This window comes from Arthrobacter sp. NQ7 (assembly GCF_029581595.2).
Lineage (GTDB): Bacteria > Actinomycetota > Actinomycetes > Actinomycetales > Micrococcaceae > Arthrobacter > Arthrobacter phenanthrenivorans_B.
Genome location: NZ_JARFXU020000026.1, coordinates 1 through 54,938 on the forward strand (window position 1 = coordinate 1; position 54,938 = coordinate 54,938).

At 67.3% G+C, this 54,938-nt stretch carries 56 protein-coding genes; 28 read left to right on the forward strand and 28 right to left on the reverse strand.

Features of this window, described 5'->3' with window-relative positions; all coding sequences use genetic code 11:
• Together PUN71_RS19840 and nboR are read left to right on the forward strand one after the other, a co-directional pair.
• A partial coding sequence (locus PUN71_RS19840) for a hypothetical protein (RefSeq protein WP_277799790.1) occupies positions 1-253 on the forward strand: 253 nt, incomplete at its 5' end.
• 76 nt (positions 254-329) lie between these two features.
• Positions 330-971 carry a nicotine blue oxidoreductase gene (gene nboR, locus PUN71_RS19845; RefSeq protein WP_277799791.1) on the forward strand — a complete coding sequence of 214 codons (642 nt, stop codon included), beginning with the start codon at positions 330-332 and terminating at the stop codon, positions 969-971.
• Positions 972-983: 12 nt separating this feature from the next.
• On the opposite strand, the gene PUN71_RS19850 is transcribed toward nboR, so the two are convergent.
• The 9 genes from PUN71_RS19850 to PUN71_RS19890 form a co-directional block, all read right to left on the reverse strand.
• Positions 984-2,564, reverse strand: a complete 1,581-nt coding sequence (locus tag PUN71_RS19850; RefSeq protein WP_277799792.1) for an HNH endonuclease signature motif containing protein — start codon at positions 2,562-2,564, stop codon at positions 984-986.
• Between the two features lie 54 nt (positions 2,565-2,618).
• Positions 2,619-3,269, reverse strand: a complete 651-nt coding sequence (locus tag PUN71_RS19855; RefSeq protein WP_277799793.1) for a uracil-DNA glycosylase — start codon at positions 3,267-3,269, stop codon at positions 2,619-2,621.
• A complete protein-coding gene (locus tag PUN71_RS19860; RefSeq protein WP_277799794.1) occupies positions 3,266-4,018 on the reverse strand; it encodes a HEAT repeat domain-containing protein in 753 nt (250 codons plus the stop codon). The genes PUN71_RS19855 and PUN71_RS19860 overlap by 4 nt, the downstream gene beginning before the upstream one ends.
• A 49-nt stretch (positions 4,019-4,067) precedes the next feature.
• Positions 4,068-5,048 (reverse strand): aldo/keto reductase, encoded by a 981-nt coding sequence (locus PUN71_RS19865; protein WP_277799795.1) that lies wholly within the window; start codon positions 5,046-5,048, stop codon positions 4,068-4,070.
• Between the two features lie 87 nt (positions 5,049-5,135).
• Positions 5,136-7,964, reverse strand: a complete 2,829-nt coding sequence (locus tag PUN71_RS19870) for a molybdopterin-dependent oxidoreductase (protein WP_277799796.1) — start codon at positions 7,962-7,964, stop codon at positions 5,136-5,138.
• Between the two features lie 3 nt (positions 7,965-7,967).
• Complete coding sequence (locus PUN71_RS19875) at positions 7,968-8,897, reverse strand: FAD binding domain-containing protein (protein ID WP_277799797.1); 930 nt, start codon at positions 8,895-8,897, stop codon at positions 7,968-7,970.
• Complete coding sequence (locus PUN71_RS19880; protein WP_277799798.1) at positions 8,888-10,117, reverse strand: XdhC family protein; 1,230 nt, start codon at positions 10,115-10,117, stop codon at positions 8,888-8,890. The genes PUN71_RS19875 and PUN71_RS19880 overlap by 10 nt, the downstream gene beginning before the upstream one ends.
• A gap of 135 nt (positions 10,118-10,252) precedes the next feature.
• The gene (locus tag PUN71_RS19885; RefSeq protein ID WP_277799799.1) at positions 10,253-11,773 is read right to left on the reverse strand and encodes an NCS2 family permease; all 1,521 of its coding nucleotides are present in this window, start codon (positions 11,771-11,773) and stop codon (positions 10,253-10,255) included.
• A 14-nt stretch (positions 11,774-11,787) separates the two neighbouring features.
• The gene (locus PUN71_RS19890) at positions 11,788-12,282 is read right to left on the reverse strand and encodes a nucleoside deaminase (RefSeq protein ID WP_043455355.1); all 495 of its coding nucleotides are present in this window, start codon (positions 12,280-12,282) and stop codon (positions 11,788-11,790) included.
• A gap of 402 nt (positions 12,283-12,684) precedes the next feature.
• Between PUN71_RS19890 and PUN71_RS19895 the strand changes: the two genes are divergently transcribed.
• Complete coding sequence (locus PUN71_RS19895) at positions 12,685-14,052, forward strand: 8-oxoguanine deaminase (RefSeq protein ID WP_277799800.1); 1,368 nt, start codon at positions 12,685-12,687, stop codon at positions 14,050-14,052.
• Between the two features lie 31 nt (positions 14,053-14,083).
• Positions 14,084-15,322 carry a non-homologous end-joining DNA ligase gene (gene ligD, locus PUN71_RS19900; protein ID WP_277799801.1) on the forward strand — a complete coding sequence of 413 codons (1,239 nt, stop codon included), beginning with the start codon at positions 14,084-14,086 and terminating at the stop codon, positions 15,320-15,322.
• Positions 15,323-15,347: 25 nt separating this feature from the next.
• Here the strand turns inward: ligD and PUN71_RS19905 are convergent, their stop codons facing one another.
• The gene (locus tag PUN71_RS19905; RefSeq protein ID WP_277799802.1) at positions 15,348-15,524 is read right to left on the reverse strand and encodes a hypothetical protein; all 177 of its coding nucleotides are present in this window, start codon (positions 15,522-15,524) and stop codon (positions 15,348-15,350) included.
• Between the two features lie 360 nt (positions 15,525-15,884).
• Between PUN71_RS19905 and pucL the strand changes: the two genes are divergently transcribed.
• Together pucL and PUN71_RS19915 are read left to right on the forward strand one after the other, a co-directional pair.
• Positions 15,885-16,793 (forward strand): factor-independent urate hydroxylase, encoded by a 909-nt coding sequence (gene pucL, locus PUN71_RS19910; protein ID WP_043455363.1) that lies wholly within the window; start codon positions 15,885-15,887, stop codon positions 16,791-16,793.
• Between the two features lie 144 nt (positions 16,794-16,937).
• The gene (locus PUN71_RS19915; RefSeq protein ID WP_043455365.1) at positions 16,938-18,440 is read left to right on the forward strand and encodes a nucleobase:cation symporter-2 family protein; all 1,503 of its coding nucleotides are present in this window, start codon (positions 16,938-16,940) and stop codon (positions 18,438-18,440) included.
• Between the two features lie 74 nt (positions 18,441-18,514).
• Here the strand turns inward: PUN71_RS19915 and PUN71_RS19920 are convergent, their stop codons facing one another.
• Complete coding sequence (locus tag PUN71_RS19920) at positions 18,515-19,270, reverse strand: IclR family transcriptional regulator (RefSeq protein WP_043455368.1); 756 nt, start codon at positions 19,268-19,270, stop codon at positions 18,515-18,517.
• Positions 19,271-19,490: 220 nt separating this feature from the next.
• Here PUN71_RS19920 and PUN71_RS19925 point away from each other — a divergent pair, with 220 nt between their 5' ends.
• From PUN71_RS19925 to PUN71_RS19940, 4 genes are read left to right on the forward strand one after another with little or no spacing between them, the layout of a single operon-like run.
• On the forward strand, positions 19,491-20,942 hold the full coding sequence (locus tag PUN71_RS19925; protein ID WP_277799803.1) for an NAD-dependent malic enzyme: 1,452 nt from the start codon (positions 19,491-19,493) through the stop codon (positions 20,940-20,942).
• A 34-nt stretch (positions 20,943-20,976) separates the two neighbouring features.
• Positions 20,977-22,575: a malate synthase A gene (aceB, locus tag PUN71_RS19930; protein ID WP_043455373.1), complete on the forward strand. Its 1,599-nt coding sequence runs from the start codon at positions 20,977-20,979 to the stop codon at positions 22,573-22,575.
• Between the two features lies 1 nt (position 22,576).
• Entirely contained in the window at positions 22,577-23,851 is a 1,275-nt protein-coding gene (locus PUN71_RS19935) for a DUF6986 family protein (protein WP_277799804.1), read from the forward strand.
• Positions 23,852-23,866: 15 nt separating this feature from the next.
• Positions 23,867-24,679, forward strand: coding sequence for a bifunctional allantoicase/(S)-ureidoglycine aminohydrolase (locus PUN71_RS19940; protein WP_043455377.1), 813 nt, complete (start codon positions 23,867-23,869; stop codon positions 24,677-24,679).
• A gap of 78 nt (positions 24,680-24,757) precedes the next feature.
• Here PUN71_RS19940 and PUN71_RS19945 read toward each other — a convergent pair whose 3' ends face one another.
• Positions 24,758-25,939: a zinc-dependent alcohol dehydrogenase gene (locus PUN71_RS19945; protein ID WP_277799805.1), complete on the reverse strand. Its 1,182-nt coding sequence runs from the start codon at positions 25,937-25,939 to the stop codon at positions 24,758-24,760.
• Positions 25,940-26,129: 190 nt separating this feature from the next.
• On the opposite strand from PUN71_RS19945, the gene PUN71_RS19950 reads away from it, so the two are divergent.
• A complete protein-coding gene (locus tag PUN71_RS19950) occupies positions 26,130-26,378 on the forward strand; it encodes a hypothetical protein (RefSeq protein WP_277799806.1) in 249 nt (82 codons plus the stop codon).
• A 20-nt stretch (positions 26,379-26,398) separates the two neighbouring features.
• Here PUN71_RS19950 and PUN71_RS19955 read toward each other — a convergent pair whose 3' ends face one another.
• The 3 genes from PUN71_RS19955 to PUN71_RS19965 all read right to left on the reverse strand — a co-directional run bounded on the left by PUN71_RS19955 (position 26,399) and on the right by PUN71_RS19965 (position 29,325).
• Positions 26,399-27,112, reverse strand: coding sequence for an HAD family hydrolase (locus PUN71_RS19955; protein WP_277799807.1), 714 nt, complete (start codon positions 27,110-27,112; stop codon positions 26,399-26,401).
• Positions 27,112-27,402 carry a hypothetical protein gene (locus PUN71_RS19960; protein WP_043455390.1) on the reverse strand — a complete coding sequence of 97 codons (291 nt, stop codon included), beginning with the start codon at positions 27,400-27,402 and terminating at the stop codon, positions 27,112-27,114. The genes PUN71_RS19955 and PUN71_RS19960 overlap by 1 nt, the downstream gene beginning before the upstream one ends.
• A gap of 114 nt (positions 27,403-27,516) precedes the next feature.
• Complete coding sequence (locus tag PUN71_RS19965) at positions 27,517-29,325, reverse strand: glycoside hydrolase family 15 protein (protein WP_043455393.1); 1,809 nt, start codon at positions 29,323-29,325, stop codon at positions 27,517-27,519.
• Between the two features lie 64 nt (positions 29,326-29,389).
• Between PUN71_RS19965 and PUN71_RS19970 the strand changes: the two genes are divergently transcribed.
• Both PUN71_RS19970 and PUN71_RS19975 read left to right on the forward strand, forming a co-directional pair.
• A complete protein-coding gene (locus tag PUN71_RS19970; protein ID WP_277799808.1) occupies positions 29,390-30,121 on the forward strand; it encodes a DUF72 domain-containing protein in 732 nt (243 codons plus the stop codon).
• A gap of 32 nt (positions 30,122-30,153) precedes the next feature.
• Positions 30,154-31,257 carry an App1 family protein phosphatidate phosphatase gene (locus PUN71_RS19975; RefSeq protein ID WP_277799809.1) on the forward strand — a complete coding sequence of 368 codons (1,104 nt, stop codon included), beginning with the start codon at positions 30,154-30,156 and terminating at the stop codon, positions 31,255-31,257.
• 13 nt (positions 31,258-31,270) lie between these two features.
• Here PUN71_RS19975 and PUN71_RS19980 read toward each other — a convergent pair whose 3' ends face one another.
• From PUN71_RS19980 to PUN71_RS19995, 4 genes are all read right to left on the reverse strand, one after another.
• Positions 31,271-32,872 carry a glycoside hydrolase family 1 protein gene (locus tag PUN71_RS19980; RefSeq protein WP_277799832.1) on the reverse strand — a complete coding sequence of 534 codons (1,602 nt, stop codon included), beginning with the start codon at positions 32,870-32,872 and terminating at the stop codon, positions 31,271-31,273.
• 97 nt (positions 32,873-32,969) lie between these two features.
• Positions 32,970-33,347: a hypothetical protein gene (locus tag PUN71_RS19985; RefSeq protein ID WP_043455401.1), complete on the reverse strand. Its 378-nt coding sequence runs from the start codon at positions 33,345-33,347 to the stop codon at positions 32,970-32,972.
• A gap of 41 nt (positions 33,348-33,388) precedes the next feature.
• Positions 33,389-33,745, reverse strand: a complete 357-nt coding sequence (locus PUN71_RS19990; protein ID WP_277799810.1) for a J domain-containing protein — start codon at positions 33,743-33,745, stop codon at positions 33,389-33,391.
• A 65-nt stretch (positions 33,746-33,810) separates the two neighbouring features.
• The gene (locus PUN71_RS19995) at positions 33,811-34,236 is read right to left on the reverse strand and encodes an Hsp20/alpha crystallin family protein (RefSeq protein WP_277799833.1); all 426 of its coding nucleotides are present in this window, start codon (positions 34,234-34,236) and stop codon (positions 33,811-33,813) included.
• A 140-nt stretch (positions 34,237-34,376) separates the two neighbouring features.
• Here PUN71_RS19995 and PUN71_RS20000 point away from each other — a divergent pair, with 140 nt between their 5' ends.
• Positions 34,377-34,694, forward strand: a complete 318-nt coding sequence (locus PUN71_RS20000; protein WP_277799811.1) for a MerR family transcriptional regulator — start codon at positions 34,377-34,379, stop codon at positions 34,692-34,694.
• A 47-nt stretch (positions 34,695-34,741) separates the two neighbouring features.
• Here PUN71_RS20000 and PUN71_RS20005 read toward each other — a convergent pair whose 3' ends face one another.
• From PUN71_RS20005 to PUN71_RS20020, 4 genes are all read right to left on the reverse strand, one after another.
• A complete protein-coding gene (locus tag PUN71_RS20005; protein WP_043455407.1) occupies positions 34,742-35,539 on the reverse strand; it encodes a phosphatase PAP2 family protein in 798 nt (265 codons plus the stop codon).
• 96 nt (positions 35,540-35,635) lie between these two features.
• The gene (locus tag PUN71_RS20010; protein WP_277799812.1) at positions 35,636-37,456 is read right to left on the reverse strand and encodes a S8 family serine peptidase; all 1,821 of its coding nucleotides are present in this window, start codon (positions 37,454-37,456) and stop codon (positions 35,636-35,638) included.
• 194 nt (positions 37,457-37,650) lie between these two features.
• Positions 37,651-38,541, reverse strand: a complete 891-nt coding sequence (locus PUN71_RS20015; RefSeq protein ID WP_277799813.1) for an NAD-dependent epimerase/dehydratase family protein — start codon at positions 38,539-38,541, stop codon at positions 37,651-37,653.
• A gap of 46 nt (positions 38,542-38,587) precedes the next feature.
• On the reverse strand, positions 38,588-39,181 hold the full coding sequence (locus PUN71_RS20020; RefSeq protein WP_277799814.1) for an adenylate kinase: 594 nt from the start codon (positions 39,179-39,181) through the stop codon (positions 38,588-38,590).
• A gap of 256 nt (positions 39,182-39,437) precedes the next feature.
• On the opposite strand from PUN71_RS20020, the gene PUN71_RS20025 reads away from it, so the two are divergent.
• The 7 genes from PUN71_RS20025 (at position 39,438) to PUN71_RS20055 (ending at position 45,914) form a co-directional block, all read left to right on the forward strand.
• Positions 39,438-40,181 carry an ANTAR domain-containing protein gene (locus tag PUN71_RS20025; protein WP_277799815.1) on the forward strand — a complete coding sequence of 248 codons (744 nt, stop codon included), beginning with the start codon at positions 39,438-39,440 and terminating at the stop codon, positions 40,179-40,181.
• Between the two features lie 65 nt (positions 40,182-40,246).
• Positions 40,247-40,687: a response regulator transcription factor gene (locus tag PUN71_RS20030; protein ID WP_277799816.1), complete on the forward strand. Its 441-nt coding sequence runs from the start codon at positions 40,247-40,249 to the stop codon at positions 40,685-40,687.
• Between the two features lie 49 nt (positions 40,688-40,736).
• The gene (locus PUN71_RS20035) at positions 40,737-41,714 is read left to right on the forward strand and encodes a phosphodiester glycosidase family protein (protein WP_277799817.1); all 978 of its coding nucleotides are present in this window, start codon (positions 40,737-40,739) and stop codon (positions 41,712-41,714) included.
• A gap of 8 nt (positions 41,715-41,722) precedes the next feature.
• Entirely contained in the window at positions 41,723-42,805 is a 1,083-nt protein-coding gene (locus PUN71_RS20040; RefSeq protein WP_277799818.1) for a GtrA family protein, read from the forward strand.
• Between the two features lie 75 nt (positions 42,806-42,880).
• Positions 42,881-43,495: a DUF4956 domain-containing protein gene (locus tag PUN71_RS20045; protein WP_277799819.1), complete on the forward strand. Its 615-nt coding sequence runs from the start codon at positions 42,881-42,883 to the stop codon at positions 43,493-43,495.
• Positions 43,492-44,283: a polyphosphate polymerase domain-containing protein gene (locus tag PUN71_RS20050; RefSeq protein WP_277799820.1), complete on the forward strand. Its 792-nt coding sequence runs from the start codon at positions 43,492-43,494 to the stop codon at positions 44,281-44,283. The genes PUN71_RS20045 and PUN71_RS20050 overlap by 4 nt, the downstream gene beginning before the upstream one ends.
• Before the next feature lie 68 nt (positions 44,284-44,351).
• Positions 44,352-45,914, forward strand: a complete 1,563-nt coding sequence (locus PUN71_RS20055; protein ID WP_277799821.1) for a carbohydrate-binding domain-containing protein — start codon at positions 44,352-44,354, stop codon at positions 45,912-45,914.
• 56 nt (positions 45,915-45,970) lie between these two features.
• Here PUN71_RS20055 and PUN71_RS20060 read toward each other — a convergent pair whose 3' ends face one another.
• Complete coding sequence (locus tag PUN71_RS20060) at positions 45,971-46,810, reverse strand: alpha/beta fold hydrolase (RefSeq protein ID WP_277799822.1); 840 nt, start codon at positions 46,808-46,810, stop codon at positions 45,971-45,973.
• 158 nt (positions 46,811-46,968) lie between these two features.
• On the opposite strand from PUN71_RS20060, the gene PUN71_RS20065 reads away from it, so the two are divergent.
• Both PUN71_RS20065 and PUN71_RS20070 read left to right on the forward strand, forming a co-directional pair.
• Positions 46,969-47,346, forward strand: coding sequence for an ArsR/SmtB family transcription factor (locus tag PUN71_RS20065; RefSeq protein WP_277799823.1), 378 nt, complete (start codon positions 46,969-46,971; stop codon positions 47,344-47,346).
• Positions 47,343-48,452: a cation diffusion facilitator family transporter gene (locus PUN71_RS20070; RefSeq protein ID WP_277799824.1), complete on the forward strand. Its 1,110-nt coding sequence runs from the start codon at positions 47,343-47,345 to the stop codon at positions 48,450-48,452. The genes PUN71_RS20065 and PUN71_RS20070 overlap by 4 nt, the downstream gene beginning before the upstream one ends.
• Positions 48,453-48,523: 71 nt before the next feature.
• Here the strand turns inward: PUN71_RS20070 and PUN71_RS20075 are convergent, their stop codons facing one another.
• The 3 genes from PUN71_RS20075 to PUN71_RS20085 form a co-directional block, all read right to left on the reverse strand.
• Entirely contained in the window at positions 48,524-49,693 is a 1,170-nt protein-coding gene (locus PUN71_RS20075) for a fatty acid desaturase family protein (RefSeq protein ID WP_043455422.1), read from the reverse strand.
• 13 nt (positions 49,694-49,706) lie between these two features.
• Entirely contained in the window at positions 49,707-50,801 is a 1,095-nt protein-coding gene (locus PUN71_RS20080) for a ferredoxin reductase (protein WP_043455424.1), read from the reverse strand.
• A gap of 125 nt (positions 50,802-50,926) precedes the next feature.
• Positions 50,927-51,973, reverse strand: a complete 1,047-nt coding sequence (locus PUN71_RS20085) for an LLM class flavin-dependent oxidoreductase (protein WP_277799825.1) — start codon at positions 51,971-51,973, stop codon at positions 50,927-50,929.
• Between the two features lie 54 nt (positions 51,974-52,027).
• Between PUN71_RS20085 and PUN71_RS20090 the strand changes: the two genes are divergently transcribed.
• Genes PUN71_RS20090 through PUN71_RS20100 form a run of 3 tightly spaced genes read left to right on the forward strand, consistent with a single transcriptional unit; the run spans position 52,028 to position 53,148 of the window.
• A complete protein-coding gene (locus PUN71_RS20090) occupies positions 52,028-52,387 on the forward strand; it encodes a YnfA family protein (protein WP_043455429.1) in 360 nt (119 codons plus the stop codon).
• Positions 52,388-52,409: 22 nt separating this feature from the next.
• Entirely contained in the window at positions 52,410-52,811 is a 402-nt protein-coding gene (locus tag PUN71_RS20095; protein WP_043455431.1) for a YidH family protein, read from the forward strand.
• 4 nt (positions 52,812-52,815) lie between these two features.
• A complete protein-coding gene (locus tag PUN71_RS20100) occupies positions 52,816-53,148 on the forward strand; it encodes a DUF202 domain-containing protein (RefSeq protein WP_277799826.1) in 333 nt (110 codons plus the stop codon).
• Positions 53,149-53,167: 19 nt separating this feature from the next.
• Here the strand turns inward: PUN71_RS20100 and PUN71_RS20105 are convergent, their stop codons facing one another.
• Positions 53,168-53,566: a hypothetical protein gene (locus tag PUN71_RS20105; RefSeq protein WP_043455436.1), complete on the reverse strand. Its 399-nt coding sequence runs from the start codon at positions 53,564-53,566 to the stop codon at positions 53,168-53,170.
• A gap of 85 nt (positions 53,567-53,651) precedes the next feature.
• Between PUN71_RS20105 and PUN71_RS20110 the strand changes: the two genes are divergently transcribed.
• Positions 53,652-53,888, forward strand: coding sequence for a DUF2630 family protein (locus PUN71_RS20110; protein ID WP_043455532.1), 237 nt, complete (start codon positions 53,652-53,654; stop codon positions 53,886-53,888).
• An 80-nt stretch (positions 53,889-53,968) separates the two neighbouring features.
• Positions 53,969-54,784 (forward strand): carbon-nitrogen hydrolase family protein, encoded by an 816-nt coding sequence (locus tag PUN71_RS20115; RefSeq protein ID WP_277799827.1) that lies wholly within the window; start codon positions 53,969-53,971, stop codon positions 54,782-54,784.
• Positions 54,785-54,938: the final 154 nt, after the last annotated feature.

Consider the following 54,938-nt stretch of genomic DNA (forward strand, 5'->3'; position numbering starts at 1 on the left):
CCCGGACCAAATCCGGCAATTCGTCCCCAACGAATTCGCCACCCTCGGCGCCGACGGCTTCGGCTTCTCCGACACCCGCGCAGCAGCCCGCCGCTACTTCAAGAACGACACCCACTCCATCGTGGTGAAAGTACTGCAGTTGCTTGCGGCGAGGGGCGAAGTGGAGGCGGGTGCGCCGTCGTATGCCCTGGACCGCTACAAGTTGCTGGACGTCAACGCCGGAACCACCGGCGGAGCAGGCGGCGACGCCTGACGCCAGCGCACCCGGCAGCCGGGTCACTTCCGTGGGGAGACTGACCCGGCTGCCCTTGTTTGATTAGGGTTCAGTTATGGGCAACACGGGGGTGGACACCGCGCAGGAACGCCAGGCGACGGGCATCGTCCTGGCCGCCGGGGCAGGCACCCGGCTGGGCCTGGGCCCCAAGGCCTTGCTCCCCTACCGCGGACGGCCGCTGGTGGAGGCTATCGCCGGAAACCTCCTCGACGGCGGTTGCCGCGAGGTGGTGGTGGTGCTTGGAGCGGGCGCCCAGGAGGTGGCAGCCGCGGCCGAACTGGGCCGCTACCGGGTCGTCGTCAACCAGGACTGGCGCACGGGCATGGGCGGCTCGTTCCTGCTCGGTCACCAGGCCGCGGACCCGGCAGACCATCTCTTGGTTGCGCTGGTGGACCAGCCGGGCCTCACCGCGTCAACGGTTCAACGGCTGCTGGCCCGGCACCGCCCGTGGCGTATCACCGCCGCTGCCTACAGCGACATCCATCCGGGCGACGGCGGTCAGGCGGCTCTCCGGCGCGGCCATCCCCTTCTGATCGACACCTCCCTGCGGGACGACGTATGCGCAACGGTGAGTGGCGATGCCGGGGCGCGGGGCTTCCTGCGGGCGCATCCGGAGCTCATCGACGAAGTGGACTGCAGCGACCTGTCCACCGGCGAGGACGTGGACACCCCTGACCAGTTGGGGCTGCTTCACTAGCAGCTGGGGTGGTCAGGCGCGGACGCGCAGGAACCGTTCGAGGGCATCTTCTCCGGACGACGGCCCGCGGTGGAAGATGTCAACGGCGCCCGGCCTTATCCCCTCCGGCCAGCGTGGTGGTTCCCAGTCCTGGTGTTCGCTGGCGTAGTGCCGGCCGGTGGGTGAGGTCCAGCCGGGTGGTTCGTTTTTGGTTGCGAGGGTGGGTTTCCAGCCGGTGGTGTGCCGGAGTTTGTGGTGTTTTGGGCAGGGCTGGCCCAGGTTGCTGATCCCGGTGGTGCCGCCGTTGGCCCAGGCGAGGAGGTGGTCGGCCTCGTTGTCGAGGGAGTGGTTGCTGCAGCCGGGGAACGGGCACTTGCCGTCCCGCATCCTTAGCCAGGCCCGCATGGCTTTCGTGAGGCGGTAGCTGGTCCTGCCGATCTCCAGCGGCGCCCCGTCCCGCGGGTCCACCAACACCCGGTGGAACGACCCGGCACCGGAGGCCACCAGTTCCCGGGCCATTGACGGCGGGATGGGACCGTACCCGTCCAGCATCGCCGGTTCATCGGTCAGGCCCAGCAACGAGAACACCGGAACCGTGACCAGCACCTGCGCTCTTATTGATGTCTGCGGTAAATCTGTTTCTTCAACGCTGCCGGCAGCTGTAAGGCAGTCTCCCCCGCCGCTGCTGTCGCTGTGGCGGGCCCGGGCGCCACCGGCCGTGGCGGGGGAAGCATCCGTGCCGGTGGAAGTCGTCCTGGCATCCGCGCCGCCTGCCGTCCCGTGGGCGTCCGTGCCGTCTGGTGTGCCGCTGCCGAGAACAGCGGACGCAAACAGGTCCGCGCGGAGCTGGGTCAGGGTCCGGGGTTCGTCCAGGCCCTGCAGGGCACGGGCGACGGCGGTGAGCCGGTTCCACCCGGCAAGCGCCTGGTCCGCGGGCAGGCACGCAGACAGCCAGGCCATCCCGTCCCGGTCCGGCCGGAACTCCACCCGCCGCTCCGCCACCCCTTTGGCGTGCCGCTTCTCAATCGACTCCGCATGGTGGCGTTCCCGCCATGTCCGCGCCTTGACCCGGAACCGGTGCGCCGGCAACTCCCCGGCCGCGCAACCCCGCGCCGCATCCGGTGCTTCGGGGTCCAGGAAATGGGATTCCAACGCCGCCGCCCCCACGGCATCCAGGCCGGCGGTTTCATCGACCATCACCACCGCGTGCTGCCAGGAAATCGTCCCGGCCTGCAAAGCCTCCAAGGTCCGCGGCAATGAGGAAACAACGGCGTGCGAGGTCACCAGGAACGAGGACGCCGCCCGCGGCCCCAACGCCAACACACACCCGATCTCCGCAGCGACCGCCATCTCCTGCGCCACCACCGGAACATCCGGCCCGGCAACGGCACAGGCGGTGTCCGCGTACGTCACCGCAGCCCTGGCCTTCACCGCAGAAATCACGGCCTCCACCTCACGGGACCCGGCCAGAATATCCAGGCAACCATCCGCCAAACCAGCAAGAGGGTCAGCTGCAGAAAAAGGCACCGCACCGGCCCCATCCACCTCAGCATTCAGCACGGCAAGGGCAGCCTTGATCTCCTCAAAAGCCCTCGCCACCGCTGCCTTCCCCATAAACCCATCATGACAAGGGGGTACGACAATCAGGATCCATAAGGGGAATTCAGCTCAGGCCGGCATCCCATGCTCCAGCAACTGCTCCAGCCCCCGTTTGAAGCCGGACCTGCCGCCGTGGGCGGGATGCCGAATCTTCGGTACGTCAAGGCCGCTGCGTTGCAGGCTGTGCTGGGCCACATTGCCCACCGCCACGATGGTACTGATGCCGAACAGCTCCGAAAGCTCCTGCCGAAACGGCGTGCCGAGCTTGGTCTCGGAGGGCCTGGGCGTGCGGTTGGACAGGGGCCTGCCGGGCTGGTGCGGATGCCAGGGAAAGGCACTCCACAGCAGCGGAAGGAAATCCACTTCTTCCAGGACTTGCCAGAGCACGGTAGCGGTGGGCTCCGCGGCAACCCCCGCGGCTTCGGGCGGCAGCACGTAACCCTTGCCGGGACCGAAAAGCCCGAAGCTGTTGGCGGGGCCTCCGAGGATGACTCTATTGGTGAAGGGCACTCCGGTGATACGCATGCCCCTAAAGCCCGGTGCCTCGCCCACCAGCAGTACCTTGGGCCGGCGGTCCAGCATCTCCTGCAGGTAAATCTCCAGGTTACGGCGGCGGAGCGCATTCTCCGGAACTGCGTGGTTGAAGAAATTGTTGGCCGCAGCACCCGTGTCAACGACTGCAAGCTGCTCAACGAATGCCGCGATGGCAGGAGCACTCATTCGCCCGGTTCTTCCAAGCGTGCGGCCAGGCGTTCACACGCAGCCTGGTCAGCTCTCGCGAGGCGCGCCTTCTTAAGGTTCTCGCGCAGGATCCAGCGCACGTCCTTGCCCACGCTCCCAGCCCATTTCTCCAGGTACCCGAATCCCTTGTCCGGGGCGGCGGCGACTGCGACGCTCCAGCAGTATCCGAGGCCCTGCCGCAGCACGCGGAATTCCTCACTTCGCCGCAAGCCGGGATCGGCTCCTGCAATGGCGGCGGTGATCTTGTCCAGGACGTCAACCGCCCTTCCTGCATCCTCGGGGGTGCGCAGCAGCCGGGGTTCGCAGATCCCGGCGGCCACCGCACGCGCCACCAGGGGCTGCATCACGTGCCCGTCGCCGAGCCATTCCGCCGCCAGGTGCCACAACGCCGGCATATCAGCGTCGCCCAGCCGCTGCAGGGCCATCGCAACGCCTTCGCGCACCCGCCAGCGGTGGTCCCCCGCCAGGTCCCGCAATGATTCCGCGGAACCCGGCCGGCCCTCGACAAGCAGCCGGCCCAGGCCGACGGCACCGCACATGGCACGGTACTCGTCAGGGCTTTGCGCACACAGCGTGATCAGCGTGGAGTCGGCAACGTCCGCGAACGCCTCCGCCAGCTCGATGTTGCCGCGCGGGCCGGGCAGGCCGGACTCAGCGTCAAGGTAGGCCAACCACTGTCCGGGCGGAAGCGATTCCAGGGCTGCCCTGTAATCCGACCTCTTGGTCACCGATCAACTCCTTGCCCCGCAGGCGCCCGCAGGCCTGCCCTAAAGCTTGCTACCAGCGCGGGTGGATGGCCTCGCGGAAGTAGTGGTCGTAGATCCAACGGACGCCGTCGTCGAACTCTTTACCAATGCTGACATCAGCCGCAGAAGCGTTGGCCCGCGCCTGCTCCACGTTACGGGCGCCGGGAATCACGGTGCTGACGCCGTCCTGGGCCGCGATCCAGGCGATGGCAGCCTGGGCGGTGGTTGCCCCTTCAGGCACCAGCTGTTCGAACTCGGCCACGGCCTTCAGGCCAAGCTCGTAATCCACGCCGGAGAAGGTTTCGCCGACGTCGAAGGCTTCGCCCTTGCGGTTGTAGTTCCGGTGGTCGTTCTCAGCGAAGGTGGTGTCCTTGGAGTACTTGCCGGACAGCAGGCCGGAGGCCAGCGGCACGCGCGCAATGATGCCCACGCCCGCAGTCTTGGCAGCCGGAAGGACCTCATCCAGGGGCTTGAGCCGGAAGGCGTTCAGGATGATCTGGACCGAGGCAGTTCCGTCGTGGCGGATGGCTTCGAGGGCCTCGTCCGTCCGTTCGACGCTGACCCCGTAGTTCTTGATGGCCCCTTCGGACACCAGGGTGTCCAAGGCGTCGTACACCTCGTTGTTGCTGTAGACGGGAGTGGGCGGACAGTGCAGCTGGACCAGGTCCAGGGTGTCGGTGCCCAGGTTCTTCCGGGACCGGTCAACCCACTGGCGGAAGTTGGCCAGGTTGTAGTTCTCCGGCCGCTGCTCCATCCGGCGGCCCATCTTCGTGGCCACGGTGATGCCGAGGCCCGGGTTGTCCGCAAGGAACTTGCCGATGGCCTGCTCACTGCGTCCGTCACCGTAGACGTCGGCGGTGTCAAAGAAGGTGACCCCCGCTTCCGCGGAAGCCGCCAGGATTGCCTGCGCCTGCGCCGGGTCCACGTTGCCCCAGTCCGCGCCGAGCTGCCACGTACCCAGCCCCACGATGGACACATTCCGTCCGGTCTTGCCTAAAATCCGCTGTTCCATCCCCCGACTATATGCAACGATGCAGCCCGGGGTCAGATCTGACCCCGGGCTGGGCCCGCACAACCGGAGGTATGGCCATCGGTTTCCCTAGGAACGGACCCGCTCCAACCTGGGCACCAGCCCGGCCTCCTTGAGCCCCAGGTAGATCCTGTCCCTCGCGATGGGCAGGGACGCGAACCGGATTCCGGTGGCGTTCCGGATGGCGTTGGCGAGCGCCGGCGCCACCGGGTTGAATGGGCTTTCGCTCATGGACTTGGCACCCAGCGGCCCCATCTTGTCGTTGGTGTCCGCGAAGTACACCTCGCTGCGCGGCACGTCCGCGAAGGTGGGAATGTGGTACTGGCGGAGGATGTCCGTGGTGACCTTCCCGGCGTCGTTGACCACCACTTCCTCGTACAGCGTGGCACCAAGGGCCTGGGCAATCCCGCCTTCGATCTGGCCGCGGCACTGCCGGGGGTTGACCACCACGCCGGCGTCGGCCGCCTGGACGCTTTGCAGGATCTTCAGCTCGCCGGTGCCGCGGTTCACGGCCACCCGGAACCCGTGCACGTTGAATGCGACCGAGCGCGGCGTGCCGCCCCAGCGCCCCTCGGCAGCAAGTTCGACGCCGGCATCCGCGGCAGCCTGCGCCAGATCCGCCAGTGCCACGGGAGTTCCGTCGACCACCACGGCGTCACCGTCGAGAACGCACGCGGATGCCTGGGTCTGCCGGATCCCGGCCGCAAAGGCGCGGATCCGGACGGCCAGCTCTTCCGCGGCGGCCAGGGTCGCCTTGCCTGCCACCACCGTGCCGGCGGACCCGAAGGCCCCGGTATCGTGTTCCACCAGGTCCGTGTCGGACTGCCGGACCACCACCCTGGATGCCTCGGTGGACAGTGCCGTAGCAGCGAGCTGGGCGTGCACCGTGGTGGTGCCGTTGCCGAACTCGGCGGTCCCGACGTCGGCCTGGTACGTCCCGTCCGGCAGGAGCCGGACGTGGGAGTGGGCAAAGTGGCCGCGCGGCGGCACGGTATCGATCATGGACAGGGCGGCGCCTTCACCCACCATCCAGTCCGGCCCCAGGTCCCCAAGCCCTGCCTGCCGGTACCGCTCCTTGCCGCGGTCCAGTGCGTCCCGGACCAGGTCCAGGCACTGGTCCAGGCCATAGCTGCCGTAGTGGACGTCCTCCTCCGGGTCCGGCTGGGTGGACAGCATGTGGTCCCCCTCCCGGACCATGTTCCGGCGGCGGAACTCCAGCGGGTCCATCCCGATCCCGGCGGCCAGCTCATCCATGGCGGACTCGATGGCGAAGATCATCTGGCTCAGCCCGTAGCCGCGGAACGCCCCGGACGGCACGGTGTTGGTGTAGACAGACCGGGCGTCCACCTTCTTGTTGGCGCAGTTGTAGACCGCCAGCGATTCGCCGCAGCCGTGGAACATGACGCCTGGTCCGTGGTTGCCGTAGGCGCCGGTGTTGGTGACCACGTCCAGTTCGAGGGCGGTCAGCCGGCCGTCCTTGCCGGCGCCGGCCTTCAGCTTGATGGTGAACGGGTGCCGGGTGGTGGTGGCGGTGAACTGCTCGGTGCGGGTCAGTTCCAGCTGCACCGGCCGCTGCAGTTTCAGGGCTGCGAGCGCCACGAGGTCCTCGGTGAGGACTTCCTGCTTGCCGCCGAAGCCGCCGCCCACGCGTCCGGCCACCACGTGGACCTTGTCCTCGTCCAGCCCGAAAACCCGGCAGAGGGTGCGGCGGACCAGGAAGGGCACCTGGCTGGAGGTGCGGACCTGGAGCCGGCCCTGGTCATCCACCGAGGCGATGGCGGCGTGCGTTTCCAGGGCCACGTGCTGCACCCGCTGGGTCTGGTAGGTCTGCTCGTGGATGAAGTCCGCGGCCGCGAACCCGTCGGCCACGCTCCCCAGCTCGGAGTGGAGCTCCGCCACCACATTCCGCTCCGGCGCGGCGATCCGGGACGTTACGGCCTCCTTGTCGCCATGGACCAGCGGCGCGTTGGGCAGCAGCGCCTCCTGGGGCGAAAAGACGGCGGGCAGTTCCTGGTACTCCACCCGCAGGGCGCGCACGCCCGCTTCGGCGGCGCTCACGGTCTCGGCCACGACGGCGGCCACCCGCTGCCCGATGAAGCGCACCACGTCATCGAGCACCCGCGTGTCATCCGGATCGTCCGTGAACAGTTCGTGCTGGGCGGTGGAAAACAGCTGGGCGGGGGCATCTTCGGAGGTCAGGACGGCCACTACGCCAGGAACCTGCAGCGCCGCCTCCTTGTCGATGGCGACAACCCGGGCGTGGGCATGGGGCGAGCGCACGATCTTCAGGTGCAGCAGTCCCTGTGCCTGGTCCGCGGGGATGTCCAGGGTGTAGCGTGCGGCACCGGTGACCACGGCACGGCTGGCCGGGGCCGGGACGTCATCGCCCAGCTGGCCGGGCGCGGGGTCCGGCTGCCCGGGCCCGGCGATGCCCGAACCCTGGCCGGCAGGATCGGGGTGGCCCGCATCCCCGCAGATGGCGTCGGCGATGGCGCGGTACCCCGTGCAGCGGCAGAGGTTGCCCTTGAGGTTCCGGGGCAGGTTCTCCTTCTGTCCGTCGTCGAACGTGGCGGCGGTCATCACCATGCCGGCGGTGCAGAACCCGCACTGGAAGCCCTGGCGTTCCAGGAACTGCTGCTGCACAGGATGCAGGCCGGTGCCGCCGCCGGTGGCGGCCAGCCCCTCAATGGTGGTGACGGAGTGCCCTTCGGCGCGGACCGCGGGGTAGATGCAGCTGTGCACCGGGACGCCGTCGACGTGGACGGTGCAGGCGCCGCAGTCGCCGCCGTCGCAGCCCTTCTTCACGCCCAGGTTCCCCTGTTCCCGCAGGAAGGTCCGCAGGCATTGCCCGGGGCGGGGCTGGCTTTCGGTGGTGGTGCCGTTGATGTCGATGGGCATTGCTCAAGCCCCTTTCGAAAGGTGTGTGGAACCGGAAGCCGGGCCTGTCCGCGGTGGCCAGAAGTCGCCCGAGACAGCCAGTCCCGGCATCCCTTCGGGCGCTGCGAGTTCGGCGCGGATCTCCTCGGCCAGCCGGTAGGTCATGTCGCGGCGCCAGGCCGGCAGCCCGTGGATGTCGTCGTGGTAAAGGCCTGCGGGGATCGCCTCATCGAGGGCCGCGGCCAGATGGTCGGCATCGGGCAGCCCGTCAAAGCGCAGCTGGACCGGCCGTTTGGTCGCGGCGGTGACGGTCAGGACCAGGGAGGTGCCGCCGTCGAGCCGTCCAATCAGCAGCGCACCGGACCGGCCCAGGTTGCTTAGCGACAGGCGCCGGAACGCCACCCGGGCGGAAAGGGCCGACGCCGGGAGGTGGACACTGCGGAGCAGCTCGCCCGGTGCCAGGCAGTTCGTGGCGTCGCCGGTGACGAAGTCCGCCACCGGGACGCTGCGGCTGGTGCCGCCCGTGGAAAGGATGGTGGCGGTGCCGTCCAGTCCGGCGCAGAGCGAGGTCATGGGCCCGGCGGGCAGTGAAGTGCAGATATTGCCGCCCACCGTGGACATGTTCCACACCTTGAAGGAGGCCACGAACGAATCGCAGCAAGCCCTCACCAGGTCCAGGCCGGGCCAGCCGCGGCCGGACACCTCCGGCAGGTCGGGCAGGTTGTAGAGCCCGGCAACGGTGCAGGTGGCGGCGATGTCAATGCCGTCGCCGGTGACGGTGATGGGTGTCCAGCCGGCTGAGCCGAGGTCCAGGAGCCGGGTGAGGGGCTGCGGACCGAACGCGTAGCTGCCGTAGGAGAAAAGGACGGTGCCGCCGGCCAGCCAGGCATCGCCGTCGCGCCATTCCGCGGGGTCGGTGGTGCGGACCACCGCCTCGATGGTGTTCATGTCCATGCGATCTCCTGGTGGTTGAAGTCTGTGGGCGCCGGCGCGGGCGCAGCGTACTGGTGGATGGAGCCTGAGGTGTCGCGCAGCGGCATGCAGCTGGCGGCGCGGGTTCGGGCCGCCAGGATCCCGGCGGTGATGGACACCGCCACCTCCGCGGGGGTGACAGCCCCAAGGTCCAGGCCGATGGGCGAGTGCAGCCGGGAGATCCGCTCCGGCGGGACGCCCGCTCCGAGCAGGTCCCCCACCCGCTGGAGGTGGCTGCGGCGGGAGCCCATGGCGCCCACATACGCGAGGTCCAGGGCCAGCGCGGCCTCCAGCAGCGGAAGATCGAACTTTGGGTCATGGGTCAGGACGGCGGCGACGGTGCGGCTGTCCAGGCGGCCCGCGGCTGCTTCCGCGGCCAGGTACCGGTGCGGCCAGTCCGTGACCACCTGATGGGCGGCAGCGAAGCGGGGCTGGCCGGCAAAAGCCGGGCGGGCATCGACCAGGGTCACGTGGTACCCAAGCAGCCTGGCAGCGGGCACCAGCGCGGCGCCAAAATCATTGGCGCCGAACACCAGCATCCGGGGCGGGGCAAGCCTCGACTCCACCAGGACTGCACGCTCCTCCAGGCGCCCGTTGCGGCCGTCGCGGTCGGGCGGGCAGCCACCCGGCCCGGACAGCCGGACCACACCGGCACCACCGCTGCGCACCAGGGATTCCACCTGCATCAGCGCCTCTCCGTGAAGCACAGCTGACAGCTCCGGCGAGCCTGCCGCCCGGAACGTACCCGGAGCGGGCACCACGACTGCGCCTCCTCCCCGGGCGCTTCCTCCCCCGGTGCCGAGGGTCCGTACCAGCGCCACGGGTTGGTCCGGGTCGGATTGGGCGATTTCCTGGAGGGCGGTGCGCAGCGGGTGCGCGGTGTCGCCGGGCACCGGCTGAATATGGATGTCCAGCTCTCCCCCGCAGGTGAGCCCGGCGGCGAAGGCGTCAGCTGCACTGAAGCCGAAGGTCTTCCGGCGTGCGCCGCCGTCGTCCATTGCTTCCTGGGCGAGCGCCACCACGGCGCCTTCCACGCAGCCGCCGGAGAGGCTGCCCAGCACGGAACCGGAGGCGGTGATGATCATGGAGGTTCCCACCGGGCGCGGCACGGAACCACTGGCCGCCGCGATGGTGGCGACGGCGAACTGCCGGCCCTCGAGTGTGGGCAGCCAGGCGCCAAGCGAAGGGATCAGGTCAAGCATGGCGGCACTCCTTCTTCCGCGCGGCGGTGGTGTCCATTGTCTGTCCTGTCAAGTCGATGTAAAAGCATCCCGGCGGGGACACCCGCACCACTCGTGCCGGTGCGGATGTCCCCGGGGCTTCGCGCTTGGTGGTTCTCAGCCGCCGAGCAGGGCGTTGATGGGCCCGCGGGCGAAGTACACCAGGAACCCGGCGCTCACCACCCACATCAGCGGATGGATCTTCCTCGCCTTGCCGGACGCAGCTCCAATGACGGCCCAGCTCACGAAGCCGACGCCGATGCCGTTGGCGATCGAGTAGCTCAGCGGCATGGTGACGATGGTGAGGAACGCGGGCAGCGCCACCGTGAACTTGGTGAACTTGATCTCGCGGATCTGCGCCATCATCATGGCGCCCACCACCACCAGGGCGGCGGCGGCGACCTCGAGCGGCACCACGCTGGTGAGCGGGGTAAGGAACATCGAGCCGAGGAACAGCAGGCCCGTCACCACCGAGGCCAGGCCGGTCCTGGCGCCCTCACCGATTCCTGCCGCGGAGTCGATGTACACGGTGTTGGAGGAGCCGGAGGTGGCCCCGCCCGCCACGGCGCCGAAGCCTTCGACGATGAAGGCCGCCTTCAGCCGCGGGAACGTGCCGTCTTTGTGGGCGACGCCAGCGCTCTTGGCCAGTCCGGTCATGGTGCCCATGGCGTCGAAGAAGTTGGTGAACACGAGCGTGAAGACCAGCATGGTGGCCGCGAGTCCGCCGATCCTGGCGAACGAGCCGAAGAGGTCAAAGTGGCCCACGAGGCCCAGGTCCGGTGCCGAAACCAGCTGGCCGGACAGGACGGGGGTGTTCAGGTGCCAGCCGCCGGGGTTGGTGGCGCTGGCAGGGCCGAGTTTCATGATGGCTTCCACGACGGCGGCCAGCACGGTGGTGCCGACGATGCCGATGAGCAGGCCGCCCTGGACCTTGCGGGCCACCAGGATGCCCATGGCCAGGAGCCCGACGACGAACACGAGCGTGGGCACGGAGGTGATGGAGCCGCCGTCGCCCAGCTGGACGGGAGGCCCACCCGCGGTGGGCCGGACAAATCCGGAGTCCACGAAGCCGATGAAGGCGATGAACAGGCCGATGCCGACGGTGATGGCTGCCTTCAGTTCCTTGGGCACGGCCCGGAAGATGGCGGTCCGGGCCCCCGTGACGCCGAACAGGACGATCAGGATGCCGTTGATCACCACCAGGCCCATCGCCTCGGCCCAGGTGACCTCCTGGATCACCGAGACGGCCAGGAAGGAGTTGATGCCCAGCCCTGCGGCCAGGCCGAACGGCAGGTTGGCGATCAGGCCGAAGAGGATGGTCATGACGCCGGCGGTGAGGCCGGTGACGGCACCCACCTGGGCTGCGGAGAGCCAGCCGCCGGCGACGTCGGTGGGGGCGTTGTCAGCGCTGAACCCGCCAAGGATGAGGGGGTTCAGGATGACGATGTACGCCATGGTGAAGAAGGTGACCAGTCCGCCGCGGAATTCGCGCCCGGGGGTTGAACCGCGCCGGCTGATCTGGAAGAAGCGGTCAAGGAAGGAGTTCGACGCCGGCAGTTTCGAAGCGCGCGGGGCCTGCCGGATGGAGGGGGTACTTGGAGCCGCATGCTCCTCGTGGGAATGGTCCAGGATGGTCATCTGAGCCGCCGGGCCTAGTAGTCGATCCTGGATTCGAGGGTGTTCCAGGTATTGAACGGCTCCAGCGGGGCCGGCGCCTGGGGATCGCCCAGTTCCAGCTTGGAGACCGGCATCAGGGAATCCCTGTCCTGGTTGTCGAAGTACTCGTAGAAGACGGCATCGTCAAAGCCGACCGAGGCTGCGTCATGCCGGTCCGCCGCGAACACCACCCGGTCAATCCGGGCCCAGAGCGCGGACGCCAGGCACATGGGGCAGGGCTCGCAGCTGGTGTAGAGGGTGGCCCCGCTGAGGTCGAAGGTGCCCAGCTCGCGGCAGGCGGTGCGGATGGCGGTGACTTCTGCGTGGGCGGTGGGATCGTTGTCCGCGGTGACGCGGTTGACGCCGTCGAAGGTGGAGCCGTCCGCGGTGACGATCATGGCGCCGAAGGGCCCGCCGCTGTTGAGGACGTTGGCCGTTGCCAGCCGGATTGATCTGGCCAAATACTGTTCGGCCGTGACGGTGGTACTCATGATGCGACTTCCTTTTGCCGGGAAGCCTGTTGCCGTGCAGGACCAGTAGAACCAGGTGCGACGGTTACCAGGCTTCAGCATGTGCTGTGAAGGTTAAGTTGCGCCTGGTAGATAGCTTCCCGGAGTTCGGGTGCCCGCCTTTGGCAGAATCGAGATTAGCACCGGTTTGTGGGCCACGCCATAGTTTTCTGGAAATTTAATTTCGCGATGTGAAATCCGTGTTTCTTCCGCTTCACTGCCGCCGGATGGCGGCGCCAGTCACAATAGGCGGCATTGACGCACCCCGCGCCCGTTACCTAGCCTGATCCCACCCGCACTCCCCCGGGACGGCGGGCCCTGGATCAGCAGACAGGGCTTCACTGAGCTGGCTTCACCGCAACTTCGCTCAGACAAGGACCGCCCGTGAACCATTTCGCAGCACCGCACAACCGGCTCTGGATCAGGAACCCCCTGGCCGCCTTCAGCGCCAACAGCCTCGACGCCTCGGGCGGGGTGGTGGTCAACGGCGGCGTGATCGAAGAAGTCCTGGCAGCCGGCCAGCAGCCGTCGGCGCCCGTCAGCGAAACCTTCGATGCAGGCCGGCATGTCCTGCTGCCCGGGCTGATCAACACGCACCACCACTTCTACCAGACCCTTACGCGCGCCTGGGGGCCGGTGGCCAACGCCCCGCTCTTTCCCTGGCTGCAGAACCTGTATCCCGTCTGGGCCCGGCTGACCCCCAGGGACCTTGAGTTGGCCGCCACGGTGGCCCTCGCGGAATTGCTGCTCTCCGGCTGCACCACCGCCGCCGACCACCATTACCTCTTCCCCGCGGGGCTTGAGGATGCGATCGACATCGAGGTGGCGGCGGTCCGCCGGCTGGGCATGCGCGCCACCCTCACCCGCGGCTCCATGACCCTGGGAACGGACGACGGCGGCCTGCCGCCGCAGTCCACGGTCCAGCGTCCCGAGGTGGTGCTGGCGGACAGCGAGCGCCTGGTGGGCCGGTACCACGAGCGCGGGGACGATGCGGTGATCCAGATTGCGCTGGCCCCCTGCTCGCCGTTCTCGGTGACCAAGGAGATCATGGCCGAGAGCGCGGCGCTCGCGGACCGGCTGGACGTCCGGCTGCACACCCACCTCGCGGAAACGCTGGACGAGGAGGACTTCTGCCGGGAAATGTTCGGCCTGCGGACGGTGGACTACCTGGACAGCGTGGGCTGGCTGACGGACCGCACCTGGCTGGGGCACGGCATCCACTTCAGCGGCGCCGAGATCACCCGCCTCGGCGCCGCGGGGACCGCCGTCGCGCACTGCCCCACCTCCAACATGCGGCTGGCCTCGGGCACGGCCCGCGTCCTGGAACTCGAGGAAGCCGGAGTCCCGGTGGGGCTGGGCGTGGACGGGTCGGCGTCAAATGATGCCTCGAACATGATCCTGGAAGCGCGGCAGGCGCTGTACCTCCAGCGGCTGCGGTACGGCGCCGATGTTCCCGTGGAGCGGGCACTCGGCTGGGCCACCCGCGGCTCGGCCGCCGTCCTGGGCCGGACCGGACTCGGCCAGCTGGCCCCGGGCATGCAGGCGGACCTGGCCCTGTTCACGCTCGATGACCTGCGGTTCTCCGGCAGCCATGATCCCCTCGCAGCCCTGCTGCTGTGCGCGGCGGACCGGGCGGACCGGGTGATGGTGGGCGGCCAGTGGCGGGTGGTGGACGGGCAGATCCCGGGACTGGACATCGCCGGGCTCATCGCGGAGCACTCCGCTGCGGCGAAGCGCCTGGTAAACGGCTGACATATGCCGCGCCCGCTGCTAGCGTGACCGCATGACACCGTCCAAGACGCCGCCCGAAGTCCTTGATGTCGATGGTGCAGAGGTCAGCATCTCAAGCCCGGACAAGATGGTGTTCCCGGAGCCGGGGCTGACCAAACTCGACCTGGTGCGGTACTACCTTGCAGTGGCGGACGGAGCCCTGCGGGGTGCCGGCGGCCGGCCGATGGTGCTGAAGCGCTTCCCCAAGGGCATCGACGCGGAGCCGTTCTTCCAGAAACGGGTCCCGGAGAAGCACCCACCGTATATCGACACGACCACGCTGCACTATGCGTCGGGGACCTCCGCGGAGGAGGCAGTGATCAGGGATGCCGCGGGCCTCGCCTGGGTCATCAACCTGGGCTGCCTGGACCTGAACCCGCATCCGGTCCGCGCCGAGGACCTCGAACACCCGGACGAGCTGCGGGTGGACCTTGATCCCATGCCCGGCGTGGACTGGTCGCAGATTGTTGATGTGGCCTACGTGGCGCAGGAGGTCCTGGCCGATACCGGGCTGGTGGGATGGCCGAAGACCAGCGGTTCGCGGGGGCTGCACATCCTGGTGCGGATCGCCCCGGACTGGTCCTACAAGGATGTCCGGCTCGCCGCGGAAACCCTCGCCCGGGAGGTGGAGAACCGGGCGCCCGGGCTGGCCACGGCACGGTGGTGGAAGGAAGAGCGCGGCGAAAGCGTGTTCGTGGACTTCAACCAGAACGCCAAGGACCGGACGGTGGCGTCAGCCTACTCGGTGCGGGCCCTGCCCGACGCCCGCGTTTCGGCACCCCTGACATGGGACGAAGTCCGGACCGCCCGGCCGGAGCGATTCACGGTTCCCACCGTGCTGGAGCGTTTCGCGGAGATCGGCGACCCGCATCGGGGAATTGACGACGCCGTGGGCTCCCTTGATGGCCTGCTGGCCCTTGCGAAGGAGTTGGGTCCGGCCGAAAAGGCACCTCGGGGAGCCAACGGGTCGGGCCGCCGGCAGTCGACGATGCCGCTGATCGAGGTGGCGCGCACCCGGACGAAGCCGGAGGCACTGGCGGCCCTTGAGGAATGGAAGTCCCGACATGCCAACATCGTGCCGTCCCTCAGCCCTGCCGACGTCCTTATTGACGGGATGCGTGGATCGAGTTCGCTGTGGTACCGGGTGCGGGTGAACCTGCAGCACGTCGCCGAGGCAGAGCGTCCGGCCCAGGAGGAGCTTGTTGCGGACTACGACCCCTGGGCCGGCAAGGAATGGCCGGGCCGGGCCTAGCCCCGGTCTGGCCCGGCAGGAAGCGTCAGGGGCGCTGGCGGCCAAAGACGGGAAGTGCGCGCAGCCAGCGGGAGAACCCGGAGTTGCGCCGCTCGTGCTCGGCGGGGATGTAGAAGTCCGGATCCGTGCCTCCGAGGGGCAGGTACAACTCCTGGCCCGGTGCCGGGAATTCCGCGACCTTGTTCTGCTCCTGGGGGTTCATCTGCTCCTCCTTCTAGCGCAATTTTTTCCGTACTTCGGAAACACTTTATTGCTATGTGAAAAGAGTAGGGCCGTGTCCGCCGGGCGTCAATGACCTTTCGCGACCGGGGCCGGGGGCAGCCAGTCACAAAATGAATTTTCGGCTTGTGATGTACACCACCGGCAAGCAGGGGTACGCTGGTAGGCAACTCGTGGCGCAGGTCACGTAACCTGGGAGCAGCAGGCAGGGTCGTAATGAGCTGGCATCAATGGATGCCGGCTCTTTTTTGTTGGGTCGGCTCCACCGGAAACGCGCTCGAAACGCGCGCTTAATTTCAGTGATGGAACCTTGGTTCCACTTACCGGAGATTGGGAACAGACCATGAGCAGCAAGATCATCCTCGGCGAAAACCAGTACGGCAAGGCAGAAGTCCGCGTCGTCAAGATCACCAGGGACACCAACCGCCACGAGATCGAGGACCTGAACGTCACCTCGCAGCTGCGGGGCGACTTTGCCGCGGCCCACCTGGAGGGCGACAACGCCCACGTGGTGGCCACCGACACCCAGAAGAACACCATTTACGCCTTTGCCCGCGACGGCATCGGTTCGCCGGAAGCCTTCCTGCTGCGCCTCGGCGAGCACTTCACCTCCAGCTTCGACTGGGTTACCGGCGGCCGCTGGGAAGCCGAGTCCTACGCATGGAACCGGATCCAGGCGCACGGCAGCGAGCACGATCACTCGTTCGTCCGCAACGGGCAGGAAGTCCGGACCGCCGTCCTGGTTCGTGACGGTGCCACCAGCCACCTGATCTCGGGACTGAAGGACCTGACCGTCCTGAAGTCCACCCAGTCCGGCTTCGTCGGCTACCCCCGGGACCGCTACACCACGCTGCCCGAGACCACCGACCGGATCCTCGCAACGGACGTTTCGGCCCGCTGGCGCTACAAGACCGGAACCGACTTCAGCAGCCTGGACTTCAACAAGAGCTACGACGACGTCAAGGGCCTCCTGCTCGAAGGCTTCACGGAGAAGTACTCCCACGCCCTGCAGCAGACCCTGTTCGACATGGGTGCCAAGGTCCTCGAGGCCCACAGCGAGATCGACGAGATCAAGTTCTCCATGCCCAACAAGCACCACTTCCTCGTTGACCTTTCCCCGTTCGGCCTGGACAACCCGAATGAGGTCTTCTACGCGGCTGACCGCCCGTACGGCCTGATTGAGGCCACCGTGCAGCGCGACGACGCCGCAGCGGCGCCCGCCGCCTGGTCCGGCATCGCCGGCTTCTGCTAAAGAACCACCACGGAGTCCCGGCGGGCCGGACCACCACGCGGTGGCGGCCCGTCGGGACAACCCGGCACCACCCACAGCCTTACCTGTTAGCCAGACACCAGTTAGCCAGACGATGACGTCTGCCATGAACCAAGAAAGTCTGCCATGAACACCAAGAAGAAACTGGCCGCCGCGGCCGCCGGTAAAGGGGCCAAGGGCCGCCCGGAGGACCAACGGCTCCCGATCGGAAGCACCTTCGCCTACGGCTTCCAGCACGTCCTCACCATGTACGGCGGTATCATCGCCCCGCCCCTGATCATCGGCGCCGCCGCCGGGATGAATTCCCAGGACATCGGCCTGCTCATCGCCGCCTGCCTTTTCGTCGGCGGCCTCGCCACGATCCTGCAGACCGTCGGCATCCCCTTCTTCGGCTCGCAGCTGCCGCTGGTCCAGGGCGTCTCGTTCGCCGGGGTTTCCACCATGGTGGCCATCGTGCACGGCGGCGGCGGAATCCAGGCGGTGTTCGGATCAGTCATTGCAGCCTCCCTGATCGGCCTGCTCATCACCCCGCTGTTCTCCAAGATCATCCGGTTCTTCCCGCCGGTAGTCACGGGAACGGTGATCACCACGATCGGCCTGACCCTGATGCCGGTGGCGGCCAACTGGGCCATGGGCGGCAACAACAAGGCACCCAACTACGGGAGCGTGGCCAACATCGGACTGGCCGCGGCCACCATGGGCATCGTGCTGCTCCTGAGCAAGGTGGGCAGCGCAGCCATTTCAAGGCTTTCGATCCTCCTGGCGATGGTGCTGGGCACGCTGATTGCCGTGGCCTTCGGCATGGCCGACTTCTCCAAGGTGGGCCAGGGCGAGATCGTCGCGTTCCCCACCCCCTTCGCCTTTGGCCCGCCGACGTTCGAAGCGGCAGCCATCATTTCCATGCTGATCGTCATCCTGGTCACCCTGACCGAGACGTCGGCGGACATCATCGCGGTGGGCGAGATCGTCGGCACCAAGGTGGACTCCAAGCGGATCGGCAACGGCCTGCGGGCGGACATGCTCTCCAGCGCCATTTCGCCGCTGTTCAACTCGTTCACGCAGAGCGCCTTCGCCCAGAACGTGGGCCTGGTGGCGATCACCGGGGTGAAGAGCCGCTTCGTGGTCAGCGCCGGCGGCGTGATCCTGGTGGTCCTCGGCCTGCTGCCCGTCCTGGGCCGCGTCGTCGCGGCGGTGCCCACCCCCGTGCTCGGCGGCGCCGGCGTGGTCCTCTTCGGCACCGTGGCAGCGAGCGGCATCCGCACCCTGTCAAAGGTGGACTACAAGAACAACATGAACCTGATCGTGGTTGCCGCGTCCATCGGCTTCGGGATGATCCCCATCGCCGCCCCGGCCTTCTACGACCAGTTCCCGTCCTGGTTCGGCACCATCTTCCACTCGGGCATCAGCTCGGCTGCAGTGATGGCCATCCTGCTGAACCTGTTGTTCAACCACCTGCGGGCGGGCAATTCGGACAACCAGTCAGTGTTCGTGGCCGGTACCGAGCGGCTGGTGCGCGCGGAGGACCTCCGCTGCCTGGCAGAGGGCGACCGCTTCGAAAACGGCAAGCTGATCGACTGCGACGGCAAGGAAGTGCCCATCCAGTCAGCCGAGAAGGCATCAGAACATTAGCACGGACACGGCGAACGACGGCGGCCCCTCCCGAAAGGGAAGGGCCGCCGAAGTGCGTGGTTTGAGTGTGTAGATCAAGTGCGGTTCAGTTCGCGGGAGATGGCCTCGGCCGCTTCACGCAGGACCGGGACGGCCTTGTCGGCGAAGTCCTCGTCTACCCGGGACACCGGGCCGGACACGGAGATTGCCGTGGGCGTGGGGGCGTTGGGAACCGCCATCGCAAAGCAGCGCACGCCCAGTTCCTGCTCCTCCTCGTCAATGGAGTAGCCCCGCTCGCGGATGAGCTTGAGGTCCGCCAGGAGCTCTTCGACGTCGCCGATGCTCTTGGGCGTCGGCGTGGGCATCCCGGCGCGCGCCACGATGCCGCGGACAGTGTCGTCATCAAGCTGGGCGAGGATTGCTTTTCCGACGCCGGTGGCATGGGTGTGGGCGCGCCGGCCCACCTCGGTGAACATGCGCATGGAGTGCAGCGAGGGCACCTGCGCCACGTAGATGACCATGTCCGAGTCCAGGACGGCCATGTTGGAAGTCTCCCCCAACCGGTCCACGAGGGTCTTGAGCTGCGGCCGCGCCAGGGCCCCGAGCTGCTTGTTGGCCCCTTCCCCCAGTCGGATGAGCCGCGGACCCAGGGCATAGCGCCGGTTGGGCAGCTGCCGGATGTAGCCGAGCGACACCAGCGTGCGGAGCAGGCGGTGGATGGTGGGCAGCGGGAGGTCCGTGGACGAGGAGAGCTCGCTGAGCGTGACGTCGCCGCCGGCATCAGTGATGAGCTCCAGCAGTTCGAAGACGCGCTCCACCGACTGCACCCCGCCCGAGGCTTTTTCTGCCATTCCGTTGTCTCCTATGGCTCGGAATCCGACAACTCTTATCCGCATCGTGAAAAGAGTGCTTAGAACACCCAACATACAGCACCGTGACCCCGGCGGCGATGGCAGCTGGCCGGTCACATTGCAAGGGCTTGTGTTTCCATAAAGTAGATAATAATATCCATAATACGAAAACATTCGAATCAGAGCAGCAGCCGGACAAGGCCCAACAGGAGGACATTCAATGGCGAACCCCAGCCCCGGAAATTCGATCACCCTGCGCGTGGAAGCACCGTCGAGCTTCAGCGCCACCAGCGAACTTGCCGCAGCCGTCGGAGCAGCCGGCGCAGCGATCACCGCACTGGACGTCACCGAGTCCCACCACGAGACCCTGGTTGTCGACGTCACCTGCAACACCACCGACGACGCCCACGCGGCCCGCGTCAAGGACGCCCTGAACGCCCTCGACGGCGTCACCGTCCAGCACGTCTCGGACCGCACCTTCCTGATGCACCTCGGCGGCAAGCTCGAAGTGGTCCCCAAGGTCCCGCTGCGCAACCGCGACGACCTCTCGCGGGCCTACACCCCCGGCGTCGCCCGCGTCTGCCTGGCCATCGCCGAAGACCCCGCCGCCACCCGCAACCTGACCGTCAAGCGCAATACCGTTGCCGTGGTCACCGACGGTTCCGCCGTCCTGGGCCTGGGCAACATCGGCCCCGCCGCCGCCCTGCCGGTCATGGAGGGCAAGGCCGCCCTCTTCAAGCAGTTCGCCAACGTGGACGCGTGGCCCGTTTGCCTGGATACCCAGGACACCGAGGAAATCATCCGCACCGTCAAGCTCCTGGCCCCCGTCTTCGGCGGCGTGAACCTGGAGGACATCGCGGCGCCCCGCTGCTTCGAGATCGAGGCGCGCCTGCGCGAGGAACTCGACATCCCGGTCTTCCACGACGACCAGCACGGCACCGCCATCGTGACCCTCGCGGCCCTGGTCAACGCCCTCCGCGTGGTGGACAAGAAGATCGAGGACGTCAGGATCGTGGTCTCCGGTGTCGGCGCCGCCGGCTCCGCCATCATCCAGCTGCTCAAGGCCCAGGGTGCCCGGCACATCGTGGCCGCCGGCCGGTCCGGCGCCATCCACAAGGGCCAGACCTACAACGATCCACACCGCACCTGGATCGCGGAAAACACCAACCAGGAAGGCTTCTCCGGCGACCTGCACCAGGCCCTGGTGGGCGCCGACGTCTTCATCGGCGTCTCCGCCCCCAACATCCTCGCCGAGGAGCACGTCGCCTCCATGGCACCGGACGCCATCGTTTTCGCCATGGCCAACCCGACGCCCGAGGTGGACCCTGCCATTGCCTCCCGGCACGCCGCCGTCGTGGCCACGGGCCGCAGCGACTTCCCCAACCAGATCAACAACGTGCTGGCTTTCCCGGGCCTCTTCCGCGGGCTCCTGGACGCCGGCGCCAGCGACATCACGCCGGACATGCTGGTGGCCGCCGCAGAGGCAATCGCCAACCGGGTGAATGATAATGAGCTCAATGCGAGCTACATCATCCCCAGCATCTTCGATCCGCACGTGACGGCCGACGTCGCTGCAGCCGTCGCTGCCGCAGCACATGCCGCAAACGTGGCAACAGCTGCCGAACCGGCCGACTCTGCCAAGGAACCAGCGCCGGCACTCGCCTCCGCCTGACCGCCAGACTTCCAGCCAAAGGAAAGGACCAGAAATGGCCATCACCGTCACAGATCCCCGGCCGATCGCGCGTGCGGAGGAGATCCTCACGCCCAAGGCACTGGCCTTCGTGGAAGAGCTCCACAACCGGTTCGCCGGCACCCGCAACGAACTCCTGGCGGCCCGCGCCGTCAAGCGGCAGCGGGTTGCAGAAACCGGCAAGCTGGACTTCCTGCCGGAGACCAAGGACGTGCGCGACGGCGACTGGAAGGTTGCGCCCGCACCGGCAGCCCTGCAGGACCGCCGGGTGGAAATGACCGGGCCCGCTTCGCCGGCAAAGATGGCCATCAATGCCCTGAACTCCGGCGCCAAGGTGTGGCTGGCGGACCTTGAGGACGCCAGCACACCCACCTGGGCCAACGTCATCGACGCCATCCTGAACCTCCGTGACGCCGCCCAAGGAACCCTCAGCTACACCTCGGAGGAAGGCAAGGAGTACCGGCTCCGCACCGACGCCCCGCTCGCCGTCGTCGTGGCCCGCCCCCGCGGCTGGCACATGGAGGAGAAGCACCTGCTGCTCAACGGCGAACCCGCGGTGGGGGCACTGGTGGATTTCGGGCTCCACTTCTTCCACATCGCCAAGCAGCTGGTCCTGAACGGGCAGGGCCCTTACTATTACCTGCCCAAGATGGAAAGCCACCTTGAGGCACGGCTGTGGAACGACGTGTTCGTGTTCGCGCAGGACTTCCTGGGGCTGAACCAGGGCACCATCCGCGCCACCGTGCTGATCGAGACCATCCCGGCGGCGTTCGAGATGGATGAGATCCTGTACGAACTGCGGGACCACGCCTCCGGCCTGAACGCCGGCCGCTGGGACTACCTGTTCAGCATCATCAAGTACTTCCGTGATGCCGGCGAGGAGTTCGTCCTCCCGGACCGCGCCTCCGTGGTGATGACCGCGCCCTTCATGCGGGCCTACACCGAGCTCCTGGTCAAGACCTGCCACCGGCGCGGCGCCTTCGCCATGGGCGGCATGGCAGCCGTCATCCCGAACCGCCGCCACCCCGAAGTCACGGCAGCCGCCTTCGAGAAGGTGCGGGCCGACAAGACCCGTGAGGCAAACGACGGCTTCGACGGTTCCTGGGTGGCGCACCCGGACCTGGTGCCCACCTGCCGCGAAGTCTTCGACTCCGTACTCGGCGACAAGCCCAACCAGGTGGACAAGCAGCGTCCGGAGGTTTCGGTCACCGCTGAGCAGCTGCTGGACGTCCAGTCCGCCGGCGGCCAGGTCACCGAGGCCGGCCTGCGGCTGAACCTCTACGTCGCCGTCGCCTACACCGCCGTGTGGCTGTCCGGGAACGGCGCGGTGGCCATCCACAACCTCATGGAGGACGCCGCCACTGCCGAGATCTCCCGCTCCCAGGTGTGGCAGCAGATCCGCAACAAGTCCGTCCTGGCGGACACCGGCAACACCGTGACCCGGGAACTGGTGGAGCGGATCCTCGGCGAGGAAACCGAACGGCTGCGCACCGAATTCGGTGACGAGGCCTTCCGCCGCTACTACCAGCCGGCCAGCGAACTGATCGCGGACATCTGCCTCTCGGACGACTACACCGATTTCCTCACCACGCCCGCCTACGAGCTGGTGGGCTGAGATGGCGGCACCCAAGTCCTCGCTTTCCGCGGGGGACCTTGCGCACATCGACGGGCAGCTTGCTGCCACGGACCGGCTGCTGGAGCAGAACTACCCCGGTGACGACGGCTCCCGCCAGCCCGTACACACGGTGTACGTTCCCGCGGACCGTTTCACGCCGTCGTTCGCTGGCGACTGGGGCGCCCAGGCAACCGCGGCCGTGCAGGCGCACGGCGGGTTCGGACAACTCTGCGGACTGCTGGGCCAGGATGCCGCGCTGGCACAGGCTGTTGCCCCGCGCGTCGAGGCGAAGCTTTCCAGCGAGCCCATCGAGGACCTCCGCCTGGACTTCGAGGACGGCTTCGGGGACAGGGGCGACGACGCCGAGGACGCTGCCGCCGTCACGGCGGCTTCCGCGGTGGCCGCCGCAGTCGCGGCCGGGTCCGCTCCCCCGTTCATCGGCATCCGGTTCAAGTGCTTCGAGGCGGCAACCCGTGCCCGCGGCCTGCGGACGCTCGACCTGTTCGTCTCTGGGCTGGCGGCCGCCGGCGAACTGCCGGACGGGCTGGTCCTGACCCTGCCGAAGGTCACCACCGTGGCCCAGGTCCAGGCCATGGACTACGCCGTGTCCCGGCTCGAGGACGTGCACGGCCTGCCCACCGGCCGGCTGCGCTTTGAGGTGCAGGTGGAAACACCGCAGCTCATCCTCGGCCCGGAGGGCACCTCGCCGGTGGCACAGCTGCCGCACGCCGTCCCGGGCCGGATCAGCGGCCTGCACTACGGCACCTATGACTACTCCGCGTCGCTGCAGATCTCCGCCGAGTACCAGTCCATGGAGCACCCGGTAGCGGACTTCGCCAAGGAAGTCATGCAGCTGGCCGTGGCCGGCACGGGCATCCGGCTCTCCGACGGGTCCACCAACATCATTCCCGTGGGCGACAACGTGGAAAACGCCTGGCAACTGCACGGACGCCTGGTACGGCGGTCGCTGGAGCGCGGCTACTACCAGGGCTGGGACCTGCACCCGGCCCAGCTGCCCAGCCGGTTCGCCGCCACCTACGCCTTTTACCGTGAGGGCCTCCCGGCCGCCGCGGCCCGGCTGCGCAACTACGTGGAGCGGACCGAAGGCGGCGTGATGGATGAGCCCGCCACCGCCCGCGCCCTGGCCGCGTTCGTCCTCCGGGGCGTCCAGTGCGGCGCCGTCGGTACCGGGGAAGTCCAGGCGCTTGCCGGCGTCGGACTTCCGCAGCTCACCGCACTGGCGCACCCCCGGCTGGCCACCACTTCCAACTCCTAAGCAAAGGATCCCGCGATGGGCAACTACTACTACCCGCAAGGCGGCCTGCCGCCGCAGACCCACCTCACCACCGAGCGCGCCATCGTCACCGAGGCCTACACGGTGATCCCGAAGGGCGTGCTGACCGACATCGTCACGTCCAACCTGCCGGGGTTCAGCAACACCCGCTCGTGGATCATCGCCCGCCCCATCTCCGGCTTCGCCACCACCTTCTCCCAGCTGATCGTGGAGATCGGTCCGGGCGGGGGCGCCCCGAAGGCCGAATTCGAGGCCGGCGTCGAAGGCGTCGTTTTTGTCACCAAGGGCAAGCTCAACCTGACCCTCGACGGCGAACTGCACCAGCTTGAGGAAGGCGGCTACGCCTACCTTGCGGCTGGTTCTGAATGGGGCGTGGAGAACGTCTCCGACGACATCGTGTCCTACCACTGGATCCGCAAGGCCTACGAGCGGCTGGAAGGGTACGAGGCCAAGTCCTTCGTCACCAACGAAAAGGACGTTCAGCCCACGTCCATGCCCGATACCAACGACGTCTGGAAGACCACCCGCTTCACGGACTCCAGCGACCTGGCGCATGACATGCAGGTCAACATCGTCACGTTCCAGCCCGGCGGAGTGATCCCGTTCCCGGAAACCCACGTCATGGAGCACGGCCTGTACGTCCTGGAGGGCAAGGCCATGTACCTGCTGAACAACGACTGGGTGGAGGTGGAGGCCGGCGACTTCATGTGGCTGCGCGCCTTCTGCCCCCAGGCCTGCTACGCCGGCGGACCCGGCGAGTTCCGCTACCTGCTCTACAAGGACATGAACCGCCAGGTGAAGCTCACCTAGCCCGTTCCGCCGCGAGGCAGCGCCAGAGGCCGTTATGGAATTCCATAACGGCCTCTGTTCTGATGCGGCTGGGAAGGCTCAGGCGCCCGGGTTAAGGACCACCTTGATGCAGCCGTCCTCCTTCTTCTGGAACTTCTCGTACAGCGCCGGCGCCCCGTCCAGGCCGGAGCGGTGGGTCACCAGGTCCATCACACCCAGCGGGTCGGCGTCGTCCTCCACCAGCGGAAGGATGGCGTCCGTCCAGCGGCGTACGTTGCACTGGCCCATGCGCACCTGGAGCTGCTTGTCGAACATGGTGAGCATGGGCATCGGGCTGGCCGTGCCACCGTAGACGCCGCTGAGCGAGAGCGTTCCGCCGCGGCGGACGGCATCGATGGAGGCATGCAGCGCAGCGAGCCGGTCCACGCCGCCGTGCTCCATGGCCTTCTGCGCCAGTTTGTCCGGCAGGAGGCCCAGCGCCTGGTGGGCGAAGCCCGCCACCGGGGAGCCGTGGGCTTCCATGCCGACGGCGTCCACGACGGCGTCCGGCCCGCGGCCATCGGTCATCTCCCGGAGTTCGTCCCCGATGGCCTTGCCGTAATCGAGCGTTTCCACGCCATGCCGCGCTGCCATTTCCCGGCGTTCCGGAACGGGATCGATGCCGATCACGCGGAAGCCGCGGTGCACGCCGATCCGGCCGGCGAACTGGCCCACGGGGCCAAGGCCGAACACGGCGAGGGTGCTGCCGGCGGGGACATCCGCGTACTCCACGGCCTGCCAGGCGGTGGGCAGGATGTCGGAGAGGAACAGGTATCTTTCGTCCGGAAGGTCGTTGCCCACCTTCACGGGACCGTAGTCGGCGTGCGGCACGCGCAGGTATTCGGCCTGGCCGCCGGGAACGGACCCGTACAGTTCCGAGTAGCCGAAGAGGGCGGCGCCGGATCCCTTTTCCTTGACCTGGGTGGTTTCGCATTGGGACTGCAGGCCCTGCCTGCACATGTAGCAGGAGCCGCACGCGATGTTGAACGGGACCACCACGCGGTCGCCCTTGCGGAGGTTGGTAACCCCGCTGCCCACTTCTTCCACGATGCCCATCGGCTCGTGGCCAATGACGTCCCCCTTGTGCATGTAGGGCCCCAGGACCTCGTAGAGGTGGAGGTCGGAGCCGCAAATGGCGGTGGAGGTGATCCGGATGATCGCATCCGTGGATTCCTGGATGACGGGATCCGGCACTTCTTCCACGCTTACCGAACGTTTTCCTTGCCACGTCAGTGCTTTCACAGTCTTCCTTTCGCTTTTGCCTTGCCCCCGGGCCTCCGCGGGCCGACCAGGACACCCGAGGGCGTCCTTTCCCCGACGCTATCGGTTTTGGCGGAAAAAAGTAAGCATGCTGATGAAAAGCTTGTGGCCGCCGTCGACTGCTTCTAGCGTAGGAAGGGCACAGCAGAAGCCGACGCGAAAGAGGATCGCCATGTCGCTGTACCAGCCGGAACCCGTCGAGATCTCCACCCGCATGCGTCCGGGCGAATGGACGGAGGAGAGCCTTGCGGAACTGGTCGGCACCTACCAGGCACGGGTGGCGGAGATGGGCGCCCCCGCGGCCGAAGTGGCCACGGACATCCAGCGCAACGACGACGGCTCGGTGAAGGTCGTTGTGTCATGGATCAAGCCCGCCATCGCCGGGGACGAGGACTCAGTGCCCGGCGGCCAGCCACTCTGACCGGGAAGCTTACTGCAGGGCTAGGATTTGGCTTCCAGGGCAAGCAGCCAGCCAATGGCGCTGGCCCCCAGGTTCTCCAGCAGGTGGCGCGGGCCCTCATAGACCTCCACGGCACCGGCGTCCCGCAGCTGGGCCGCGTGGATCCCGCCGCAGGTAACCCCGATGGCCGGGATGCCCAGCGCCGCCGCCGCCTTCATGTCCCACACGGCATCCCCGACGTAGACGGCGTCCGCGGCCTCGATGCCAAGCGCTTCCAGTGCAGCCTCAAGGATGTCCGGGGCAGGCTTGCTCTCCTCGGCGTCGTTGGCGCTGGTGGCGGCGTCGATGAAGGCATCGGCATCCAGGACCGACCGCATGACCTGCAGGTCCCGCTCCCGCGCCGATGAGGCAAGGGCCACGGCAAGGCCGGCTTCGCGGCATTGGCCCAGCAGGTCCTTGGCACCGTCGAGGGCGCGGAGGGATGGCCAGTGCGAGGCGTAGAGTGCACCGTGGCTGGCCATGATGTCCTGGTCCTCGCTGCGGTCCCGGTCCTGCGGCAGGAGGTTGTCCACCAGCCGCGCCCCGCCCATGCCCACGAGCTGGTGGATGGCAGCCATGGACACGTCGTGGCCGTACTGGCGGAACGCACCCCACCAGGCGATGGTGTGGATGTAGGACGAGTCGATCAGGGTTCCGTCAACGTCAAAGAGGACCCCCCGGCGGGTGCCGCCAGGGGGTGCTGGGAAGTCCGGCATCAGCCCACCGCTGCCCGTCGGACTTCCGGTGCCTTCTTGTGCCGGGCAGCTTCTTCCTTGGCGGAGCTGACGGGACGCACACGGTCGCGGATGATCGTCCCCGCGCCGTCCAGGCTCTTGTCCCGGATCAGGCCCGTGCCGGCAATCTCGCGGGCCATCGCGACGCCTGCCACGGCAGCCCTCTTGGTGGGGAAGGTTACGGAGATGGCCATCAGGTTTCCGCTCCCGTCCATCATCCTGATGCGGTAACCACCGTCAGGGGCGTCCACGAGCTCAAAAAATCCGGCCATAACTATCACTCCTCCATCAATCACGGCATTGTGCTTGGGAGCACTCCATGAGGTGTTAGTAAGTATACTTATCTATCCTGCGAAGGAGAAGTTACGGTCCCGGTCCGCGCCGCCTCAGCGCGAATCCGCCCCTGGCGGCGGAATGGGAGTGTCACTGCGCCGAACCGTATCCTGATGAAGCTCCAAGGCGCTAGTCACAAGGGCGAAATGGCTGAAGGCCTGCGGCGTGTTCCCTAGCTGGCGCCCCGCTTTCACGGCCCATTCCTCACTCAACAGCCCCACGTCGTTGCGCAGTTCCAGCAGCCGCTCGAAGAGCTCACGCGATTCCTCGGGGCGGCCCGCACCCAGGAGCGCTTCCACCAGCCAGAATGAACAGGCCAGGAAGACGCCCTCGTCGCCCGGCAGGCCGTCGTCGCTCTTTTCGGGCCGGTACCGCAGCACGAACCCGTCCTCGGTCAGCTCCCGCTGGATCGCCTCGATGGTCCCCACCACCTTGGGGTCGTCAGGGGGCAGGAATCCCACCCGGGGGATCAGCAGCAGGCTGGCATCCAGCTCCGTGCCGCCGTAGGACTGGACGAAGGTGTTGCGGGCGGCGTCGAAGCCGTTGGCCATGATGTCAGCGCGGATCCGGTCCCGCAGCGCCTCCCAGCGCTCCACCGGCCCGGGCATGCCGGATTCCCGAACACCCTTCACCATCCGGTCCGCGGCCACCCACGCCATGACTTTCGAGTGCGTGAAGTGCCGGCGTGGACCGCGCATTTCCCACAGCCCGTTGTCCGGCTGGTCCCAAATGGTTTCGAGGTGCTCCATCAGGGCGATCTGGACGTCCCAGGCCTCGTCCGTGTGCTTTAGCAGGGAATTGCGGGTCAGGGCAAGGCAGTCAAGCACTTCGCCCCACACATCCAGCTGGAACTGTTCTGCGGCCGCATTCCCGATCCGTACCGGCACCGAATTCTCGTACCCCTTCAGCCACGGCAACTCCAGCTCCGGCAGCCGCCGCTCGCCATGGATGCCGTACATGATCTGCAGGTCGGCGGGATCCCCGGCCACCGCCCGCAGCAGCCAGTCCCGCCATGCCGCGGCTTCCGCGGTGTAGCCCGCGGCCAGCAGGGCCTGCAGCGTCATGGCGGCATCGCGCAGCCAGCAGTAGCGGTAGTCCCAATTGCGCTGGCCTCCGGGCTGCTCGGGAAGGGACGTTGTGACCGCAGCGACGATGCCGCCGGTTGGCGCGTAGGTCAGCGCCTTGAGCGTAATGAGCGAGCGGACCACGGCGTCCTGGTATTTGCCCTTGACCGTGCACTGGGAGGACCAGCCGCGCCAGAACGCACACGTGCTTTCAAGGACTTCTTCCGCGTCCACGCTGACCGGGCGGCCCACATGGCTGGGCGCCCATGTCAGCACGAAGGGCACCTTCTCACCGGCATGGACGGTGAAGTCGCTGACCGTGTGCATGTTTTCGCCATGCAGGGGTGCCGGCGTCACCAGGTAGACGGCGTCCGGGCCGGCGATGGCGTGGAGCCCGCGCTTGTCCTTGCGCACCCAGGGAACGATGTGCCCGTAGTCAAACCTCAGGATCAGCTCCCCGTGCATGCGGACGCTGCCGCTGATGCCCTCCACGATCCGCACAATGTCCGCGACAGAGTCACGGGGCGGCATGAAATCCGTCACCCGCACCGTTCCATCCGGCGTTTCCCATTCGGTATCGAGGACCAGGGTGCCGTCACGGTAGCCGCGGCGCGTGCAGGCGCCTGCCCCCTCGGGCGCCAGCAGCCAGCGTCCCGCATCCGGGGTGTCCAGCAGCGCGTTGAAGCACGCCGGGGAATCGAACCGGGGAAGGCACAGCCAATCGATCGAGCCTTCCTTGCTGACCAGGGCTCCGGTCTGGAGGTCCCCGACTACCGCATAATCCTCGATTCGCGCCATGACATTACCCTGCCACACCGCGGGCCCCAGGGGGTGGGAATCGTGCAGGTGTAGCCTGAGGCCGATGGCAATCCACATCGGCACCTCCGGCTGGAGCTACGACCACTGGGAAAACGTCCTGTACCCGCCAGGGCTGCCTGCCCGTGACCGGCTCCAGTGCTATGTGGCCGAGTTCGGCACTGTCGAGTTGAACGCGAGTTTCTACCGGTGGCCGCGTGACACGACCTTCGCCGGCTGGAACCGGCGCCTGCCGCCCGGCTTCAGCATGTCCGTCAAGGCTCCGCGGGGACTGACGCACGCCCGGAAGCTGTATTCCCCCGAGGTGTGGGTGGAGCGCATCGTGCGGTGCTGGCATGAATTGGGGGACAAACGGGCCGTGCTCCTGGTCCAGCTTCCGCCGCAGCTTGAGCGCGACGACGCGAGGCTGGATTATTTCCTTGCCGCGCTGCCGTCCTGGATCAGGGTTGCCGTGGAGTTCAGGCACCCCAGTTGGGACAGTCCCGAGGTGTTCGGGCTGCTGGAGCGGCACAACGCGGCGTACTGCATCATGAGCGGCGCCAACCTGCCCTGCATCCTGCGCACTACGGCGCCCTTCACCTACATCAGGCTGCACGGGCCGGACCAGCAGCACCTGTACGGGGGCTCCTACCAGGACGCCGACCTCCACTGGTGGGCCGACCGGATCCGCGAGTGGGAGGGTGCGGGCGTGGACGTCTACGCCTACTTCAACAACGACGGCGGCGGGAACGCGGTGCGTAACGCCCGGACCCTGCGCGCGATCCTCGGCCGCGGCTGATGCCGCGGGCCGCCCTGTGGCAGAGTGGTGGCATGGACACGGCTCCGCAGAACCCCGCCCAGGACACGGCCCGGCATAACAGCAAGGGCCACGACGCGTTGTCCGGAAGCCAGTTCTTCCGGCTGGCACACCGGCTGTCCGACGCGGTCAACGACGTCCGGATCCAGCTGGCCAGGCGCTGGAAATTCGTGCCCCAGACCATTGCGTACCAGGGCTACGGATCAACCACCCGGGTGCGCGTACTGGGGCGCGTGTTGCTGACGCAGAAGCCCCTTCCCGGGAGCAAGGCCGAACACGAAGCGAAGAACGGCAACCAGAACATCCGCGGCTGGCGGGCGTTCACGGGGGTGCCGCTGCAGTTCACCGACGTCGAAATCGCCATCGGCGACGTCGTCACCCACGTCACGGCGGACCGGGGCGGGCTGATCGACACCGAGGTGGACGTGCAGCTCTCCCCCGGCTGGCACACCGCAGTCCTGCGTGCCGAGGGAACCGAACCGGCGGAGGCACTGATCCAGGTAACCGCCCCCGGCGTGCAGTTCGGCATCGTGTCCGACATCGACGACACCGTCATGGTGACCGCCCTGCCCAGGCCCTTCCTGGCGTTGTGGAACACCTTCGTGCTCAGCGAGCGGGCGCGCATGGCCACACCGGGCATGGCGGTACTGCTGGACCGGCTCACCATCGAGCATCCTGAGGCCCCTGTCATCTACCTCTCCACCGGCCCGTGGAACGCCGCCCCTACGCTGGGCCGCTTCCTGAACCGCAACATGTACCCCAAGGGCGCGCTGCTGTTGACCGACTGGGGCCTGACCCAGGACCGCTGGTTCCGGAGCGGGCAGGACCACAAGCGCCGCAACCTGGAGCGGCTGGCCCAGGAATTCCCGGACATGCGCTGGCTTCTGATCGGCGACAACGGCCAGCATGACGAGGCCATCTACTCCGCCTTCGCCGCAGACCACCCGGACAAGGTGGCCGCGATCGCCATCCGGCAGCTGTCCGTCAGTGAGTCGGTCTTTGCCGGCGGCCACTCCGAGGACGGCGACCATACAACGTCCCGGGTACCGTGGATCTACTCCCCCGACGGCGCCGGCATCGCAAAGCAACTGGCCATGCTGGACCTGCTCCGGGGCTGACCCAGCCCTTCCGTTACTGGGCCCCGGCACCCAGGGGCGCACCGTCGTCGGGCGCTTCACTGCCCACCAGGCCGTTGCCGCCCGGCAGGTCGTCGCTGCCGACTTCCTGGTCAGTGTCCACCAGGTCCGGAACCAGCGCCTGGGCGATGGCTGCTCCTGCCGCCGCGGCCAGGTCGCGTTCCTCGATAAGCTCCTGGAACCAGAAATACGACGCCTTGGGCGTCCGCTCGAGCGTCTCGAAGTCCACGTGCAGGAGGCCGAAAGGCTGGTTGTAGCCGGCGGACCACTCAAAGTTGTCCAGGAACGACCACACGTAATAGCCGCGCAGGTCAATGGACTCGGCAACACCACCCGGAGCGGTGGCGCGAAGGGCGGTTTCGAGGTGGTCGGAGATGTACTTGAGCCGGCGCTCGTCCGGGATGAACCGGGTGTTGGTGGACTTGTCCCGGACGATGATGTCCTCGAAGCTCGCTCCGCCCTCGGTGATGATCACGGGCGGCAGGTTGGGGTACCGGTCTGCCATCTCCTTCAGTGCCACCGCCATGTACTCCGGCTTAACGGGCCAGCCGTAGGCCGTGATGTCCGCTTCCGGCCAGGTTTCGACGTGGAACGGCGTTGCGCCGCTGCCCGTTGCGCTGAGGTCGCTGCCCATGGCCTCCGCCATACTTGACGGCACGGTACCGCCGCCGGGGCCCGCCGCCACCTTGGTGGGCATGTAGTAGTTGAGCCCATAGAAATCCAGCGGCTGGGAAATGATCTCCAGGTCCTCTTCGGGGTGGTCGAAGGAGCTGAAGAACTTGGCTGCCCGGATCAGGTCCGGGTACTTGCCCGTGAGGACCGGGTCTGCGTATAGACGGTTCTGGCCCAGGTCCATCAGCCCGGCGCTGATCCTGTCCAGCGGGTTGATCGAGTTCGGCACCATGGGCGAGTACACGTTGGTCATGCCAATTTCCCCCGGCACCCTGGCGGCGCGCAGGGCCTGGACGGCGAGCCCATGCCCCAGCAACTGGTGGTGGACCGTGGGGAAGGCACCGAGGGCCAGCTCCTTGCCGGGCGAGTGCAGCCCGAATGCGTAGCCGTTGGCGCTGACGGTGGCCGGTTCATTGATGGTCACCCAGCGGGCCACCCTGTCCCCGAAGGCCTCCGCAACGAGGGCGGCGTACTCGCCCAGGCGGTAGGCGGTGTCGCGGTTCATCCAGCCGCCCGCCTCATCCAGCTCCAGCGGAGTGTCCCAGTGGTAGATGGTGGCCATGGGTGAGATCCCGTTGGCCAGGAGCTCATCCAGGAGCCGGTCGTAGAACGCCAGGCCGGTACGGTTTGCCGGCCCGGTGCCGCCGGGCTGGATCCGCGGCCAGGAGAAGGAGAACCGGTAGGAGTCGACGCCGAGCTGCTTCAGGAGTGCCACGTCCTGCGGCATCCGGTGGTAGTGGTCCGTGGCCACCACCGGGCTGTGGTCTTCCACGATCGCACCCGGCCGGGCAGCGAACCTGTCCCAGCCGGCGGGTCCGCGGCCGTCCTCGTCCAGCGCCCCTTCGATCTGGAATGCTGCGGTTGCGACGCCAAGCGTGAACCCCGGGGGGATGAGCGCTGCGAGGTCCTTGGCGGAGATGTGCATGTGGTCCAGCCTTTTGGTCACGGTGGTCAGGGGTACGTCCCAGAATGTCACAGCGGGGGGCGGCTGACGAGCAGCACCCTGCATCCGGTTCCGGCTGCTACTGCGAGCCGAACAGGAACTCCTTGGCGTGCGCCACTGCCTTGCGGAAGGCGTCATTGCGGAGGGTCACCAGGTGCTCCGTGTCGCCGTCGGACGGCTCAAGGTACCCGGTGTAGCCCGGCCGCAGCACCCAGATATCCCCCGCCGGCGGGAGGTAGAACACACCGAAGGAACGCTGCTGCCGCTCGTCCGCCGTCCACACCGGGACCACCGCCAGCGCTGCGCCGGTGGCAGGATTGATCCACTGCGCCCGCGGCAGCGGCTGTTCATGCGCTTCCGGATCCAGGAAAGGCGCGGTGCCCGCACCCCACCGCTGCTCGAAGCGCTCATGGAATGCAGGGATCAGGTGTGAGTCATAACGCCGCCACTCGCTCATGCAGTCTTCCGCCTCCTTGGCTGGTTGGCCCCGGGCCCCTGTCAGGACCAGGGTCCGCTTTCCCATCGCACCGGGGTGACACGGATGGTGTGTCCTGAAGGTCCGCCGGTGCCGCGGACTTTCCGGACCGGAATGATGGTGGGCTCCGCTGCGGCCAGTTTCCGGTCGTACTCAGCGCGGCGCCCTGGATCGCGCAGGACTGAGAATGCCTGCATGATCCGGAGAAGCACATCCTCCTGCGCGGGGGGTCCCACCGCCCCCTTGCCCCTGGTTGCCTGCCCGCTGCCCATATCGGGATGGTGGCTGCGCATGAGGGCACGGTAAGCATGGGAGATTTCCTGCCGGGTGGCATCCCGGCCCACACCGAGGATGGCGTAGTAATCAGGGACCTCACTCATCCCAGCCTCCTGTTTCCGCCGGCGCCCCCGCGGGTGGGCGGGGGTACCGGCGGGAAAACCGTGCCCTAGGTGCCGATCTCCTGCTTCCCGTGCTGCTGGGTCTCGATTTCGATCTTCCGCGGCTTGGCCTGCTCCGCCACCGGAATCCGCAGGGTGAGGACACCTTGGTCGTAACTGGCCTTGATCTTCTCGGTGTCCAGGGTGTCACCCAGGATGAGCTGCCGGCTGAAGACGCCGCGGGGGCGTTCCGAAGCCACCAGTTCCACGTTGGGTTGCGTGGGATCCTTGCGCTCGGCCCGCACCGTCAGGACGTTCTTTTCGACGTTCAGGTCCAGGGACTCCACCTTCACGCCGGGAAGGTCGAACGCGACCACGAATTCGCCGTCTTCCTGCCAGGCGTCCATAGGCATGGCCGCCGGGCGTGCAGCGGTTCCAAAGACCTGCTGCGTGAGCCGGTCCAGCTCACGGAACGGGTCGGTACGCATCAACATCATTTCCCACTCCTTCGGCTTCCAAGTGTTGATCTGCGTCTACCCAGCACCGCCTAATCTATGGTGATGGATATAGATTTTTTATAGCACTCGTGGGAAACTGAAGCAAGGCAGCTGACAGGAGTTTTTGGGAGGGAAATATGGCAGATCCGGACGCAGGAAAAGCCGTCCGTTCGCCAGGGTCACGGGCGCTGTATGCCATCTCGGTGGCGGCCGAGCTGACCGGGACCGGCCAGCAGAACATCAGGCTGTATGAGACCAAAGGCCTGCTGACGCCATCACGGACGGCCGGCGGAACACGCCAGTACAGCGACGATGACATCGCCGTACTGATGCGCATCGGCCAACTCCTCGAAGAGGGACTGAACCTGGCAGGCGTTGCCAAGGTCCTGGAACTGGAGGCGGCGAACATGAAACTGCACCGTGCCCTCAAGCGCGCCAGGTCGCGGCAGCAGTAAGCCGGGCCGCTTCAGCGGTGCCCCTCGCAGCTATCCCCAACTGCCGGTTACTCGCGGGGCAGTTCGGCCTTCGACAGTTCTCCGGTGACCGGCTCGCCCGGAATCCTCGCTGTCCGCCAGGTATCGAGCGCGATGACCCCGCCGAGGATAAGCAGCGACAGCGAGAAGGACGCGAGCGCATCCGTGGTCCAGTGATATCCCAGGTACAGCCGGCTGACGATGGCCAGGAAGATTCCGATGCCGGCGCCGACGAATCCAAGCACCGCCGCCCGCCGGTTCCGGCGACGGGAAAAGATCAGGTAGGCCCCCACCAGCAGGAAGTCGCAGGCACCCAGGACATGCCCGGACGGGAATGAGAAGGTCTGGTCCGCCCCGAAGAGCATCTGGTCCACTGGCGGCCGGGAGCGCTGGACGATATGCAGGATGATCTGCGAAACGATGACCCCGGTCAGCATGGCGGACGCGAGCAGGATGGGCCGCCACGCGTGCTTGGCCGCGAATCCCCAGACCAGGATCACCACCAGGACGATGATGGGCAGTGCGATGGGGCCAAACAGCACCGCCAGGAAGATCATGACGGCTGTGAGGGCGCCTGAACGCGTTGTCAGCAGCGCTTCGCGCACCGGGGCATCGACAACAGAAATGCCGTCAGCCTGCACCACGCTGACCAGGATGGCGATGAAGAGGGCCAGCCCCACCACGGCCAGGATGACGGATGCGCGGTAGAGGCGCCGCCGGTCTGCAGGGTCCACATACCGTTCCTCAACCACGAACTTCTCGTGGAAGGCATGCCACCTGCCGGTATTCTGTTCCGTGACTGCGGACCCTGCTGATTTCTGTGCCACTGTGCTGCCCGTCCCTATGCCGCGGTGAACGCGTGCCGTGATGATTGCCTAGGCTGAAGATTATCCCGGGAACGGACCAATCACTCCATCACGCGGTCAGAACGATCCGGTGGTGAACTGCCAGCTGCGGCTTGCGAGGGGGTTGCCCGCGAGGTCGCGGATGCCGGCTGCTCCCCCGGTCAGCGTCAGCGTATAGCGGGTCTTGGCGGCCAGGGGTTCCTGCGGGTCCAGGATCCACTGGTTGGTGGTTCCGTTGCGGTAGACGGTTGCTGCCACGATGCTTCCGGTGGCGGCGTTCTTCAGGGTGAAGGTGCTGGTGCCCACGCCCTGGACTGCCTCGCTGAAGGTGGCGCTGGCGTTGCTGCTTCGGCGGACCAGGAGGGCATTGCTGCCGGGTGAGTAGCTGGTGACAGTGGGTGCCGGGCCTGTGGTGAACGACCAGCTGGTTGTAACCAGCGGCGTGCCTGCCGCATCCCGGATTGCCGAGCTTCCGCCCACCAGGGTGGCGGTATAGGTTGCGTCGGCGGCCAGGGTGGCAGCCGGATCAAGCGTGGCCGTCCTGGTGGTGGAGTTGTACGTGACGGCAGCCGCGATGGTGCTGCCTGCCGCGTTCCTGAGGACGAAGGTTCCTCCGGAGACGCCCTGGACATCGGTGCTGAACGTAGCTGCCACGTTGCTTCCCGTGGCCACTGCCGTGGCGTTCGCAGCGGGCGATACAGCGCTGGCCGTCGGGGCAGGGACCGGGGCAGGAGCGGGGGCGGTTGCGCCCGTTCCGGTATACAGCAGGCGGTTCGGGGTGCCCGTGGTGGCGCCGCTGATCACGCCGGACGTGGCGTTGGAGACCAGCGCCGCGGCAACGTCGGCCGGGGCCAGGGCCGGGTTTTGCGACAGCAGCACGGCGGCGGCGCCGGTGGTGTGGGGGGCGGCCATGGAGGTTCCGGACATGGATGCCGTGGCAGTGGTGGAGGTGTAGTAGTCGGAGGTGATGCCGACGCCGGGCGCGTAGAGGTCTACGCAGGATCCGAAGTTGGAGAACGATGCCTGTTTGTCGCCCGAGTCGCTGGCCGCGACCGTGACGGCGCCGGGGACGCGGGCGGGCGAACCGGTGCAGGCATCCATGGCGGAGTTGCCGGCCGCGACAACCGTAGTCACGCCGTCGTTCAGGACCGCCTGGATGGCGCTGTCCACGGTGCTGCTGGCGGCTCCGCCTAGGCTGAGGTTGGCGACAGCGGGTGTTCCGGCGGCGTGGTTGGCCGCGATCCAGTCCAGGCCGGCGACGACGTCGGAGTTGTAGCCGGATCCGCTGCAGTCGAGAACCCTCACCGGCACCAGGGTGGCGCTCTTGGCGATCCCGTAGGTGGCCCCGGCGACAGTGCCGGCTACGTGGGTTCCGTGGCCGTTGCAGTCCGTGGTGCCGTTGCCGTCCGCCACCGCTGTCCAGCCGGCAGCCACCCGGCCGCCGAAGTCGGTGTGCGCGGCCAGGATGCCCGTGTCCACCACATATGCGGTGACTCCCGCGCCGGCGGCGGTCCAGGAGTAGGAGCCGGAGAGGGGAAGGGCCCGCTGGTCTGACCGGTCCAGTCCCCAGGGGGCTGGCTGCTCGGTGGCCGAGACCTTGACGGGGGCGTCGGGCTCCACGGACAGCACCTTCCCGGATTTGGCAAGGGCTGCTGCCTGGGCAGGGTTGGCGGTGACGACGGCGCCGCGGATCGTATGCTCGAAGGTACGGCCGACGGCGAGGCCCTGGCCGCGCAGTCCGGACACCTCTGCGGCCACGTCGGCAGTGGCGGCGTACTGGATGATGTAGCGGCCGGTTGGGCTGCCGGAATCGCCGGGCACCGCTGGGGCAGCGGCTGCGGGCAGGGACACCGCGGAAAGGGCGGTTGCGGAGAGCAGGGCCGTGAGGACGGGCGGCACGAAGGATCGGGTACGAATTTTGGGGGTCCTTGAGGTAGCGGGGCGGGCCGGCCGGGACGGGCAAATCCACCCCGGTTACCGGCAACCTGTTGGCTGTACCAAAAGGATAGGAGCCGGAAGCGCACTGCTTCCGGCTCCTTGGATGATCCTGTGCCAACCCTTGGCGATTCCTGCGGGCCGGCGTTTTTGACCGCTTATTCCTGGCTTTCGGCACCGCCGCCGGTGGTGCCCGCTCCTTCCGGCACGTGGTTCCGCCAGCTGTGCTCGGGCTCGAAGCCGAGGAGGCGCCGCGCCTTGTCGATGGACAGCATGGTCTCGTGCTCGCCCAGTTCCTTGGTGACCTTGACCGCGGGGAAGACCTCGGCGGCAAGGCTGGCGCTGGACCGGCTCATCACCGTATCCGCATTGGCAATGATGAAGGCCTCGAATCCCGGCTTGGCGTTCTCCAGGGCCCGCACCACGGCCTGGGCGCCGTCGCGGCCGTCGATGTAACCCCACAGGTTCCACTTCCGCAGGGTCGCGTCCGCATCGAACGAGGGGAACCGGGCATAGTCGGCCTCGTCCATGACGTTGGAGAAACGCAGGCCGGTGATGCTGAGTTCGGGGTCCCACCGCGTCATCTCCACGGCCATCTGCTCCTCCAGCCGCTTCACCAGCGAGTAGGTGCTCTCCGGCCGCGGCGGGTATTCCTCATCCACCGGAATGTAGGGCGGATCGATGTCGAACGGCAGCCCCAGGACTGTCTCGCTGGACGCGTAGACGACCTTCTTGATGCCGGCGCGCCGCGCCGCCTGGAAGACGTTGTAGGTGGACAGCATGTTGTTCTCGAACGTGGCTGCGTCCGGCAGGATACCCGGGGCGGGGATGGCTCCCAGGTGGACGACGGCGTCGAACCCCTCATGCCGGTCATCCACGCCCAGGAGTGCATCCACAACCTGGCCGTAGTTGCGCAGGTCGACCACCAGCAGGCCCGGATTCCGGTCCCCTGCCCGGTCCAGGTTGAGGACCTGGTGCCCGTCCCCGGTGAGCCGGCGCACTACATGGCGCCCAAGTTTTCCGCTTCCGCCAGTAACGGCAATTCTCATCAGTGGTTCCTTCTGTTGGGTCAGCGTTTCACGTGCGGTGCTTGGGTCAGGCCGGCGGCCGGGGAGAGGCCAGGAACTTTTCGACGGCGGCGATCGCCCAACCCGTGATCTCCCCCGGGTCGCCGCTGCCGTTGACGGACACCAGGATGCCCCGGCGCGCGTACACCGAGACTACTTCATGGGTTTCCCGGTGGTAGAGGTCAAGGCGGCGACGGAAGACGTCCACGGTGTCGTCAGTCCGTCCCTGCTCGAGTGCCCGCCGGCGCATGCGCTGTTCCAGTTCCGCGTCGGGCGCTTGCAGCTCAATGACAACATCCAGGCTGCAGCCCTGCGAGGCGAGCATGGTGTCCAGTTCTGCCGCCTGCGGCGCGGTGCGGGGGTAGCCGTCCAGCAGGAACCCCTGGCGGACATCATGGTCCAGGAGTCGGTCCTTGACCAGGGCGTTGGTGAGGTGGTCCGGGACGAACTGTCCGCCGTCGAGATAGCCTGCAGCCTGGTTGCCAAGCTCCGTCTCCCGGGCGACGTTGCTCCGGAAGATATCCCCGGTGGAAACGGCAGGAACTCCGAAGTGGCGGGCCAGGTGTTCGGCCTGCGTCCCCTTGCCGGAGCCCGGCGGACCGATGATGAGAAGCCTGGTCATGCTCATGTCCTTCCCCCACGGCGGGTCCCGCTTCATTCTGCCCGCTGCCGCGCTTCGGCACCAGCCTCCGGCAGGAACGGGCGGGCCGGTGTGACGCCTTCCTGCCTGTGCGGTTGTATATACTCTGGTTATCGGTTTAGCAGCAGGCCGTTGGAAAGTTCGTCGATCCAGCGACCATCACCGGCCCCCTGCCCAGCAGCGGGGTGTGGGTGCGTTGCGGGCTCGTTTTGACCTGAGCGAATGGCACCAGAAAACCGTGGCCAGCGAGTCAACAGCAAAAACCGATACATCCGTTAGTGAACACCTGCATGAACTGGTCCTCAACAGCTCCGATGTTGAGGACTTCCTCAATGAGCTGGCGCGGGTGTCCGCGCGCAATCTCTCCGAGCCGGGCGATGAGATGCTGTGCGCCATCACCCTGCTCCGGCAGCGGAAAGCTGCCACCGTCGCCAGCAGCAGCGAGGAAGCGACGTCCCTAGGGCGGCTGGAACACCGGTTCTCCGAGACCCCAGGCGTGACGGCTTCCACTTCCCAGGAGACTGTCCACGCTCCCGACCTTGCCCAGGACGACCGGTGGCCGGATTATGCCGCCGCCGTGGCCGGCCACGGGGTCCGTTCCGTCGCAGCGGTTCCGTTCCGGCTGGAGGGGGAAACCAAGGCGGCGCTGCTGCTGTATTCCCGCCGCCCCCATCGTTTTGAAGGCCGTGTGCTGGAGTTTGCCGAGGATTTCGTGCGGCAGACATCGCTGGCACTCAGGCTTGCAGTGCGGTTTGCGCACTACAGCGAGACGGCAGCGAACCTCCGCGCCACGTTGGAGTCCCGGACCGTTATCGACATGGCAGTGGGCATCATCATGGCGCAGAACCGGTGCAGCCAGCAGGACGCGTTCGAGATCCTGCGGACGGCCTCCAGCACCCGGAACACCAAGCTGCACGAGGTGGCGGCCGCAGTGGTCAACGCCTTGGGGCAGGGCCCGGCGCGGACACACTACGACGGCTAGGCGGAAAATCCCCGCCGCTTCCAAGGCGCCGGTAGACTGGTGCCAACTTTTCGCCGGGGGGCTTGATGGAACAGCAGCGTGTTTGCCTTGTCGTGGAAGACAACGACGATATCCGTGGACTGATTGCCGTGGTCCTCTCGCGCGCCGGCTTCGAGGTGCGGGCAGTGGGCACGGGCGCGGAGGGCATTGCCGCCGCTGCTGATCCCGCCATTTCCCTGGTCACCCTGGACCTTGGCCTGCCGGATATGGACGGGCATGTGGTGGCCCGGGCCATCCGTGCCCTCAGCGAGGCTCCCCTGCTGTTCCTGTCGGCCCGGTCCGAGGAAGATGACATCCTGGCCGGCATGGCATCGGGTGCGGCCGCCTACCTCACCAAACCGTTCCGGCCAACCGAACTCAAGGAGCTCGCTCTGCAGCTGTGCCCTGCGGTTGTTGAGGCGTCCCCTGCCTCGCCACCGCCTCTTTCCGCGGCGCCGGTATCTCCGCTTCCTGTCTCACAGGAGTAGCACATAGCGGGCACATCCTGCTGCTAAGTTGGCCGCCTAGAAATGAGGCATGACACCTCAGCAGCGACCAACACGTAAACCCGGACGCGTCCGGAAGGCGGTTACGGCGGGGGCCGTGGCTCTGACGCTCTCAGCCGGCGGGGCCACCGCGTGGGCCCTTGACCGGTTTGTGGTTCCACACGTCGAAATTTCCGATGTCTCTGCCTACCAGGCAAGCCAGGGCGGGACGACGGCGGCGGCCACCTCCGCTGCCTCGAGCGGCACCACCGAAGCGGTCACCACAGACTCCTCCTATGTCTCCGGCACCTCGAACATCTCGATTTCCAAGGTGACCACGGGCAGCGGCGACAGTACCGTCACCTACTACGTGGCCGACGTCGTACTGACGGATGCCACCGTCCTGCAGTCCGCTTTCGCCAACAACAGCTTTGGCGAGAACATCACCGAAAACACGTCCGCCATCGCGGCCGACAACAACGCCATCTTCGCCATCAATGGCGACTACTACGGCTTCCGCGACACCGGGATCGTCATCCGCAACGGTGTGGTGTTCCGCGACGCCGGTGCCCGCCAGGGCCTGGCCTTCTACCGTGACGGCACCGTCAAGGTCTACGACGAGACCACCACCACAGCTGCCCAGCTGGTGGCCGACGGCGTCTGGAACACCCTGTCATTCGGGCCGTCCCTGCTGGACAACGGCGGGATCGCGGCCGGCATTGAAGACGTGGAAGTGGACACCAACATCGGCAACCACTCCATCCAGGGCGAACAGCCCCGCACCGCGGTCGGGGTCATCGACCAGAACCACCTGGTATTCGTGGTGGTGGACGGCCGCAGCCCCGGCTACAGCGCCGGCGTGACCATGACGGGACTGGCCGAAATCATGCAGGGCCTGGGCGCCACCACGGCGTACAACATTGACGGCGGCGGCTCGTCCACCATGTACTTCAACGGTGACCTGGTGAACAACCCGCTGGGCCAGGACAAGGAACGCGCCACCTCCGACATCCTCTACATCGGGCAGTAGGGCGTGCCATGGTCATCCTGATCCCCGCCTACGAGCCGGACCGGCATCTTCCCGCCCTGGTGCGTTCCATCCGGAACGCCGCACCCCACGCCGGCATCGTGGTGGTGGATGACGGCAGCGGCCCCGCCTACAGGGAGGTATTCGAGGATGTGAAGTCCCTGGGGTGCCACGTGGTCAGTTACGCCCGGAACCACGGAAAGGGCTTTGCCCTCAGGACCGGTTTTGGGTTCATCGCCGACAATCTGCCGGGACAGGACATCGTCTGCGCGGACAGCGACGGGCAGCACGCCGTGGCGGACATCCTCCGCGTGTGGCAGCGGCTTCGGGAGAACCGGGACGTGGAATGGGGCCTGTCCACCATGGTGCTGGGCGGCAGGGCCTTCACGGGAGCCGTCCCGGCCCGCAGCCGGCTCGGCAACACTGCCACCCGGCTGTTGTTTGCCCTGGCCACCGGCGAGCGCATCCCCGACACCCAGACCGGGCTCCGGGGCTACCCGGCCGCCATGCTCCCGTGGCTCCGCTCGGTCCGTGGCGACCGGTACGAATACGAATTGAACCTGCTGCTCGAGGCGAAGAACAACGGCTACGCCATCGAGTCCGTGGACATTGCCACGGTCTACCTGGACAACAACTCCGGTTCACACTTCCGCCCCCTGGCCGACTCCCTGCGGATCTATGCGCCCCTGCTGAAGTTCCTGGCCTCCTCCTTCACAGCCTTCCTGGTGGACACCGTGGTGTTCGTCCTGCTCACGGTGGCCGTCGACTCCCTGCTGCTGGCGGTGGTCGGGGCCCGTGCGGTGAGCTCCGCGGTTAACTTCCTGGTCAACCGGACCCTGGTGTTCCAGCACGGCCGGGACAAGCGCGCCCGCTCTGCAGCCCTGCGCTACTTCGGCCTGGTGGCAGTGCTGCTGGCTGCCAACGTTGGGCTTATCCGGGCCCTTGAAGCCGTGGCCGTCCCGGCGCTCCCCGCCAAGATCATCGCCGAAGCCACGCTGCTTGCCGTCAGCTTCGCCGTCCAGCAGCGCTTCCTGTTTGCCGCTGAAGCCGGCGACGGGACACGCGCACGACGCCGTACTCATATTTCCGCCTAGGGCCCGGCACAGCAGCCGCACAGTCTGGCCGGGCATCGTCGATACCAGCTCATCGTTACCACCCGGAGAAACCACATGAACACGCTTCTTTTCATCACTGCCGACCTCGCAGCCATCAGCATCCTCACCTTCGCCCTGTACCTTCGCCGGCACCGCCGCAGGGACCTGGTGGTGTCCTACCTGGGCATGAACGTGGGCGTCCTGGCTGTGGCCACGGCACTCTCCGGATCCGCCGCGGGCCTGGGTCTGGGCCTGGGACTCTTCGGGGTCCTGTCGATCATCCGGCTCCGTTCCACCGAGCTGGCCCAGCATGAAGTGGCCTACTACTTCTCCGCGCTGGCCCTGGGCCTGATCGCGGGCCTGGGCATCGAGCCGCTGTGGCTGACCGCTTCCCTGATGGGGCTGATCCTGCTGGTGATGTTCGTGGGCGACCACCCGCGCGTCCTGCCCGCCTACCGCCACCAGACAGTCATCCTGGACCGTGCCATCTCCGAGGACGGCGAGCTGTATGCCCGTCTGGAGGAGGTCCTGCATGGCAGGGTCCACTCCGCCACTATCTCCGAACTGGACCTGGTCAACGACAAGACCGTTGTGGACGTCCGGTTCGCCTACTCCCCCGCTGTTCTTCCCGCAGCGCCCGCCGCCCACGCCATGCGCGCAGCCGAACGCCTCCACGCAGGTGCCGCATGAGATCCCTGGTTCCTGCCGCCGTCGGACAGCTCCAGTTCCTGCCGCCCGTCAGCCTGGCGGAACTCAACGCGGAAGCCGCGCTGCAGACCCGCGTGGACCGGAAATACATCGTCCCGCTGGAACTCGCCGGCCAACTCCTGGCCTCCGCAGGCACGGAGATGCGCGTGCTGGACATGGAGGGGGCCCGCAGCTTCGCCTACGACTCCGTGTACTTCGACACGCCGGAGCTGGACAGCTACCTGCTGGCAGCGCACGGCCGCCGCCGCCGCTACAAGATCCGCACCAGGACCTACGTGGACAGCGCCGCAAGTTTCCTGGAGGTCAAAACCGAGGGGTCCCGCGAGGCAACGGTGAAGGAGCGCATCCCCTACCTGCCCGGGGACCGCTCCCGGTTGACCCCTGAAGGGATGGCCTATGTCCGCGGGACCCTGACCGCCTCCGGAACGGCAGTCCCGGAGCGGCCGTTGGACCCCGTACTGGAGACCCGCTACCGGCGGACCACGCTCTACCTGCCGGATTCGGGCAGCCGGGCCACCATCGACACGGACGTGACATGGCAGCGTCCGGGGCACCGGCCCTGGATCCTCCATGGCGCCGTCATCCTGGAAACAAAGTCGGGCTCCACGGCCGGCCCGTTGGACCGGCACCTTTGGGCAGCCGGTGTCCGGCCCACGCGGATCTCGAAATTCGCTACCGGCATGGCAGCCCTCCGTCCAGGCCTTCCCGCCAACCGCTGGCACCGGACCCTGCTCCGCATGGCACTCCAGCCCGCGCCGCACGCCGCCTGACCAGCCCAAACAACGCCGCCCGCTGCTTCAACAACCTCTTGCTGCACGAAGACCTTGAAGGAAACCCCATGAAAAAGCTTCGCTCGTACTTGTCCGTGGCCGCCTTGGCCCTCTCACTTGGCCTGGCCGGCTGTTCCACGGCCGGCACGACGGCCGGTACCTCGGCCGGTGCCGGCACTTCGTCCACGGCCGCAGCCGGCGCCACGGCCGCCGTTGCCCTGGACACCCTCGCTCAGGACACCCACTTCGACGCCAACGACCTCACATGGGACGCCGCCAGCGAAGTGGGCGTGGCACTGGCGGACGGCGCCAGCAATGTCTCCTCCGGCTCATCCGATGCCGTGAAGGTGGACGGCGACACCATCACCATCAGCGCGGCAGGCACCTATCGGCTCAGCGGCTCCCTTGCCAACGGCCGCATCGTGGTGGCCGCCGGCGACAAGGACACCGTCCGCATCATCCTGGACGGCGCAACCATCACGAGCACGGACGGGTCCCCGTTCGTGGTCCAGAGCGCCGACGAGGCCATCCTCTACCTGGCCGACGGCACCTCGAGCGCCCTGAGCGACGCTTCCAGCTATGCGGACCAGGGCACCGACGCCCCCAACGCCACCCTCTACTCCAAGGCCGACCTGACCATCGCCGGCAGCGGGTCCCTCACCGTGGCCGGCAACTTCAACGACGGCATCGCTTCGAAGGACGGGCTGGTCCTCGCATCCGGAAACGTGACAGTGAAAGCGAAGGACGACGGGATCGTGGGCAAGGACTACGCCGTCCTGCTGGACGGCGCCTACCAGGTGACCGCCGGGGATGATGGCTTCAAGTCCGACAATGACCAGGATGCGGACCGCGGCTGGGTACTGGTCAACGGCGGCAGCCTGGACGTCTCTGCAGCGGACGACGGGGTCAAGGCTTACAACACACTGACCATCGCCGGCGGAACAACCACCGTGGCCAAGTCGGAGGAAGGACTCGAGGCCCAGCACATCGTGGTGTCCGGCGGCACCACCGCCGTCACATCCAACGACGACGGCGTGAACGCCTCCGGCGGTTCCTCCACCTCCTCCGGCGGCGGAATGGGCGGAGGCATGGAGGTGGGCGACTACAGCGTGGACGTCACCGGCGGCCTGCTGACCATCAACTCCACCGGCGACGGCCTCGACTCCAACGGCAACGCCAGCATCTCCGGCGGCACCGTGGTGGTCAACGGCCCCACCGCCAACAACAACGGGGCCCTGGACGTCAATGGCGAGCTGACGGTCACCGGCGGAACCGTCGCTGCCGCCGGAAGCTCTGGCATGGCGGTGGCTCCCAGCGGCTCCTCCACCCAGTCCGGCGTCCAGGTGACCTTGGGCTCGTCGGTTCCGGCCGGTACCGTCATCCAGCTCGCCGACTCCTCCGGCACAGTGGTTGCCGCATTCACCACCACCAAGGCCACCGCCTCGCTGGTGTTCTCCTCACCGGAGATCGTCCAGGGCCAGCAGTACACGGTCTACACCGGAGGCACGGCTGACGGCGGCGCCGGGCTGGGACACGGCGCCCTCGACGGAGCCAAGCAGGTGGGCACCGCCACCGCGGGCGAGTACACCGCATCGCAGGGTCCGGGAGGTGGCGGCGGACCGCGCTGGTAATCATGCAAACACGAACGGCGACGGCGGGATCCCGCCGTCGCCGTTCATGTTCCGGTTTACTGCTTTGAGAGGAAGCCGAGCAGTGCCTCGTTGACTTCCGCGGCGTGCGTCCACAGCAGCCCATGCGGGGCGCCTTCAATCTCCACATATTCAGCGCGCGGCAGCGCCTTGGCAAAGAGGCGGCCGGTGGAGTCGATGGGCAGGATGTTGTCCGCGGTGCCGTGCACGATCAGCGCCGGGACATCGATCTTGGGGATGTCCTGGCGGAAGTCGGTGAGCCAGGTGGGCTGGGCGGCCACGGAGGCAGTGGCCCCCGCGCCGGTGGCCAGGTTCCAGCCGGCGTTCATCACTTCCTGGCTCAGGCGCGGGGTGCCCAGGAACGTGTCGGAGTTGTAGAAGTTCTTGAAGAATTCGGTGAAAAAGGCGTAGCGGTCCGCCGTGACTGCTTCCAGAAGGCCGTCGAACACCTCCTGGGGGACGCCGTCGGGGTTGTCATCGGTCTTGAGCAGGTAGGGCTCCAGGGAACCAAGGAACGCTGCCCGGGCCACGCGGGCGGAGCCGTAGGTGCCCAGGTAGCGGCCCACCTCGCCGGTGCCCATGGAGAAGCCCACCAGCGCTACGTCATTCAGGTCCAGGGTGGTCAGCAGGCTGTTGAGGTCCGCCGCGAAAGTGTCGTAGTCATAGCCCTCGGTGGGCTTGCTGGACTTGCCAAAACCGCGTCGGTCATAGGTGATGACCCGGTAGCCGGCTGCCAGCAGCGCCGCAGTCTGCTTTTCCCAGGATGATCCGTCCAGGGGGTAGCCGTGGATCAGCACGACGGGCTGGCCCGAGCCGTGGTCCTCGTAGTAGAGCTCGATATCAGTGCTGTTCTCAGTACCTACGGTGATGAAAGCCATCGGGGGTGATTCCTTTCGAGACTTACCAAGCGGGAGGCAGGGCGCCCTGCCCGTGCACTTCCTACTCTAGGGGCGCCCGGGGCATGCGACGACGCCGGGAACCATGGCGGCCGCAGGGCAGGATGCGCCGCCCGGTGCAGCTGTGACATTATATGCGCATGAATGCAGATACGAACGGTTGCTCGCTGGGGGCCGACAGCCAATACGTGGAACTGGCCGTGGAGGTCTTTGCCATGTTGGCCGACGCCACCAGGGTGCGGATCATCCTGGCCCTCCGGGACGGCGAGATGGCGGTGGGCGCGCTGGCGGATGTGGTGGGCAAGTCCCCCGCGGCAGTGTCGCAGCACCTGGCCAAGATGCGCCTGGCAAGGATGGTCTCCACCCGCCAGGACGGAACCCGGGTGCTCTACCGGCTCGAGAACGAGCATGCCCGCCAGTTGGTGGCCGACGCCATCTTCCAGGCCGAGCACGCCCTTGGCGGAGAGCCGGCCCACCACCGCGCACAGCACCACCAGTTGCAGGGGAACGCCTCATGACCGGGCCGCACCGGGAGTCCACGCACCCGCACAGCCATCCCCATGACGACCACGGCCACGACCACCCCCATGACGACGACGGCCACAACCACGACCACGGCCACCAGCACGGTCATGACCACGACCATAGCCACGACCACCAGCACGGCCACGGCCACCGGCATCATTCCGGCTTCAAGGGCTGGCTGTTCGAGCTGTTCGTGCCGCATACGCATGACGCCGCTGATTCGATCGACGACGCCATGGAGGCCAGCGCCGAGGGCATCCGGGCCTTGAAGATCAGCATGTTTGTCCTGCTGGCCACCACGGTGCTGCAGTTCCTCGTGGTCCTGTTCAGCAGTTCGGTTGCCCTGCTCGCGGACACCATCCACAATTTCTCGGATGCCCTGACCGCGGTGCCGCTGTGGATCGCCTTCATTATGGGCCGCAGGGCCGCCACCCGCCGGTACACCTACGGCTACGGCAGGGCCGAGGACCTGGCTGGCCTGTTCATCGTGGCGGTGGTGGCCCTTTCCGCCGTCGTGGCTGGCTGGCAGTCGGTGGACCGGCTGGTCCATCCGCAGCCGCTGCAGAATCTGGGCTGGGTCATGGCTGCGGGGCTGATCGGCTTCGCCGGCAATGAAGCCGTGGCCATTTACCGCATCCGGGTGGGCCGCAGGATCGGTTCCGCGGCGCTGGTGGCTGACGGCGTGCACGCCCGCACTGACGGCTTCACCTCGCTGGCCGTGGTGATCGGCGCCGTCGGAGTCATGCTCGGTTTTCCGCTCGCGGACCCGGTTGTGGGCCTGCTCATCTCGGCCGCCATCGTCGTGCTGCTCTGGGGCACCGTCCGCAGCATCGGCCGGCGCCTCATGGACGGCATCGAACCGGACCTGGTGGAACGCGCCGAGGCCGCACTGGCCGGGACGCCCGGCGTCCTTGCGGTGCAGAACCTGCAACTGCGCTGGTCCGGGCACCGGCTGCAGGGCTCGGCCCTGCTCCACGTCGCCGATACCGGGTTGTCGCAGGCGGAGGAGGTCGTCCACCACGCCGACCACCGGCTCAGGCACGCACTGCCCAAGCTGGACCACATGTTGCTGGCCCCCGCCACCACAACGCGGCGCTGACAGGCCTTAAACGCAGGAGTGACCCTGCCGGACAGCGCCGGCAGGGTCACTCCTCGTTGCAGTACCTGGTGTCAGGCGCGGGCAGCCTTTCCAGGCAGCGCAAGCTTGAAGACCTTTGCCCAGGAGGAGCCGACCTGCTTCAGCAGCGGCCCAGTGGTGTACTTCAGGCCGTACCGCTGGCAGATCTCGCGGACCCGGGGCGCCACCTCGGCGTACCGGTTCGAGGGCAGGTCCGGGAAGAGGTGGTGCTCGATCTGGTGTGAGAGGTTGCCCGTCATCAGGTGCATGAACTTCGAGCCCGAGATGTTTGCTGAGCCGATCATCTGGCGGACGTACCAGTCACCGCGGGTTTCGCCGTCCACCATTTCCTCGGTGAAGGTGTCGGTTCCTTCCGGGAAGTGGCCGCAGAAGATCACCGCGTGTGCCCAGACGTTGCGGATGGCGTTGGCTGCGATCGTGCCGAAGAGGGCCTGCTTCGCGGACCCGGTGAGCATGGCGACCGCCGGGGTTGCTGCATAGTCCTTGGTGAACTGGGTGACAACCTTCTTGCCGAGCGCCTTGAGGTCCTTGTGCAGGGCCTCCTTGGACTTGGTGCCTTCCTTGTACTCGGTCAGCTCGAGGTCGTAGATGGCAATGCCCCATTCGAAGATGGGGGCCAGGACAGCGTTGAACAAGGGGTTGGCCAGGTTGATGGGCTTCCACGGCTGGTTCTCGTCCATGCGGAGCAGGTTGTATCCGACGTCGTTGTCCTTGCCGACGACGTTGGTCCAGCGGTGGTGCAGGTCGTTGTGCGTGTGCTGCCAGGACCGCGACGGCGTGACAAAGTCCCATTCCCAGGTGGTGGAGTGGATATCGGGATCGCGCATCCAGTCCCACTGGCCGTGCAGGATGTTGTGGCCCAGTTCCATGTTCTCCAGGATCTTGGCCAGGCTCAGCAAGGTGGTGCCGGTGACCCAGGCAGCCTTGTTCTTGCTGACCAGGAGGGCGGCCCGGCCGGAGATCTCGAGCCCGCGCTGGATCTTGATCATCCGGCGGATGTAGGCGGCATCCTCGGCGCCCCGCTTGGCCAGGACCTCGTCCCGGATGGCGTCGAGCTCGCGGCCCAGCTCCGCTACCTGCTCGTCGCTGAGGTGCGCGGCGGCCGGCGGCCGGACGGTGGGGCTGCCCGATTCGGCGAGCTTCCCGGGGCGCGTTCTCGAGCTTCCCGCGGGGGTGACCTTGGTAGGTGTGATTACAGACATTCCGTGGTGCTCCTCAGATTTCGAGGTTTACGGGTCCGGCGGCTGCCGAGACACACGTTTGGATCAGTTGGCCGGGTTCGCCATGGATTTCCCCGGTACGCAGGTCCCGGACCTGCCCGGCAAGCAGCGGTGTGAGGCAGCTGTGGCAGATGCCCATCCGGCAGCCGCTGGGCATCAGCACCCCGGCGTCCTCACCGACGTCCAGGATGGGGGTGTCGCCGTCGGCCTGCACCTCGCGGTCGGAGGCTTCGAAGGTGACCAGGCCGCCGTCGTGCCCTACGCCCGCGTTGAACGTGGTGTTGAAGCGCTCGATCATCAGGTTGCCGGGGTCGCCGGCCACGGCGACGTCGGAGCCGGGAGCCTTGGCGGTCAGTGCCCGCTTCCAGAGCGCCTCGGCGTCGTCCAGGAAACTGTCCGGACCGCAGGCGTAGGCTGCCCGTTCCTTCCAGTCGGGGCAGATCGCGTCCAGTTCCCTGGTGCTGGAGAAGTCCATGCGGCCCTGCTCGCCGGTGTACCAGTGCGCCAGCCGGAAGTTGGGGAACTGGTCCGCGAGCTCGGCCAGCTCCTCGCGGAACAGGCTGTCATCCGGGGTGCGGGCCGAGTGGACCAGGACGACGTCGGCATCCGGGCGGCGGGGAACGAGCGTACGGATCATGGACATCACCGGGGTGATGCCGCTGCCCGCGGTGACCATGAGCAGGGGGCGCGGGTGCTCAGGAAGCACGAAGTCGCCCTGGGGCGGGGCCAGGAACAGCACGTCCCCGGGCTTCGTGGTGCGCACCAGCGTGCCGGACACGGCGCCGACATCGGTGACGGTGATGGCCGGGTCCTTGCCGGCGGGAGCGCTGAGGGAGTAGGAGCGCCAGTGGCGGACACCGTCGAGTTCGACGCCGATGCGGGCCCACTGGCCTGCCAGGTGCGCCTTCCAGCCACGGCCGGGGCGGAAGAAAATTGTGGCCGACTGGGCGGTCTCCTGGACCACCCGGGTGACCACGCCGCGCAATTGCCGGGCCGAGTAGACAGGGTTGAACAGCGCCAGGATATCTTCGGGCGCCAAAGGGGTAGTGAGCACTGAGGCCGCCTGGGCCAGCTGTCGTAGCCGGATCATACGGGTAAGCCTAGAGCGGTGCGAGCCATATTTCTCTCTCTCCGTCATATGACCGTTCCGCAGTCACACGCTAGTTGGTGGGCGCGAAGCCCCCACGCCGCACTCTTAAGAGTAACGGTTCGGTCTCACAAAAGGTTCCCGGCGTCCTTTCGGCTCCATCCCAGGGCAGGGGCCACGTACTTTGCGATGTTGCCCAGGAGCTTGGCGTTGAACTCCACGCCCAGCTGGTTGGGAACGGTCAGGAGGAGCGTGTCCGCGGCCTGCACCGCGGAGTCGGCAGCGAGCTGTTCTGCCAGGACGTCCGGCGGCCCCACGTAGCTCTTGCCGAACCTGGCCGTCAGCCCGTCAATGACACCCACCTGGTCACGGCCATCGCGGAGCGCGCTGCCGGCAAAGTAGTAATTGTCCTCTTCGTCCACGATGGGCAGGACGCTGCGGCTGACCGAGACCCGGGGCGTGTGGGCGTGGCCTGCCGCGATCCACGCCTCCCGGAACAACTGGATCTGCTCCGCCTGGAGTTCGTGGAATGGAACCCCGGTGTCCTCGGTGAGCAGGGTGGAACTCATCAGGTTCATGCCGAGTTCGGCGGCCCACACGGCAGTCTTCCTGCTCCCGGCGCCCCACCAGATCCGTTCCGACAGGCCCGGGGACTGTGGCTGGACGGGAAGCAGCCCGGTGGCCCCGCCGGCATACCTTGGATCGGCCTCGGCCACGCCCGCCCCTGTGATGGCCTTGCGGAAGACAGCGGTGTGCCGGCGGGCCATGTCGGCATCGCTCTCCCCCGGCTGCGGCCGGTAGCCAAACGCCGCCGCACCCTCCCGGGCAGGCTCGGGTGAGCCGCGGCTGATCCCCAGCTGGAGCCTGCCGCCGCTGATCAGGTCCGCGGCCGCGGCTTCCTCCGCCATGTACAGAGGATTCTCGTAGCGCATGTCGATCACGCCGGTACCGATTTCGATGCGGCTGGTGCGGGCGGCGATGGCCGAAAGAAGCGGGAACGGCGACGCCTGCTGCCGGGCGAAATGGTGGACCCGGAAGAAGGCGCCGTCCAGGCCCAGTTCCTCAGCGGCAACGGCAAGGTCGATCCCCTGGAGCAGGGCGTCCGCCGCCGTCCTGGTGCGGGAACCCTGGCCGGGGCCCCAGTGGCCGAAAGAAAGGAATCCAATGCGCTCCATACTTCCCCCAACCGTGGGGGCGGCGGCTGAATTCCCGGCTGGCATGATGGCTGCGTGGGTATTCCAGGGGAAACCGTCAGCGTCCTCAAGACGGTCGTGTTGTTCGTGCTGGCCGCTGCAGCGGAAATCGGCGGGGCCTGGCTGGTGTGGCAGGCCGTCCGCGAAGGAAAGGACTGGTGGTGGGCCGGGCTGGGCGTGGTCGCGCTGGGTGCGTACGGCTTTGTGGCCACCCTCCAGCCGGACGCGCACTTCGGCCGGATCCTCGCCGCGTACGGCGGGGTGTTCGTGGCCGGTTCCCTGGCGTGGGGCATGGCCTTTGACGGCTTCCGGCCGGACCGGTGGGACATCGCCGGGTCCCTGGTCTGCCTGCTCGGCGTAGCGGTGATCATGTTTGCCCCGCGGAGTGGCAGTTAGCAGCCACGGCTAAACTGGCCCGGTGGACAACAGCGAGCAGCCGCCCAGGCCCGTCACGCCGTCGCGCGGAAGGCTCGCCGAACGGCTGCTGCCCGGCGGCGAGGAACCGGATCCGCGCTTTACCCTCGCCAACGAACGCACCTTCCTGGCCTGGATCCGCACGTCACTTGCGCTGCTCGCAGGCGGGATTGCCATCGAGGCGTTCACCTCCGGGCTTTTCATTGAGCCGGTCCGCAAGGGGCTGGCGGTCCTCCTGCTCCTGCTGGGCATGATGCTCAGCGGCGGCGCCGCCGTCCGGTGGCTGCGGGTGGAACGAAGCATGCGCACCAAGGCCCCGCTGCCGCTGCCGTTCTTTGTTCCCCTGCTGGCCGGGGCAGGCGCGCTCGCGGCCGCCGTCGTCCTTGTCTTCATCCTTTGGCGCTGACCCTGTGCCGCCCCACGCACCCAATCCGCACGGCGATCCGGGCCTGCAGCCTGAACGGACGGCGCTTGCGTGGGGCCGGACCATGCTGGCACTGGTGACCGCGAGCGCTTTCTTCCTGCGCTGGCTTCCCACCTACGGGGCGCCCATCCTGGTGCTGCCGGTGGTTTCCGGCGGCACCGCGCTCGCCATCTACCTCACCCAACGCCGCCGCTACCGGGCACGGTCCCACGGCCTGGCCGGCGAAAGCATCGAAGCGGACCTGTCCGCAGTGCTGTGGACTGCGGTGGCCGGGGTGGTGCTCGGCGCGCTGGGCATTGTTGTGGTCCTGGCCGGCTGACCGCCCCGGAGTACCTGCCTTAGAACATCGGCAGGACAAAGCCGCCCAAAAGTGCCACCGCGCCGATTGCCGTCAGGCAGCGGCCAAGGACGGAGGCCGTGCGCCCCGCCTCCTCCGGCGCGGTGGTCTGCCACTGCGTGGGGCGGTTGGGATGGTAGTAGATCGGGAGGGTATCCCCCACCGCCATGTCCCTGATGTCGTAGGGGGACATGGGGGCGTTGTGCACGTTGTGCTTCCGGTCGAACCAGCGGAAGCCCACACCGGTGGAATCGGAATACACCACGGCCTCGGCCACGTCCCAGGGGTGGACAAAACGGCGGAGGAACCCGGTGTAGAAGAGCAGGCCCAGCCCCGCGGGCAGGCACAACCAGGTGAGCACTTCCAGGATGGGACCTGCCATATCGAGCGCAGTGGGCATGAAACCGATGGTACAGCGCGGGGACTGGTGGCTTCAGCACCTGATACGTACGCTGAAGGGGACCGGACCGGAGGAAGGGGAAGCCATGAACGATCAGGACATTTTGACGCACATCCAGGCCCTCGTGGAGGAGGAGCACTCCCTGCGCGAGGGCTCGGGCAACGGGCAGGCGCCGGACCAGGCCCGCCTGAAGTACGTGGAAGAAAGCCTGGACCAGTGCTGGGACCTGCTCCGCCAGCGGCGCGCCAAGAAGGACTCGGGGGAAAACCCGAACGACGCCGAGGCCCGGCCCATCAGCGAGGTTGAAGGCTACCGGCAGTAGCCGCAGCCTGGACCGTCCTGGGTGCCCGGGTCACCAGCCCGGGCACCCTTTTTCCGTTACCCACAGATTGAGTCTTTTCCATGCGTATCGCCGTAGCCCAGATCATCAGCAGTGCCGACACCGCAGCCAACCTTGAGCTGGTGTGGGAGTACGCCGCCCAGGCCAGCAATGCCGGCGCCCGGCTGGTGGTCTTCCCCGAAGCGACAATGCGGGCCTTCGGCCACTCCCTCAAGGACATTGCAGAACCGCTGGACGGTCCGTGGGCCGGCGAGGTCCGCCGGATCGCCAGGGAGCTGGAGATCACGATCGTGGCGGGGATGTTCACGCCAGGAAAGGACGGACGCGTCCGCAACACACTGCTGGTCACCGGCCCCGGAGTTGAGACTTCCTATGACAAGGTCCACCTTTTCGACGCCTTCGGTTTCGCCGAGTCCCGGACCGTCGACGCCGGGGAGGCACCGGTAACCTTCGAGCTGGACGGCACCGTGTTCGGCCTGGCCACGTGCTACGACGTCCGCTTCCCGGCCCTGTTCACGGCCAACGCCACTGCAGGTGCACAGGTGAATATCGTTTGCGCGTCCTGGGGAGCCGGCGAAGGCAAGGCCGAGCAGTGGGACCTCCTGGTCCGTGCCCGGGCACTGGACAGCACCACGTTCGTCATTGCCTGCGGCCAGGGTGACCCCGAATCCACCGGCGCGGGGCCCGCAGGAACGGCGCCGACCGGAATCGGCCACAGTGCCGTTGTCACGCCCCTGGGCAAAGCGGTGGTGGCCCTCGGCGGAAAGCCGGAACTCGCCGTCGTCGATATCGACCCCTCCACCGTTGCTGACGTGAGGGAAAAACTGCCGGTGCTGGCCAACGCCCGCCACTTCAGCGCGGTGAGCCGCCGTTCATAGCCAGGAAACAGAAGGCTAAAAGGCGTCCGACGCCGGTCCTCACCCAGGGCGGGCCGTGTGGCCCGCCATTCCGGGGAAGTTGGGGGGACGATCTGCCCCGTTTACCGGTCCCAGGAAGAAGCCGTTTACATTCCTGAAACATGGGTGACACGTG

What these genes read in the sequence shown, in the direction of transcription:
- PUN71_RS19865 (WP_277799795.1), bottom strand. Translation starts at nt 5,048, where the DNA reads ATGGAACAGCGGATTTTAGGCAAGACCGGACGGAATGTGTCCATCGTG.
- PUN71_RS19940 (WP_043455377.1), top strand. Translation starts at nt 23,867, where the DNA reads ATGGGCAACTACTACTACCCGCAAGGCGGCCTGCCGCCGCAGACCCAC.
- PUN71_RS19995 (WP_277799833.1), bottom strand. Translation starts at nt 34,236, where the DNA reads ATGTTGATGCGTACCGACCCGTTCCGTGAGCTGGACCGGCTCACGCAG.
- PUN71_RS20050 (WP_277799820.1), top strand. Translation starts at nt 43,492, where the DNA reads ATGAGATCCCTGGTTCCTGCCGCCGTCGGACAGCTCCAGTTCCTGCCG.
- PUN71_RS20080 (WP_043455424.1), bottom strand. Translation starts at nt 50,801, where the DNA reads ATGATCCGGCTACGACAGCTGGCCCAGGCGGCCTCAGTGCTCACTACC.
- PUN71_RS19980 (WP_277799832.1), bottom strand. Translation starts at nt 32,872, where the DNA reads ATGCACATCTCCGCCAAGGACCTCGCAGCGCTCATCCCCCCGGGGTTC.
- PUN71_RS20065 (WP_277799823.1), top strand. Translation starts at nt 46,969, where the DNA reads ATGAATGCAGATACGAACGGTTGCTCGCTGGGGGCCGACAGCCAATAC.
- PUN71_RS20075 (WP_043455422.1), bottom strand. Translation starts at nt 49,693, where the DNA reads ATGTCTGTAATCACACCTACCAAGGTCACCCCCGCGGGAAGCTCGAGA.
- PUN71_RS19955 (WP_277799807.1), bottom strand. Translation starts at nt 27,112, where the DNA reads ATGCCGGACTTCCCAGCACCCCCTGGCGGCACCCGCCGGGGGGTCCTC.
- PUN71_RS20055 (WP_277799821.1), top strand. Translation starts at nt 44,352, where the DNA reads ATGAAAAAGCTTCGCTCGTACTTGTCCGTGGCCGCCTTGGCCCTCTCA.
- PUN71_RS19975 (WP_277799809.1), top strand. Translation starts at nt 30,154, where the DNA reads ATGGACACGGCTCCGCAGAACCCCGCCCAGGACACGGCCCGGCATAAC.
- PUN71_RS19870 (WP_277799796.1), bottom strand. Translation starts at nt 7,964, where the DNA reads ATGCCCATCGACATCAACGGCACCACCACCGAAAGCCAGCCCCGCCCC.
- PUN71_RS20105 (WP_043455436.1), bottom strand. Translation starts at nt 53,566, where the DNA reads ATGCCCACTGCGCTCGATATGGCAGGTCCCATCCTGGAAGTGCTCACC.
- nboR (WP_277799791.1), top strand. Translation starts at nt 330, where the DNA reads ATGGGCAACACGGGGGTGGACACCGCGCAGGAACGCCAGGCGACGGGC.
- PUN71_RS19960 (WP_043455390.1), bottom strand. Translation starts at nt 27,402, where the DNA reads ATGGCCGGATTTTTTGAGCTCGTGGACGCCCCTGACGGTGGTTACCGC.
- PUN71_RS19875 (WP_277799797.1), bottom strand. Translation starts at nt 8,897, where the DNA reads ATGGACATGAACACCATCGAGGCGGTGGTCCGCACCACCGACCCCGCG.
- PUN71_RS19850 (WP_277799792.1), bottom strand. Translation starts at nt 2,564, where the DNA reads ATGGGGAAGGCAGCGGTGGCGAGGGCTTTTGAGGAGATCAAGGCTGCC.
- PUN71_RS20115 (WP_277799827.1), top strand. Translation starts at nt 53,969, where the DNA reads ATGCGTATCGCCGTAGCCCAGATCATCAGCAGTGCCGACACCGCAGCC.
- pucL (WP_043455363.1), top strand. Translation starts at nt 15,885, where the DNA reads ATGAGCAGCAAGATCATCCTCGGCGAAAACCAGTACGGCAAGGCAGAA.
- PUN71_RS19965 (WP_043455393.1), bottom strand. Translation starts at nt 29,325, where the DNA reads ATGGCGCGAATCGAGGATTATGCGGTAGTCGGGGACCTCCAGACCGGA.
- PUN71_RS19855 (WP_277799793.1), bottom strand. Translation starts at nt 3,269, where the DNA reads ATGAGTGCTCCTGCCATCGCGGCATTCGTTGAGCAGCTTGCAGTCGTT.
- PUN71_RS19990 (WP_277799810.1), bottom strand. Translation starts at nt 33,745, where the DNA reads ATGAGTGAGGTCCCTGATTACTACGCCATCCTCGGTGTGGGCCGGGAT.
- PUN71_RS19935 (WP_277799804.1), top strand. Translation starts at nt 22,577, where the DNA reads ATGGCGGCACCCAAGTCCTCGCTTTCCGCGGGGGACCTTGCGCACATC.
- PUN71_RS20015 (WP_277799813.1), bottom strand. Translation starts at nt 38,541, where the DNA reads ATGAGAATTGCCGTTACTGGCGGAAGCGGAAAACTTGGGCGCCATGTA.
- PUN71_RS20035 (WP_277799817.1), top strand. Translation starts at nt 40,737, where the DNA reads ATGACACCTCAGCAGCGACCAACACGTAAACCCGGACGCGTCCGGAAG.
- PUN71_RS19970 (WP_277799808.1), top strand. Translation starts at nt 29,390, where the DNA reads ATGGCAATCCACATCGGCACCTCCGGCTGGAGCTACGACCACTGGGAA.
- PUN71_RS19915 (WP_043455365.1), top strand. Translation starts at nt 16,938, where the DNA reads ATGAACACCAAGAAGAAACTGGCCGCCGCGGCCGCCGGTAAAGGGGCC.
- PUN71_RS19890 (WP_043455355.1), bottom strand. Translation starts at nt 12,282, where the DNA reads ATGAGTACCACCGTCACGGCCGAACAGTATTTGGCCAGATCAATCCGG.
- PUN71_RS19905 (WP_277799802.1), bottom strand. Translation starts at nt 15,524, where the DNA reads ATGAACCCCCAGGAGCAGAACAAGGTCGCGGAATTCCCGGCACCGGGC.
- PUN71_RS20030 (WP_277799816.1), top strand. Translation starts at nt 40,247, where the DNA reads ATGGAACAGCAGCGTGTTTGCCTTGTCGTGGAAGACAACGACGATATC.
- PUN71_RS19925 (WP_277799803.1), top strand. Translation starts at nt 19,491, where the DNA reads ATGGCGAACCCCAGCCCCGGAAATTCGATCACCCTGCGCGTGGAAGCA.
- PUN71_RS19880 (WP_277799798.1), bottom strand. Translation starts at nt 10,117, where the DNA reads ATGCTTGACCTGATCCCTTCGCTTGGCGCCTGGCTGCCCACACTCGAG.
- PUN71_RS20110 (WP_043455532.1), top strand. Translation starts at nt 53,652, where the DNA reads ATGAACGATCAGGACATTTTGACGCACATCCAGGCCCTCGTGGAGGAG.
- PUN71_RS20070 (WP_277799824.1), top strand. Translation starts at nt 47,343, where the DNA reads ATGACCGGGCCGCACCGGGAGTCCACGCACCCGCACAGCCATCCCCAT.
- aceB (WP_043455373.1), top strand. Translation starts at nt 20,977, where the DNA reads ATGGCCATCACCGTCACAGATCCCCGGCCGATCGCGCGTGCGGAGGAG.
- PUN71_RS20040 (WP_277799818.1), top strand. Translation starts at nt 41,723, where the DNA reads ATGGTCATCCTGATCCCCGCCTACGAGCCGGACCGGCATCTTCCCGCC.
- PUN71_RS20060 (WP_277799822.1), bottom strand. Translation starts at nt 46,810, where the DNA reads ATGGCTTTCATCACCGTAGGTACTGAGAACAGCACTGATATCGAGCTC.
- PUN71_RS19985 (WP_043455401.1), bottom strand. Translation starts at nt 33,347, where the DNA reads ATGAGCGAGTGGCGGCGTTATGACTCACACCTGATCCCTGCATTCCAT.
- ligD (WP_277799801.1), top strand. Translation starts at nt 14,084, where the DNA reads ATGACACCGTCCAAGACGCCGCCCGAAGTCCTTGATGTCGATGGTGCA.
- PUN71_RS20045 (WP_277799819.1), top strand. Translation starts at nt 42,881, where the DNA reads ATGAACACGCTTCTTTTCATCACTGCCGACCTCGCAGCCATCAGCATC.
- PUN71_RS19920 (WP_043455368.1), bottom strand. Translation starts at nt 19,270, where the DNA reads ATGGCAGAAAAAGCCTCGGGCGGGGTGCAGTCGGTGGAGCGCGTCTTC.
- PUN71_RS20085 (WP_277799825.1), bottom strand. Translation starts at nt 51,973, where the DNA reads ATGGAGCGCATTGGATTCCTTTCTTTCGGCCACTGGGGCCCCGGCCAG.
- PUN71_RS20000 (WP_277799811.1), top strand. Translation starts at nt 34,377, where the DNA reads ATGGCAGATCCGGACGCAGGAAAAGCCGTCCGTTCGCCAGGGTCACGG.
- PUN71_RS19950 (WP_277799806.1), top strand. Translation starts at nt 26,130, where the DNA reads ATGTCGCTGTACCAGCCGGAACCCGTCGAGATCTCCACCCGCATGCGT.
- PUN71_RS19885 (WP_277799799.1), bottom strand. Translation starts at nt 11,773, where the DNA reads ATGACCATCCTGGACCATTCCCACGAGGAGCATGCGGCTCCAAGTACC.
- PUN71_RS20020 (WP_277799814.1), bottom strand. Translation starts at nt 39,181, where the DNA reads ATGACCAGGCTTCTCATCATCGGTCCGCCGGGCTCCGGCAAGGGGACG.